Origin of the sequence: Symbiopectobacterium purcellii, assembly GCF_019797845.1 — a bacterium.
GTDB lineage: Bacteria > Pseudomonadota > Gammaproteobacteria > Enterobacterales > Enterobacteriaceae > Symbiopectobacterium > Symbiopectobacterium purcellii.
In genome coordinates this window covers 4,028,195-4,085,865 of record NZ_CP081864.1, presented here as the reverse complement: position 1 = coordinate 4,085,865, position 57,671 = coordinate 4,028,195, and the positions used below count along the sequence as shown (strand labels likewise).

Below are 57,671 nucleotides of genomic sequence, written 5' to 3'. Positions count from 1 at the left end.
TGCCGGCCGATCCTATTGTATTTTCTCTTCACCAGACGGTGTGACACAGGTGCCGTTTCCGGCATCGCTGGCGTTTACCACCAGGTCGGGGAGTGTGACATCCTATGATGTGGGATGTGACGGCAATTGGCGTGATATGACCGATGCCTTATGGCTCAGTACGCCCTGGAGTGATGGCTCGGGGGATGTTGGTCTGCTGAATAAATCAACGGTGAAGTTTTCAATCCCGATGAATAACCCGATCTCGCAGAGAACGGTAAATAATGAAGGGTGGTTTGGCGAGGTGAGTGCCTCTGGAGAAATTCATGTGCAAGCAACCTGGCGTAACATTAATTAGATCTCTTTGTGTGCTTGCTGCTCTGGCTTTTTTTTACAGCCCGTACGCTGCATATGCCATTTACATCGGTAACCTGACTTTTTCGTTGCCACAGGACGACACCTTTACGGCAAAGCGGGTGTTGAATAACAATGAGTCGGCCAGGATTTATACCGTATCCGTCATCGGCATCGACAAGCCCGGTGAAAAGGAGATGCGTACGCGCCCGGCGGATGGAGAAGTGCTTTATTCGCCGAAAACGCTGACGTTGCAGAAGGGAGAGGGAGATTATTTTAAATTCTTCTATAACGGCCCTCACGATGATAAAGAGCGATATTATCGGATCTCATTTCGTGAGATTCCGGCTAAAGCGCTTAATGCCAAGAGAGATTCGGGATCGTCCATTACACTGGAACCGATTGTGGTTATTGATGCTATTTTTGTTGTTCGACCAAAGAAAATAAATTTCAAATGGGCATTTGACAAAGCCGATGGGATATTGAAAAACGAGGGGAATACCTTCTTCAAGGCTATTGTCAAACCTGACTGTGAAGCGACAGAAGATGAAGGGCGTACTTTCTATTTGCGGCCGGGTGATGTACTGCGCGATGCGTATTTAAAGCAAAACGGAAGCAAATTTATTATCTATAACGATAAATTCATTACTATCTCCGACGATTGTCATTGATGTTTTGGCGGTTAATAGAGGGTATACCGTAAATGGCGGTATACCCTTTTTGCACATTATTTATTCTGTGGGGAATCCCCGTCAGGCAACACAATAAGCGGCTCGATATCACTTTCCTTTTTGATCACCAGGGTATCATCGCCACGCAAGCACGCGCCGCCATAGCTGCCGCCAATGGTGAAGGTACAAACCTGAAGATACTTCCCATCGACCTTCGGCAGGCACCAGAGCTGTTGATAGATGTTTTTCCGGTCAACAAACTGGCCGTGGGTCTGGTCCAGCACTTCCTCGTGTCGGTTGATCAGATCAAAGTTGTTGCCACAGCGTCCCGATATCGGTTTTACCGCATATCCCGTTTGCGCCAGTTCCTCATTCACCACAAAGTCGGTATCGAGCAAATAGCGGTGATGGGGAAACAGTGACCACAATACCGGCAGTATTGCCTTGTTTCCGGGTATCATGGTCCACAGCGGTTCAAACACGCGCACTTCCGGGCGCAGCAGTAAGTCGATAAGGCGCACCTCATTTTGCGGGTGGCCGGTACGAATTGGCTGCGCAGCATATTCGGTATCGCTGATTTCACGAAGCTGCTCAACCACGGTTTCCCATGCCCAGGTTTTCCACACGCAGTTTACCGGGCGCTGTTCACTATCAATCAGTTGCCCGGCACTATCCCAGCTCAATTCATCCAGTCCGAAGATAATTTTGCTGTCAAAGCCCGCTTGCGTCAGGGCGCGTTGCATAAATTGTGCGTGGTAGCTTTCTTCTACATCCCTGTCCTGCATGATGTGGACAAAGGGAGCGGCGTGGCTGTGCTGCCAGGCTCCTGACAATTCATCAAGCAAATCTTCCGAGGGGTTATAGCCTGCGGTGATATTGCTGTGTTTCAGCCATTGCTCAAGAATTAGCCCACCCTCGGTGTGGCATGATGCGGAATCTGCATTGTATTCATAGACTTTTAGTCCACGTTCATCCATACAAAAATCCAGCCGCCCGGTGATCATATGGTGGCGCCGGCGTTGCCAGGAAAGCCGCAACCGTGGCCACAGGATCCTGGGAATGTCGAACAGTGCCAACAGATTGTCATCTTTCAAGACCTTATCCGTGGCATGCAAATACATCAAATGCAGTTCATTGGTTGCCTTGATCAGTTCCTGCTCGGCGCGTTCGGTCATGGTGAAGTAACGATAAGGATCGGCATTAATGCGGTGGCCGTTTGCTTGTGCATAGGCATGTTGTAACGGATCGGCCTCATTGAGCCATTTGCCGTCGAACTGCCCTTTATTTTCAAGCCGCGCACTACCGAGCGCCAATGCAGTCGGGGGAACGGTCGGTTGTGGCAGGCTATGCTCGGTATTGCTGGTCTGGATCATCCACCCCAGGATGGTGGTGTCGCTAAAGGTATCTTTAAGGGTGTAGTGCCCGTCATTCACTTCCAGCGTTAATTCTCGTGTCCACTGCTGACCGGGAGGGAGTGGCGTGTAGTGAACGTTCTGTTCAGCAATCCTGACCTTATTACCCAGCAGTTGGGTAATCACTGCGACGTGGCCCGTGTGTTTGAACTCGCCGCCTTTCTGCCAGATCAGCAAGGCTCCGGCGACGGGAGGACGCGGAGATCCATTGGCGAAGGCTTGAAGTGGCAGCAGATTGTCGTTAACCACTTGGCGCAGGAAGCGTAAGGAGAAGATTTCATAGGCCATCCCAACATCAGTAAAGACCGAGCCGTAGTTCAGGAACAAAAAACGGCGGGCAAACTCAACGCACTGCCACTTATGTCCCATATATTCGTTGCCAATATAGCTGCGGAAACTGGCATCACGGTGATCGTGTTCTGGAGGTAACGTACTGTAATTTGAAGAATAAATGGCTACGCCGCCGGGCGCATATCCCAATAGCGTGCCAAAGGGGGCATCGCTACCTGTTGACGCTGTACTCATTAGTCAGACCTCAGATGTACGCCCTTCTGGCCGTTGCAGTTGAAATTCCTCTTTGCCCTTCAGCCAAAGGAGCGTCTCAGACAGATGTGACTCCATGATAGCACCATCATTCCTGACAAGAGCAAATGCTGGTTACCCAGTGTGTAACCTGATAATGCTGCGATAGTCAGAAAGGAAAAGATAAATACGTGAAAAAAGATTGAAATGATTTTCATTTTCTTCTTTCTTTATTTTTATTGGAATCGGTTTTTGATTTATAAGCTTTTTCTATTTTTTTAAAACAGATGTATCGAAATTAGGAAGAGCGTTCATGAGGTTATATGCTATAATATATCATGTTGATGTGGTGTTAATTTGTTTGTCCTGACTTTTGGCGTACCCTGCCTTTTCGTATTCTGGTTGACATTAATTTGTTTTTGAAATTTCTAGCGATGAATAAATAGGCTTTCATAGATGAATAAATAGGCTTTCATAGTAGATGGCCATGTTCTTATTTCTTGATTGTTCTAATTCGTTTTTTCTTTTTTCACGGTGAATAAAATATGAGCATTACTTTCCAGAGGGAAATGACACTCTGTCAGAAATTTTTTGCCTGGGTAAATATAGGCATTCAGGTTTGCTTTCCACTTCTTGGTACCTTTTCCATGCCACAGGTATTTGCCGCGCCAGCACCCGCTGTCGCGTCCGCTGACGCGGAAGAACAGACTCTGGCTGAATGGGCTTCCCGGGCCGGTGGATGGTTAAGTGGCCGCCATCGAGCCGATTCTTCTGACATGGCGCGTGGTGTAGCGACTCAACAGGCCAACCAGGCAATTACGCAGTGGTTAAGTCCCTATGCTTCTGTCCGCGCACAGTTAGACATGGATCGGGAATTTTCGCTGAAACGCTCTCAATTTGATGTGCTATATCCGTTGCAGGAACAGAAAGACTGGCTGATTTTTATGCAGGCAAGTTTACATAATAATGATGAACATCTTCAGACGAATGTAGGACTTGGCGTGCGTCATAGCTCAAACAATTATCTTCTTGGGGGAAACGCTTTTCTTGATTATGACTTGTCTCAGTCCCATGCCCGCATCGGTTTTGGATTGGAATATTGGCGTGATTTTTTAAAATTTGGTTTCAACAGTTATTTACGCATGACGGGCTGGAAACAATCGCCAGACGTTGTTGATTATTTGGCGCGCCCTGCGAATGGCTGGGATATTCGCGCCGAGGGTTATTTGCCCGATTGGCCACAGCTTGGCGGCAAGCTGGTCTATGAACAATATTATGGTAATGAGGTGGCGCTGTTTGGCAAAGATGACCGTCAACGCAACCCTTATGCTGTCACGGTAGGGACCAGCTATACGCCATTCCCACTCTTGACCCTGAACGCCGAACAGCGTCAGGGGAAATCAGGGGCGAGCGAAATGCGATGGGGAATGGAACTCAATTACCGCTTGCAGGAACCGTGGCATCAGCAGATCGATCCTGGGCAGGTGACCGCCCTTCGTCGCATCGCGGGTAGTCGGTTTGATTTCGTCGATCGTAATAATCAGATTGTTTTGGAGTACCGTAAAACCCACCTGCTTCATCTGTTTACCCCGTCTTTACTGATGGGCTATGGCGGTGAACAGAAGGCGTTCCCCATTTCAGTCAACAGCAAATATGCTTTGGCGCGCATTGACTGGTCTGCCTCTGCATTACTGGCTCAAGGGGGAAAAATTATTAGAGAGAGCAGCGATCGTTTCAGTGTCCAACTGCCACAGTATCGATCACAAGGGGATAATACCTACAGCATGAGTGCGATTGCGGTGGATACGCAAGGCAATATGTCGCGCAGTGCGACGACGCAGGTGACGGTATTACAATCGGAAGTGAGCGGATTAAACAGCAGCCTTGAGCCAGAAAATATCTCGCTCCCCGCCAATGGCAAAGCGCAGCAGCGCTTAACGCTTAAAGTGAGAGATTTGCACGGAAATCCTGTCGATCTGGATCCCAGTGAAATTCGCATTACGTCAAAAAGGACGAAGCGTAGTCGTAGTACGGATGCCTCTGTCGTTTCTGCATTTCAGCGCCAGTCGGCGGGAGAATATGCCGCAACGTTAACGGCGGGCACGCAGCCCACCGTGTTTACCCTCGCGCCTTCCGCGCGTGACATCACCTTGGCGACAACATATGTCACATTGACCGCGGATGTTGCTAGCGCGGCCATTAGCGGTTTGGACGTGGAAACGAACAATGCCGTGGCCAACGGTAAATCGACCAATGAGATTATTGTTACGGTCACGGATGCCAGTGGGCACCGGGTGCCCGATGTGCAGATACAGTTACGGGCTGACAATGACGCAGTGATCAGTGCGACCGCGCTCACTGATGCACAAGGCAACGCTAAGATATCACTGACCAGTACCCGGGCGGGCAATACTACGGTGACCGCAAATATCAAGGGTTCATCGACACATCAGGTTACGCTGGTATTCCAGCCTGACCCCCAGACGGCGAAAGTGGTCGAACTCTTACCCTCCGCTGCACCTTACCTTGCGGATGGACAATCACCGGTGCACTATCGCGCACTGATCAAGGATGCCCAGGGCAATCCGGTACCGGGTGTCAGGGTGAACTGGTCTTCCGATCGTGATGCTAGCGTGGTCAGGTTTAGCAACCTTCAAAGTCTTACCGACCAGGAAGGTATTGCCGCGACCACCCTCACCAGTAGTCAGGCGTTTGGTGTTACTGTGACGGCGTCTAGTCCGTATTCAACACGCACGGCAGAAACGATACTTTTCACCACTGGTGCGTTATCGGAAGCGAATTCCTTGTTACGGGTTTACCCCACCACGTTGGTGGCAGGCAAAGAAAAGGCGGTCTTGCTGTTGGTATTGCGTGACAATAAGGGTAATCCGCTCCCCGGGCAGCGCGTCGTTGCTGTCAGCGACAAATCCAAAGTATTGTTTGGTGAAACGACAGCGTCAGCGGAAGGGCGCTATCGCATCGAGGTAAGTTCGACACACGCACAAGAGGTGTTACTTTCTGTGCGCGTCAATGATGTTCCACTCAGTCTTACGCAACCCTTGGTGGTGACCGGCGATGGTAGCCAAGGGCGTATCGACGCCGTGCGTGTCAGCAGGACGCAGATGATCGCTGGCGATCCCCTTGGCATTACATACAGCGCAACCATTGTCGATGGCAATGGTAATCCGCTACCGGGCATGATGGTTTTCTGGCAGCCGGAGGGCAATGTCAACGCGGGAGCGCGGATCACGAGTACGGACGCCAATGGGGTTGCTCATATCACCCTAACCAGTCAGACGGCGGGCATTCTGCGCATGACGGCGTATCTGAACGATAAAAATCAACAAAGAGCACCCGATGTCACGATTGATCCCGCCGCAGTTGACCCACAGGCTTCTCGATTCCACACGGATAAAATGGAGATTGGGTCAGACGGTAAAGACGCGGCATTATTGAACGTCATGTTGCGGGATACTTATGGCAATGCGGTTTCGGGTAAAACGGTGGTGTTTAATGGTGCCGCGTCGCTTTCTGGGTTCACGATCACGCCCGTGCACGATAACCACGATGGCTCCTATCAGGCCAGCGCGACATCGATGGAAAAGGGGCGCGTTTCTCTGACTGCGAGCGTTGAAGGAAAAACTATCGGCAGCGCTGTGGTTATCTCGGTAGGGGCAACAACGCCGGATCTACGCTTCGACAATGCCTTTCAGAAAGTGACGTATACGCACCAATTTCACGACTCTCAAGCGGTAAAAGGCGCACCCGCGACGCTGCAACAAATGTGGTCAAGTTCCGATCCTGACATTGCATCGGTTGCCAAGGGAACAGGGAAAATAACACTGCGTAAAGCGGGAAGCGTGACCATTACGGTACAGACTGCGGGGAATGCGCAATATCATCCCGCCAGTTCAAGCTATCAACTCCAGATTGCGAAGGCTTCGCCTGGGTTAAGTGTCAACACTCAACAGATTACGACTGTTTGGGGGGAGGGGAAGACGTATTCGGTTGCAGGCCATTTCACGAACCTGGATGTTGGCACATCGTTACCGTTAACCTATCAAAGCGATCGCGAAAGCGTGGTTCGGGTAACGGATAGCGGAGAGTTACGTCCAATCGCACCAGGCAATGCCATGATCACCCTTCGCTCGTTAGAAACCGAGCAGTTTTTCTCTGCGTCGGTGAACGTTTCATTCGTGTTAAGTAAGGGGAGTGTGCCCGTTCGTTTTGCATCAGATGTAGTAACGACGACGGATCTCAGCGCATTCACGTTACAGAAACCGGCGAATCTCCCCGTAGATGCCAGCGTTGAGTGGAGTTCGAGCGATCAAGATGTCATTGCTGTCACGCCTGAAGGGCAGATTTCTGGGCCACTCAAAAAAGGCAAAACCCGGCTTCGGCTCACGATTAAGGAAAATGCGTTTTATACCACAAGCACCGGTGCTTACGATGTGCAGGTATTCACTACGCCTAAACCCCGCATATCGGGGGTAAAATATGGGAATAATGGCCTTCTGGCGGAGTCAGGCCGCATATGGGCTCCCGTTTTCACCGAGGATAAACTGCGCGTTATCTGGTCGGTTAATAGCAGCACGCCTTATGACGCACCGCGTTATGTCGAGGTGACTTTACGCGATGCATCGGGGAGCAAACTTGATTATCGACGTATCAATTCATCGACTGGTAGCGTCGAAACCGCTTTTAGTCCGCAGGAGCACTATATCGGTAAACGTGTACACGTGGAGGTGGTTGCTTACGGCCACGGCACATTGCAAGAGACAGCATCCACTTCTGAGGTAAGTGTCACCCCGACCAAACCCACGGAGATATATGGCAGCAGTTGGACGACCACTTATCAATCGCGCAGGATTATCACCACCACAGGAGAATATGATAGTGGTTGCCAAAGGAGCTATTTTGGCAGAATGCACCATGCACTTGTGCAACCTAACACGCGTTTTGACTTGGCAGGACAAAGGAGACTGATGGCTCCGTTGACCATTGTTCATAAGATTGTCGAGGGACAAGGTGATACGCGTAATGTTAATTATCCCGCTTATAACAGTATATTCTCAAGCGCCAGTGTGGGCTATCAAGAGAAATCACACCGTTTTGCAATTAAGGAAGAGTGCTGGGTCAGCCATTCGGGCTCTGGCATTTTGCAAACGCGTATGACCTTTACTGGGTTGTCGGAGGTCACTAACCAGCCTTTCAGGTGGCACGGTTAAGCTTCGCTGGCGCCTGGGAAGATATACCTGGGCGCCCCCTGATTATCGACAGTCAAGAGGGTAAGGAAGTTTTGCAAGAATCGTTTTTTGCAAGAGTAACCCTGTCCGGAAGATTATAGTGCTATATCATAAATGAATCATATATTGAAAAAAAAGGGATGATATCAATGCCTCATCAATATCACAGAATAACTTCCATATTAAAATTGTGTTTTGTTATTTTTATTGGTTTCGTTAAGTGTTCTCAATATCGCGATTGTTATTCTCAGAGCCAAATAACATATGCTAGCGGCCAGGCGTGATGGCCAATCTTGGTAAATATTATTGTAAATATATCTACGTGTTTTTTCTGGTGACTTATCTCTATAAGCGCTGATGTGGTCGTTGAGTATCGGGAAATAACATAGTCAGTAATGCTGTTGGCGCCCTTTTATTTAATGATTACGAATGGAGTTCGGCAACCTGTCATGGTGTGATTATCTTTTGTCGAATCATCGTCATTTTGAATAAAATCATTTAAAATCATTGTGTTATCCGGTGTTTGCTTCGGGGTGAACTATCAGTAGAATGCCGTTTTATATTTAACTGTGTCACGTTTTTTCTTTTTAAATTTTAATTGAAAATAATAGTTACGCTTGGTTATTAAATGCCGATTTTATGTGGTATGATTTGTCTTATCGATTGGATGTAATGTAATTAATAGTTTTAAACAGTTTTTAATTCCGCGCATTTACAATGATCATGTATGCATTGCATTAAGAAAAAACAATGCATTAATGAAAAACAATGTATTAGAAAATAAAACATCGTTTTTATTATTTCACTTCATGTTTTTATAAAATATTTTGCTGCTGCGTGAAACTATCAAGGTGCGTTTTTATGGTGGATTATCATAAGGATGGATGATGAGTATCTTGGTGGCAGAAATTTAAGGAGGAGAGGTAATCACTGCCACTATGGTTTGTAGTGAGAATTCCCTGATGGTGGATTCCTTTGTTAGACAAAATATCAGGCGGATATGCGAATGAACATTAGCTTAATGAATGATGGCAATATCTACTTTCTTGGCTTCATTTTTAGCCCCAAGCTCAGGACATTAAGCTGTGGTGACACCACATATCAATTAAGGAAAAAGGAGTCCGATGTGTTGGCTCTGCTTTGCGAAAGATATCCTCATCCTGTATCACAGGATGATTTCCTGTCGTGTGTGTGGGAAGGGGGATATGTAACGTCGCAAAGCATTGCGCAGGTGATCCGCGCACTGCGGCGTAACTTGCAGGATAAAGATAAGCAAATCATCGTGACTATCCCTAAGTTGGGATACCGTTTTGGTGTGACGCCTTCTTTTGATGAGCCTGAGACAGGCGTGGTCGAGGATGCTTTTAATGTTCCCCCTGAAGTAGAAACACTTTATACGACACAGTATGACACGTCGTGCGGACAGTTTGTTTATGACAGAACCTCATTGATCAATCTGACGTCCATTCCTGTCAATTCATTGGCGATTTCTCCTTGTGTCAGGCCCAAGAAAAAAAATATGCGTCTCAGGAATGTGGTGCTGGTAGTGGTATTTATCATTATGGCCTACCTGTTATGGTATTTAACCAAAAATTCGATGACCTCAGCGCACTCGGTTGTGATTGAACATGATGGTGAAGTTCAGTCGTCGGAATGGACGAATCAACGCTAAGCAGGCGCGCCTTGCCACCTGGTAAAGGTGGCGTTGGTCACTCTCTGATGGTATCTGAATCAACATAATGATTATGTTAGAATTTTTCTATAACTGTATGTTCCTCATCCGTAGGGAAAAATATTTCATTCATCATTGTGGTGTATAAGATATTCGTCCCTGTCAATTGCATGGCTTTTTTGCTGAGAACCGTATTCGCGTATTCCGCATGCGCGGAGTCCTCACGCATCTTTGCATTCGCGACATTCATGGCTTTACTCAGGGCCGCTAACGTTAATGGAGAATTTGGCGCAAGCGCTTTGAGCTTTTTAAGTATGATATTGAGATTGTCCTCTGGATGATTAACGGTAAGGTACTGCAACACCAGTGCGTCAAAGTTATCATTGCCTGAACTGGGGATGCTCTTTGATGCGGTATTTGTTCCTTCAATATGCGTAGGAGATATCATCAATCTTTATCCTTGGCTGTGTATGGGGTGGGTGATATAGCCTGTTCCAGTGTCTCAATAATCTCTTGCAGCGTTGCCTGTGTTAATCCGTTCAGTTGCTGCGTGAGGCTCTGCGTGTCGTTGTCAGCCTGTGCCATCCATTGCTGGCAAAGTGTTTCAGCAGGAAAGCGTAATGCATGCGAGCCACATTGCAGCGTGATGTGATTTTCATGCGTGGTTAAACATGTCAAATGTGGCGATATGTCAGGTACAGCCACACCCTCGGGTAAGATAAGCGTCATCGCGTCGCTATGGCGGCAATGCGCGTTTAACTGTGCCACGAGATATTCAACGATGCCTGGATCGTGCAGTGTTTGAATCATCGCCTTCTGCAAATGATGGCGTTGCTCTGTCCAGCGTTGCTGCTGTAGCGTTTCAACGTCATTCAGCATGGACAGTATGGTGGTGAAGAACAGTTTGAAACCTGTGGAAAATCCTTCCTTCTCTTTCTGTTTTTTTATCTCGTCGGCTGCCCGCTTTTGTTCATCATGAATCTCATGGCAGCGGTGTAACGTATGCTCAATGGCATTGTGGGAACGGGATTGTTGTTTACGGTTTCTAGCCGTAATGAGTACTGAATCGCGGCACTCTTCAGGCAGTTCTGCCAGGGAAACTGTTCGCATAATGCGTGGCCATATTGAATAAGTTGATATGATCGGGCGTACGTTGTGCGTCTATATTTGGGAGTTCAATGTCGATGGGGAACAACAGCATAAATCGTTGTTGCAGAGCCTGTGGAATAGGATGGCAGTGATTTAATATGAATCTCGCCCCGCAAGCCTGCGTTGTATATCCTCCTTGCTTTAGTGGGCTGGGGTCAACATGGTGAATCAGTGGCAGTGCAATAAAACTCAGCAACAGTGGATCGGAAAATAGCGCCTGATTGAGATCTGACATTGATGATTTGAGAAGATAACCACCTAATAAATGAGCAATATCAGTCATATGATGCCACTGTTTTATCATTACTGCCGCCGACGTGCATGATGCATCCCACGTTTCAGGGGGGGCGGTAAGCTGGTAGCGCTGATAAAGCCAGTAATTCAGTAATGGCTGGCTGGCGCGCCCTTTTGCGCGCCAGGCCTCAGGTAGATGAGAGGGGTGGGCGTAAGCGACTGGGTGGTACAGAATATGAAAGAGCTGCTCATGACACAGATTCATGCCGGTGGCTCCTTATCATGTGCCATTGCTGTTGCCGCTTCATGGGGATGCGAACGGCGCATCATCATCGTGATGAAATATATTCCTGTCATTAGCACGATGAGTAGAACCAGTATCAGCGCACCTTGCCAAACCGTGAACTCGACAGAACGCACTTTGGTGGGAGGAACGTATTGAATGGCGGGGACAGCAAAAAGCACTACAGAAATGTTTTCGTAGCGAATATTACTGAGGCTGTTTTTTATGAGTGACTTTACCTGAGAAATAAACATGCTTTCATCAATGTTTCCCTTATGAGTAATGATCACTCCGACATGATCGGAGGTAAAACGATTTGCGGCATCATTACTGAATAACGGATAACTGATGTGGACTTTTGCATTTACCACCTGGCTAATAATGCGTAATGACTGTTCGAGGCGTTGCTCTTGAAGTGATATGACCCTGGCCTGCTCTGCATTGGGAGATGCGACCAGGGCACTGTCTGGGAATGCCTGCCCAATTTGTACATCACTTGGCCATGGCAACTGGTAGAGATTGATAATTGATAATGCCGCAGTGGTCTCAGCCCGGTTAATGGTGACCGTGTAGCCGCCTTTCCCACCGCCTTGCTTTTGGGCAGCAATATCGTATTGCTGTAAAACAGCCAATACCTGATTTGCTTGTTGCTGCGTCAAATTTTCAAGCAGGTGGGCCTCATTACACGCCATGAGTAACATGGCGAGTAATGTGGTTAGCAGCAGTTTTGCGGATTTGCAAAACATCATTGTGCTTTTTCCAGCGTTTCTATTGTGCTAACGCCTTTACGCGCCAGCGTGCTGATTAATGAAACGTAATTACTGTACTCTCCAAGGTAGCTTTGTAGTTGTAATAGTACCTCTGGGTTACTGGAAAACGCGGGTGAGTTGCTCAAGGCATTAATGGCTTGTTTAAATTGCTCATCGGTTTCACCCATTTGCTTAAAGGTAGTGGATACCAGTCTGGAAAATGCTTGGTCATGGACTCGCATTGAGTCTGTCTCTTCCCAATCATTTTTTCCCGGTGTCAGTTGAGTTAACTCAACCAAGTTTTTATTTATTAGTTCCATGAACATTCCTCAAGCATGAGTAATATAAAAACAGTCAGAACAGCGTTAGCGAAAGTTTTGAATGATGGCCGCACCGATATCTTTATAGGCCTTGACCGTGCTTGTTTGTGCATTTCTAAAGAGGGTGTAAGCCTGTAATTTAGACTGAAACTCAGCCAGAACAGAGGGGTTTGATGGATCTGCTGTGAGAGCCTCTTTGGCTTCGTTCAGTTTTTCCATTAAGGTTTTTGCGCCCGCTTCAAATTCACCAGACATTGTGTCGAGAAAAATACTCTCGATATGTTGTGGGGTGTAATCAGCCATAATTTATGTCCTTTTTGTTTAGTGGAAAATACCAATGCTTAGGGGATATAAAAAGATATCCTTCTTTTGCATTAAGATAAGACTTATCTTTCAATATGTTCTCGTTCATATTGATCGAGAAACTAACGATCTGATCTCCCCATTGATTGTAAAAATCAGTAATAAACGTATTCAGTGAGTTTAATGCACTATCACTAAGGTCATCCCTGATGATCAGCGCAAAGCCACTGTCTGTCGTCACAGAGCGGTAGGGGATCTGAATACGCTCAAGTCCATGCTGGGCTTGCTTTACAAGGGATTTTTTATCTTTAAAAAAAACATCAATACGTTTTGCATATGGGAGCGACTGATATGCTAGTGTTTTTAATGACGCTTCCTGTTCATTATCAAGTTTTCCATAGATATACAATTGAGGAAATTCCGGCAGCGTCAAATCCAACTGTAAAACAGGAAAGCCCTTGTTCTGTAACTTTTTTATCACTTCCTTTCGCGTTTTTGCTGTCCATACAGGGATGACTTTTGCGGTTTCATTAAGTTTATAAAGGACATCATGTAACCAAGTGATTTCTTGATATCCCTCGCCAAAAACATAAATTTCACTGTCAGATTTAATTATCTTCAGCGGTGCCGGTGATCCAGCGAGGATTGTATTGAGTGAAGCGACATGCCTGGATTGTAATGAATAAGTATACCAAGCGATGTAAATGGAAATAAAAGTTATTGATAACACAAGAAAAAAATATAAATACTTTTTTATTTCTTTCCTTTTGGATTTTTCTAGCAGGGTATCAGGTACAGAAGATACCTGGCTTTCTTTTGCCCATGTAAAGGTGGATAACTCCTCTGACCATTCTTCATGATGTTTTTTGAGGGCAAGTCGAATATGTCCTTGTTGAAAAAAAACATTCTCTTCGATGAGCGCTATCTGTGAGTTATCGGGACTCAGTATGTCAACCTGATATCCATATTTTCCATCAATTTCAAATTTTTCTGTCAAATAAAGGCGAAGGTTGTCTGAATCGACTTCGCAAGGTATATATAAAGTTTTACAAGCGAAAGATGCCATGTTAGCAACACCTTCTTGCATATCCCCTCCCATGTTACTCGGCTTTATTGGAGGATGAATATTGAAGAAGTAGTTATCCGCAGGCAGATTTAACTCGCAACCAAACATAGGGCCAAAAAGGATTTTTAGGGTGAAGGTCTCTCTATTTGTTGTATTATTATCAATGTGTTTTTCATCCATATGGCTACCCTAAAGCGTTTGTTCCTTTAAAATGAGTGGCAATTCTTGATGTCGCCATGCTCTTAATAATTAAGTGATGTATGATTGCAATAATGGTTTTCAGTCAGTGAGGGCACTTGTGCTCAACATTTACTTTTATGGTTGGAGACATCCTTTAGCAAAGTATGATTATCGTGTTCTGTATAGCGTCGGGTGAAAAAAATGTAGGGACATGATAGCGGCCTAATTTAATATAGCAATGATATGGCGTTGAGTTTTTTTTGATTTTTTTATTTATTGTGATGTTTTGTGTTGTTGAACAGGCCTATTTGTGTTTTTAACATCAGTGCGCCTGATGTGTCATATTCTCTTTGTATATCATATTATTATGGTGATGCTTGTTTTTTTTTGATAAAAAGATAATATCCCCTGTCTTTAAAGACGGCAAGTGTTCATTAATGATGCGTATAAATATAATTATGATATTTCCGTGATATATATATTATCTTGATTAATTTATTTTTACATTTTTTGATGTGTCTTGACCTGTTGTTTTTAAGTGAATATTCTGGCCCTACACACCGCACCGATAGTTATCGTGGGCTCGCTATTATTCTAGAGCGTATGAGCCGCGCAGTTCAGTATGGCTGGCGCAATTTTCTATAAATGTCATGCGAATTATACAGAGGTCACTATGTCTAGAGAGCTTCAGAATAAGAGTATTGTCACTAATACAAATCTCCAGAATTGTAAATACACCCCCGGTTATAATGCAATGGTTGAAGATTCAGTCATCACTGATGAGACCTTTAGGGTTAATGACTCATTATTCTTTATTCGGCCATTGACCCCAGAGTCGACATTCACCTTTTCAATAATGAATAGCCGAGAACGCGTCACCTTTACGGGAGATCAGTCTGCAGTACTGGTGTCAAACAGTGCTATTGAGTTATCGCTTCATGGCAAATGGCTGGTAGGACGATCGTTGATTACCCAGTTAGCGACTTTTTTAGCCTTCACAGAGTATCGATTTAAAGAGTCTTCTCGACTATGGGGGGCGAATGCCGCGCCTTTACAGCATAAGGTCCTCTTCGAAACAGAAAAAATCTTCTGTGCGGTCATTGATAATGCCCAAATGAGCTTTATGGATTTGGTTTTTTGTCGTGACTTTATCAGCGATACGGACGTTATCAATAAACTGTGCCATTTTATTCGCGGCATTGAGAGCTATTGGGTTGCTCAGTTTTTGTTGGATCAAGTCCTTGATAACAGTAAAAGCATGAAATCACATAAGCTTTATAATTCCTGTAAAGAATATGGTGTTTCAGAATCTTATTTTAGAAAGCTTTGCTATAACGCTTTTACGTGTGGACCGAAAAAACAGCTCAGAATGTGGCGCGCTGCATACAGTGCGTTGCAACTGATTGAGAATGATGAATCGATTGCGACCGTGGCTTGGAATAACGGCTATGCATCGTCGTCCCATTTCTCCACGGAAATCAAAACGCTTTTTGGTATAACGCCACGTGAGTTCAAGAATCTGGAAGGCTTTTTGAATGAATAGAATAGGTAAAATGGATTTTTATCTGCTAGGGATTGTTATAGGAATCAGCATGGTTTTTCCTGTATCGGGTGCCTTACCGATAGAGAGCATGACATCATATGATACAACAAACAGCAGGGACGCTTTTTCAGCTGATAACACCACGACCTATGTTGCTAATAATAATAGCATTCAGCAACTTTTTTATGTACTTGGTGGGGTATTAAGAAAACCAGTTATTGTCAGTACAGAAGCGGCTAAAAAGCGCATTTCAGGTAATTTTGATTTGACCAAACCGCGCCAATTATTAAATGTGCTATCAAGCCGGATAGCCTTGATCTGGTATGACGACGGCAGTTCGATTTATGTTTACGATGTCAATGAGATGCAGAGTCGTGTCATCAAACTGGCCTATGCTTCGTTCAATCGCCTCGAGGCCTATTTACAATCGACGGGATTATATGACGATCGTTTCCCTCCTCGATCTCACAGTGGTTCTGGTTCATTTTATCTATCGGGACCACCTGTTTATGTTGATCTTGTGGCGGCAGCAGCAAAGTATATTGATAGTACTTACTCTCAGCCAAGTGCGGGAGAGAATGTTATCAAGGTAATCAAGTTGAGAAATACCTTTGTTAACGATCGGGCATTTTCACTGCGTGATACTCCAATAACTATTCCTGGTGTAGCAACAGTGCTCAATCAATTACTTAACAATAGACGGAACTATAATAGAGCGAATATAGCGGTATCCGATGCACCAGATGTCGTTGAAAATGATATGCGCTATTCCCAAGAGGGAGCATATGTTCGCCATATGAAAAATTTACTCCCGTTATCGGGGGGGAGTTACGACCAGCGTGACCGTCAGGATGAGGTTTACAGCGGCGTAGAGCGTAATGCAATAAATATTGTGGCATATACTGATACCAATAGCTTACTGATCCAGGGGAGTGAAAAACAAGTCGCTTTTGTGGACGATCTTATTCGCGCTATAGATATTGCCAAACAGCAAATCCAACTCTCTCTATGGATTATCGATATCTCGAAAAATGATGTAGATGCCTTAGGGGTTGTTTGGCAAGGTCAGGCAGGTATAGGAAATGTTGGTATTAACTTTAATGGTGCTACAAGCGCATTGAATCCAGCAAACAGTGTGAATTTTCTGACAAAAGTCACTGCGCTGGTTGAGAAGGGAAATGCACAAGTCGTTTCCCGGCCAGAGCTGCTTACCCAGGAAAATGTCCCTGCGTTGTTTGATAATAATAGTAGTTTCTACACCCGGTTATTGGGAGAACGTTATTCATCATTAGAGAAAGTAACATTTGGCACAATGATCAGCGTCATTCCTCGTTTAGGAAAACACAGTCAGGAAATTGAGATGATACTCAATATCCAAGATGGAAAAATTTCGCTGGCTAATGGTGACATGGAGAGTGTTGATAGCTTGCCCATTGTGAACAATACACAAATCAGCACTACAGCCCGTGTTCCGATGGGTTATAGCCTGTTGATTGGTGGTTACAGCCGCGAGGAGGATGCGTTGCGAGGTGCTGGTATTCCATTGCTGAAAGATATCCCACTGGTGGGAAAGCTGTTTGACTATACCTATACCAGTCATAGAAACATGGTACGGCTTTTTCTTATTCAGCCCCGCTTGTTAGCGTATGGTGAAACCTGGCAAGGGCGCTGGGAAAATAACCCGGTACTGGGGCGAAACCTTGCCGGCGAGGATACTGCAACATTGCAGTCCACAGTCACCATGTTGCGGCAATTTATGAACAAACGGCAAGGTATATAGATGGGGATACCTCCGCTTGGGCGAACAAGCCTCCTGCGAATGGATTTTCGAGAGGAGGACAACCGGTCAACGGTGACTGCTACTAGTGAGGAGAGTGAGCACCCGCCAGTAAAGAATCTGCAAGAGCAGATCAGTAATGCAGCCGAAGAATTTGCCGATGTGCTGAGTACATTCGGGCGTTTTAGCCGAATGGGCCGCAGGAACGACAATATTGAGAACGACTTTCTTTCTTCCATGTTGGAAGAGAAGGCCGACGAAAAGCATGATGCCTTGATTAAGCAAGTGGTCAGATTGTCTTTGAACAGGGATGGATTGTTGAAATATGGCAGAAGTCTCTTCCCTAATGACAGTGACCTGATGCTGGCATTACGTGAATTGATGCTTAATCGTCAACTTTCTGCGCTACAAAAGAAGAGAATAAAAGAGGCGATGGCCGAGCTCGAAAAGTTCTCGGATTGCCCGAAAATGCGCTCCGGTATAAATATTGGTCATCTTGCAAAACGCTTTAGCAGCATGGAAGGCCAACAGCGCTTATCTGCTGGAGACTTACGCGACTGTTACTTGCGTTTTTTAGAATTAGACCTGCCAGGCAGTTTTATCTATCAGGATTGGATAGAACAATACGGCTGCCATAACCGGCAGCGTTTATTGGCTTTTACCATGAATGCGCTCATTGCTGATATGAAATCAAGTGAACCAGGTATCCATTTTGATGAATTTGGTCCGTTAAGCAATAGGTTATCTGATGCCAGAACTATTCACACTTTAGATTTACTGTTAAATGAACGATTTTCTACGCTGTCGTTTCGTGAGAGTTTAAAAAATGAAATAAAAATAATGGATGAAAGTGATATAGTCATTCTTTACCTGAATGGCATTATCGAAAGTCATAAGTTTGAAGATTCTCTTCATCATTTTCACCATGATTTTATGCAACGTTTACGGTTAACACAGCGTGCCACGGTGATTCAGATATTAAGAGGGGTGTATAATAAAACACCAGAACGAATGTTCATTGATCCCGAGTGTCGGCAATACCTATTGAATTTTATTTCTGCGCTGCTGACGTCCTTTCATGATAAAGAACGTCGGAAAGGGCCATGGTCTGATTACTACACCTGATGTAAAGCATAACTACTTTGATATAGATATGATGCTGAAATATGATACTACAGAATTTTTTTTTACAGATTAGAAACCGTCCAGAACTCATTATTTTATTGATAATGATTCTTGTCGTCGTGATGCTGATTATCCCTTTGCCTACATATGTGGTCGATTTTCTTATTGGTTTCAATTTGACAATGGCATTGATGATATTTTTAGGGTCATTTTACATTAATAGGGTTTTGGATTTTTCATCGTTTCCTGCCATTTTATTAATCAGTACCATTTTTCGATTGGCGATATCCATCAGTACAAGTCGTTTAGTGTTGATGGATGCCGATGCTGGGGACATTATTTCCAGTTTCGGTGAGTTCGTCATTGCCGACAATCTCATCGTTGGCTTTGTTATTTTCTTTATCGTCACCATTGTCCAATTTATTGTTATTACTAAAGGTTCTGAACGTATCGCTGAGGTGGCGGCGCGTTTTTCGCTTGATGCCATGCCTGGGAAACAAATGAGCATCGATGCCGATCTCAAAGCAGGAGTGATTGACGAAAATGAAGTAAGGCAGCGACGAGCGGTATTGGAGGCTGAAAGTCAACTTTACGGCGCACTGGATGGTGCGATGAAATTTATCAAAGGTGATGCAATTGCAGGGATTGTTATCATATTTGTTAACTTGCTGGGTGGCATTTCGGTTGGAATGATGCAACATGGAATGAGTATGTCGGCAGCGCTTTCAGTTTATACGCTGTTAACGATAGGTGATGCGTTGGTAGCACAGATACCCGCGCTCCTCATTTCCATTAGTGGTGGTTTAATTGTTACGCGTGTAAATAATAGCGAAGATACTAACCTGGGAGCCAAAATTATCCAGGATATGTTTTCTAATAAATTCATACTGGTGGTTACCGGCGTTCTTGCCATTGCACTTGGCCTGTTGCCCGGTTTTCCATTAGCCGTATTTTTGCTATTGGCCGCACTGCTGTTTGGGCTCTATATCAAACACCGACGGGAAGAAAAGCAACGAGGAGCGATGGCATCACGTTCAGATCAGAAAGAGAACGACGTTGAAGAGAAGGGAAAACCTGTTGTGATCGACGGTGAGTTTATCCCAGAAACCATTCCTTTAATCGTTACCGTATTTTCTGGGCATGAAAAAATAGTAGACCAATATGGTTTTTCATCTTATTTAAAACGTCATTTTTTTATCGAATACGGTGTGCGTTTACCTGACGTGGTGATGAACTATAAAAAAGACACACCACAAAATACAATAGTCATTTTAATTAATGAGATTGAGGCCGCCAGTTTCCCCCTTTTTCCCGGTATGCATAAGATTTTACTACGCGGCGATGAATACCAGGTTCTGGACAGCAATGTGCAGGTTAATGAAGTTAATCAAGTAAAGACCTATTGGCTTCCGGAAGAACAATGCAAAAAGGCTCACGGTCTTGGATTCTATACGCGCAGCGCGCAGGATGAATTTTACGTCTGCGCATCGACGCTGCTGGCGAGAAATATTACCGAATTTTTCGGTATCCAGGAGGCTAAAATACTGCTTGACGATCTTGATAAAAAATACCCAGAGTTGCTTAAAGAGTGTTACAGAAATAATACCGTTCAGCGTATTACTGAGGTTTTTCAACGTTTGCTACAAGAGCGCATTTCTATCAGGAATATGAGGTTGATTCTTGAGGCATTGGTACAGTGGGCCCCGAAAGAAAAGGATCCCATTATGTTAGTGGAGCATGTGCGCGGTGTGTTATCTCGCTATATATCAAACCGATTTTCTACGGAAGGAAAAATACGTGCATTTGTTATGTCGCATGAGCTGGAAGCAGTGGTACGTAATGGTATCAGGCAAACGTCTGGGGGAACCTTTATCAACTTGCCTCCACCAGAAACCGAGCGAATTATGCATTGCTTAGAAAAAAGTATTCATGGCAACGGTGTTAATGCCAGAGATATTATTTTAATGGTGTCTCTTGATATTCGACGTTTTGTGAAAAAGTTGGTTGAAGAACATTATCCTGAAATGGATGTGCTCTCATTTGGTGAGGTTTCACAAAGCGTGGACATTGATGTTATTGGTTTACTACAAAATTAACGGGTGAATTATGCAATATGATGTTGTTGCGTTGCTAACCGAGATTTTAGCAGAAGTGGGGATGTCAGAGGTTCTTGATAAAGATCTGAATAATCACTCTGCGATATCGTTACATATGAAAGATGATATTCCCACTATCCACATCAAGAGTAACGATGAGGAGATTTGGGTGTGGGCTCAGTTGGGTGAAGTCAATCTTTCTACTTTGAGTTATTGCAGCGCCAATCTATTTCCATTGTTATTGGCTCACAATGAAGAGGTCTTTCATGCAGGGTACCCGTGTTTGTACCAGATTGATAATAGTTTAGATCTTCGTGCCCAGGTAAAAGAAAAACATTGTGAATCAGCGTCCGCGTTTATGGAGATGCTGGATACCTTTTTAACGGTGTTGCAGCAGTATCGCACAGCCTTAAATTAATGACGGGAGTGCACCTATGGTTGCGCAAAACTTTGTCCATCTTGCCCACCCTGTAAGAATTCAGGGAAACGTAATAGAGGCCTATTTACCGGGTACCTATATTGGCGAGGTGTGTGAGGTACAGCGTTCCCTTCAGGATTCGACAAGAGTGGGTCTCGCACAAGTTATTGGTTTTAACCACGAATATACGCTGTTAAGCCTGCTAAACGATAACCAGGGTTTTTCTCGTCGCAATGTACTCTATCCGACTGGTAAACCGTTTAAGATTGCGTTGAATGACAATGTTGCTGGCGCTGTTCTTGATGCGATGGGAAATGTCCGCGCGCGGCTTGATAGCAGCGCGTTGCGTGATTCTGGCGTGACGCAAGTGCTGGCGGTACAGGGCGAGCCCAAAGATTTTACCCAGCGCAGGCCTATTGATACGCCACTGAGGACGGGCGTTCGTGCTATTGACGGGTTACTCACTTGCGGTTTGGGGCAGCGCATAGGCATTTTCGCCTCTGCCGGCAGTGGCAAAACATCGTTGATGAGCATGTTGATTGAACATTCTGAGGCGGATATTTATGTTATTGGTCTGATTGGCGAACGTGGACGTGAAGTTACTGAGTTTATCGAAACGCTGAAGCAATCTCCGCGCCGTTCGCAAGTGGTATTGGTTTACGCCACTTCGGACCGATCGTGTATTGAACGCTATAATGCCGCACAGATAGCGACACGGGTGGCAGAATATTTTAGCGCCAAAGGAAAGCATGTCCTGCTGTTTATTGATTCAATAACCCGCTATGCGCGAGCGTTACGTGACACAGCACTCAGCATGGGAGAAATGCCAGCTCGTCGCGGTTATCCTGCCTCTGTGTTTGAAGCATTGCCCAAACTGTTAGAGCGACCAGGGCGTTTTCAGCAGGGTTCAATAACGGCCTTCTATACGGTATTGATTGAGAATGAAGAGGAACCGGATGTTATTGGCGATGAAGTCCGTTCTATCCTCGATGGACATATTTATTTGAGTAAACGATTGGCTGCTCAAGCGCATTATCCAGCGATTGATATTTTACAAAGCATTAGTCGCCTTTTTTTTCATATCACGCAATCCGAGCAACAGCGTGCCGCAGCACGTTTTCGAGAATTGCTTTTTCGGCAACAAGATATGCAACTCTATCTGGACTTGGGCGAATATCAACTTGGAGAGAATGCTGAAAACGATACTGCCCTGAATAAAAAGGAGCAGATGGCCGATTTTCTAAAACAGGACATGATGCAGAAAATCGAGATCACCGCGTGTTTGGATAACCTTTATGCATGCCTGGCGTAAAGGAAATGCTTTTTTAGCTTTACTGGAGCATAAAAAAAATCGCGCCGGGCATGATAAAAAAAAGAGTGAAGCGTTATTGGATGAGTTTTGTCACACCATTGCCCAATGCCATAAGGAGCATGAAGCAATAAGCATGGAGATTGCTCAGTTAATGCCGCCAGGGGTGATTAGTCGCAGCAAAATGTATCAACGCATTCGGCAGCAGGGGGTATTGATGAGTAACCAGCAAGATATTGCTCAGCGTATTATTGATTTGCAGAATGATGCTGATATAGAAAAACAAAAAGTTGAACAATGTCAGCGCATGATAGTGGGGTGTGAAAAAAGACACCGCAATATTTCACGCTATCTTCACCGTTTACGGCGTAACCAACTTCAACGTGCAGATACCAATACTGAAAATGATATTGAGGAGAGAGTAAGTTATGGAGAAAAAATCGGGTGATGCATCAATAAAAACCCAGACTTCATCGGAAACCGACTCTGAAAGTGAAATATCCCTCGAGAAAATAGCAGAGAAAAAGAAAAACAAAGAAACACAACGTTCAGAGACGATTATGTATCTTCATTATTACACGCCAATTTTGTATGACAAGCCGTTGAGCTTGAAGCAAAACGGCGCGCCAGTGCAAGAAAAGGGTAAGAAACAGGTGTTGTACGATCAGGACATGCATCGGCGTGATTTACCTGTTTCGCACACCAGTGCGTATCGCGCTACAGCACATGATGGGGCGCCCATCGTGGCCAATAGCATGACATTACCAGCCACTGAGCAATCTGGCGTCGTTCCCTTTTTTGAACAACGGGGCAGCAAGGTGTCTGACAAGGTGCCTGATAGGGCTGAGCCTGCCACGCGATTTGACGCCTCCCGTGCTGTCGATATGCAGCCTTTGGCGGAGTCTGTGCCTGCGGTTGGCCCTGTGCATGACACCAGAGGGCACTACGACACATCCCGTTCCCCCGCTAAAGCACTTCATACACAGCGTAATGAGCCCATGAGCACCACCTCTAGCACGATTACACAGCGCGAGAGATTGAATACGCTGCGCTTTGGTGACGCTCATGACGATCAAACGGTGCGGATCAGTTACCCATTTCAACGCTGGTTTGGTGATCATTCTGTCAAGGTGACGTTACGTCGTGACAGCTTGTTCGAAAGTGCAATGGTTCTGCAACCGTCAGATGTGCGCGCTTCCGATGCGCTAGCCCGGCAACTTGATCACTGGCCAAAGCAAACGCCGCACATTCTCCTTCCCGATAACGCCGGAGATGAACAGCAGCAAGGCCAGCAGCAGAAAGAACAGGAAGAGGAACAATAATGAATGTGCGGGAGCGGTTGCGTCAAAGGTCCCGGCTGTCCCATGCCGCCGGGGAAATAACCCTGACTGTTCCAGGCAGTGAAATAGCGCTACCCAGTCCTTCGCGCCGTTACCTCAGTCTCGATTTGGAGGATGAGGAACAGAATTTTGCCCAGGCATGGGTTGATGCTGATGAATGGGCTGCGGCGAGTGGGGGTGAACTGCCCGGTATTGCGTGGGAACAGGTGCCACTTGGCTATCTTTCTCGTTGGCTGTGTCATCACCAACCTGATTGGTGTTGGTGGGTGGCAAATAAACGGTGGGTAATTCAACACGTCGCTATTCCAGCAAGACCGTTGCCGGTATCTCTTACGCGTGTACCTGCCAGACCCTGTTCATTGCTCTGTTGCGACTGGCCGGAGGACCAAGATCAGGCGCTATTGATTTCTCGCCCCTGGCTTGAACATCTTCCTTTTACCCTGCGCTATAGGCTGGGCAGTACCCGCTTGCCACTGGCGCAATTGGTGGCGATGGGCAAAGGCGATTTGATGCGTATTGAGCACTACGATCCCATGCTGCTTATTGAGCATTGCCCAATTGCTCATTTTTGTTTAACTCAGGAGTTGGAGGTTTTTGTGGAGGAATTTTACATCGCAGATTCAGACGATGCGCTACGCGAAGAAGATGAAATAACATTTGAATGGATGAATTTGCCCATCAATATTGAGTTTGTATTAGACAGTGTGTCGCTTACGGTCGGCGAATTGGATAGTTTGCAGCCAGGTGCGCAGTTACCGTTAAATAGCAATGCGGAAAAAAAGATCAGAATTTATCTGAATCGCAAGCTATTTGCGCGCGGTGAGTTAGTTGTACTGGATGACGGCTCATTGGCTGTAGAGGTAAACAGTATGAACGGCACAGCCGTAGGGAAAACGGACGCAATATATGCTGAGTAATGATGTTTCACTAATTATACTGCTCTCATTCTTTACATTGTTACCTTTTGTTATTGCCGGTGGAACCTGTTTTATAAAATTTTCTATCGTACTTATCATGGTTCGTAATGCATTGGGGATTCAGCAAGTGCCTTCAACATTAACACTGAATGGCATAGCATTAATCATGACTGCCTTTGTTATGATGCCAGTCACTCAAAACATACTAAAATTTGTTGAGAAAAATAATATCAATTTTAATAATACGCAGTCAGTCAATTTGTTTATGGATCAAGGGTTAGGCAGTTACAAAAACTATCTGGTGCATTATTCCGACCGCGATCTTATTTATTTTTTCTACAATGTCCAGCAAGGTGACAAGGATAACGCCCTTCAATTGGAAGAGCATGAAGTGGAATCATTACCGTTGATGACACTCATGCCAGCCTATGCGTTGAGTGAAATTCAGAGCGCTTTCAAAATTGCATTTTATCTCTACGTGCCATTTGTTGTTATTGATATGGTGGTTTCCAGTATTCTTCTCGCGCTTGGGATGATGATGATGAGCCCCATCACGATCTCTATCCCGATCAAGTTGATTCTATTTGTCGCAATGAATGGCTGGAGTTTGTTAACCAAGGGGTTAATTACCCAATATACAGAACTTATGACATCATGAATAACATCCTCTTTGTTGGAAATAATGCATTATTGTTGGTGCTTAAATTAACGGCTGTTCCTATTGCTTTTGCAACTGCAGTAGGGATTGTTGTTGGGTTATTTCAAACAGTAATGCAAATACAGGAGCAAACCTTGCCTTTCGGCGTAAAGTTATTGGCCGTGTTTGCCAGTTTGTTCATGCTGATTGATTGGTTTTCAGCAGAGATGCTCTATTTCTCATACCAGGTTTTTTCAATGGCTTTTCAGTGAGAAATAACATCATGTTATTCACTAATCTTTATTTGTATTTTCAACATAATGTCATGATTTTAATGCTTGCCTACGCTCGAATGGCGCTTGTTTTTTATATGTTGCCCATTTTAGGTGAGCGAGTTTTGGCGAATCTTATTGTAAAAAACACCGTCATATTCCTTGTGATTATTGGTTTATGGCCCTGCGTTGAAGCGAATCCCGTTACTGATCAGGGGGGCTGCATTGTGTTGCTAAAAGAGCTCGTCGTGGGGCTGGTTTTGGCCGTAACGCTTTGCCTGCCTTTTTGGATGGTGATAGCGCTGGGTGAACTCATCGATAACCAACGCGGCGCGACGATAAGTGATAGCATCGATCCCGTGCACGGTGTTCAAGGTTCCATTCTCTCTGGTTTTTTCAATTTTGCCTTTGGCGCGATCTTTTTTGCCCAGGGCGGTATGCGTTTGCTGGTTGACGTATTGTCAGCAAGCTACCGGGTATTGCCCAAAGGCAGTGAATTGACTGAGATGAATATTAACGAAACCGGGCAGTTAGTATTGCTGCTAATGCAAGGCAGTATCATGCTAGCGGCACCGGTGCTCATTGTCATGATGTTGTCAGAAGTATTATTAGGTGTTTTTTCGCGTTATTGCCCACAGCTTAATCCGTTTTCACTCTCGCTGACCATCAAAAGTGCCATCGCTTTTGCTGTCTTCTTGCTCTATGGCTTCCATTCATTTACTGAAAAACCATTACCTCTTTTTTCTTTACAGGCGTTTCAACGTTTTTTTATTTGACGTCAGGGAGCAAGTGATATGGCTGAGAAAACAGAAAAACCGACGGAAAAGAAAAGGCGTGATTCTGCAAAGAAAGGGCAAACCTTCCGCAGTCGGGATCTTGTTGCAACGGTAGTATTAATTTCAGGTGTTTTTTTCCTGGGAAGTGGCATGGATTTTGGTCCACTTATCGACCTGTACAGTGCTGCTTTATTATATAATGATAAGATGACTGTTATTTCGTATAGCACTCAATTGGTTCTGGTTTTGTTAAAGATGTGTTTGCCTTTTATCATTCTGTGTATCGTCGTCGGGTTTGCTACAACATTATTGCAAACGAAATTTTCAATAGCTTCTGAAGCTTTACGTTTAAATTTCAAGGCACTCAATCCCATTGAAGGGTTTAAACGGATATTTAGTCTTAGGACTGCTAAAGATTTTGTGAAATCACTTTTGTACCTGGGTGTATTATTTGGGACTTGCTATACCCTCATTGTTAATGAATTGAAGTATATACTATCAGTTTATCATGGCACCCTTATGCAGTTAATTACCTATTGGGTGTCCGTGACCATAAAAAGTATATTGCTCTTTATTCTCTGGTCGCTACTGGTTTTGTTGGCGGAATTCATTGTTGAATACTTTCTCTATATCAAAGAGATGAAGATGGATAAGCATGAGGTAAAACAAGAGCGAAAAGAGTTGGATGGCAATCCTGAAATCAAGCGAGCCCGACGTCGCGCACATCACGAAATTCTCTCAAGTGAAGAACGAACCGCCATTCGAAACTCAGAAGTGATCATGGCGAATCCAACTCATATTGCGGTCGCCATTTATTTTTATATGGATGTGGCGTATTTTCCGTTTATCTCTTTACGGTGCTCAAACATGAAAGCGCAGGCGGCAATTGCCTATGCGGAAAAAGAAGGAATACCGGTTGTTCGTGACGTGAAATTGGCAAGGAGACTTTATAATAGCTACACTGCATACAGCTTTATTTCAATAAATGATGACGCACTTATGGCCGTTATGGATATATTGATATGGTTGCGCCGCGTTGAAATTGAAGAATTGGATACCTTTGGCACTAATAATGATAGTGCTGAATTTGAAAACGGGATTTCTCAAGAAACGCCATTGGAAGATTCAGGAGGGAAATTATGTGATAAGAAACAATAGTACGTTTTTTTTGTACCCGTGCTTCATTAGGGAACAGTATGATAGTGCTTGTATTCATTACTGTCTGCATTCTCGATGAATTGTTGTTGTATTAACATTTTTCCATTTTATAAATAATATGGAAGGTCTAAAATGAGTTTTAAAAAGGTAATGGATGCTAAAAATGAATTGCGTGATGAGGTTGAGGAAACCTTGCTCAAAGATTATTCAGAGCAACTCATGGATGCCATTCATAATGGCGCAACGTTAAAAGATGTTCATGGCGTATCTAATGAAACAATGAGTGATGTTTATAAACTTGCTTATGATTTTTACCATATGGGCAAGTTAGATGATGCTGAATCACTTTTTCGCTTTTTATGCATCTACGATTTTTATAACCCAGAATATGCAATGGGGTTGGCAGCGGTTTATCAACTCAAAAAGAATTACTCAAAAGCCATTGATTTTTATGCATTATCATATTCACTTTCGGAGAATGATTATCGCCCCATGCTCTATGCTGGGCAGTGTAACCTGATGCTTTGTCGTTCGGTTCAGGCGAGTAAGTGTTTTGATATTGTAACCGAAAAATGCACTGACGTAAGTTTAACAGAGAAGGCACAGGCGTATTTGGCCGCCTTAAAAGACATGGATGCTAACGAAGAAAATGGATCTCAAAAAGAGGATGCTAATAGGGAGGAATAATGAACATAGCTATTGATGATTTTTCTGCGGCATTCGCATTCTCTGGCGGCGGTGACGTTGAAACACATCGCGCTGAATTAATAAAACAGAGCACGGCTATCAAGCGTTTTGGTGAGGCTGGGCTAAGGGAGCATCCGCAACGAGATTCTGTTGCCGTGGCGATGAAATTGTTACAGCCAGAGCAGTTGTCTGCCATTTTACAAAATACCACTAACGCATTGCAAGGAAGCGCAGCCCAGCCCCGGACACCACTAGATGCCAATATACCGCAATTGGCCTCCGAGCCTTTTGCTTTATCTCCGCTGTCCCAAATCGCATCGGTCGCAGACCATCCTGAGGATTCGCTGACCGCATCAGCTCTCATGACGAGCTTGTTAGGCAAAATGAATCAGCTGACTGGCGATGCGACGTTACAGAAAATGGTTGAACAACTTAAAATTTACAATGCGCAACTGGAGGGGCATTCTCAGGCATACCGTGCGCTCGCCGATCAATTAGAGAACGATGCTCAACGCTGGGCTGATGACAGTGATGCGTTGTCGCAAGCGCAGAAACGAGCCGATGGACTAAAACAGCAGGTTGCCGTTGCGACAGATACTTATACCGATGCACAGAAGCAGTTGCAGTTTTTGCAAAATCAGGCAGATCAGGAATTACAAGAGAACGGCGTGCTATCCCCTGAGTTGAGCAAGAAAATCGAGCAAGCGAAATCTGCTGTTACCGAGGCATTTAACCGCAAAGCGCAGTCTGTGGCCCAGTATGATGATGCACTTAAAAACCGACTGGAGCCTGCACGCCTGGCAGAAGCCGCCAGTAGAGCGCTTCTGGAAAACACCAAGCAGAAAGCCCAAACCCTGATGGGGGCTGTACCTGCACAGCAAATTTCCGTTATTGAATACAAGCGGAAACAGCAAAATGAAGGTGCAAAGAGCCTCTGTTATTTACTGGCTATCATTGCTGAACTCATTAATAAAAGTGCCAGTGAGGATTTACAGGCAGGCTCTGCATTAAAGCAAAAGCTGGCAGAGGCGGCGGCCAAAGATGCTGAAAAAAAAGCGCGCGAGTATGAGATTGAGCAGCGTAAAGCAGAAGATATGCAAAAAACTATGGGCTGTGTCGGTAAAATTCTTGGCTGGGTTATCGCTATTGTCGGTTTTGCAGCGGCTATTTTCACTGGAGGGACATCATTGGCACTGGCTGCCATCGGGTTAGCATTGACGGCTGGCGATGCCATCTACCAAGCGATAACGGGCGAGTCTTTTATACAACAGGCTATGCAACCTTTTATGGAAAACGTCGTTAAGCCATTAATGGAATTGCTGGCTAAATATTATTCATTTATTTTGGAGTCGCTTGGGGTTGATAAAGAAACAGCGGCAATGATCAGTGAAATAATGGGTGCAATTACTGCCGTTGTTCTATTAATCGCAGCAGCCATGGTGGCTGGAAGTCTTATTAGTAAATTGGCAGATAAACTGTCTTCCACTGCGATTATGCAATCTACCAAGGAGGCAGCAAAAAGAATGTTGCAAAAAATGATGGATAACGCTGTTGGACGGCTCATTACGTCATGGGGATCAACGGCTACACGTTCGATAGCTGTTCAGAATATCAAGAGTGTCAGACTCATTAATATCACACAGCAAACCCAAAATGCCACAATGACCGCAAACGTTGCAATTCAAACGGGTATGGACATTGCTGTTGCCGGAACTAAGGTGGAAGCAGAAAAACTGCGTGCCAAAATGCTAGAAGATCTGGCATTGCAGAGTGTATTAAATGCGCTATTGGACCGAATGGTAGAGAGTTTTACTCAACGCATTGAGGCAGCAAATGCCATTATTGAAAATATGGCTGTCGTGGCGGAAAACCAGATGCAAGCGGGAAAATATATAACCCGAAAAATGCAACATGTTGCGGGGTAATCCTTTTTATCATTAGGGGCTTTCAAAACAGAGACATTTACTTATACGGAGTTGGAAAATATGATGACGACATTATCGCCGGTCGCAACTCAAAACGGGTTGAATGTAAATACGGATAATACTGTTTCCTCAGCGCAGCCTTTTACTCTGCGTTCGCCAGAGATGCTTTCTTTGGCGGATCTGACCTCTGCTTCCAGAAGTATCGGAGACGCAGATAGCGCTTACGCCAATACGCTGCCTGTTGAATTGATGCTTCCTGCATCAACCAATAAAGCAATACCTTCAGATACTAAAGCCGAATTGGCGCAAAGGCTGATGGATTCCCAGCAAGGAAGTGATATCGATAAGATAGAACAGGTTGTTGCGGGCGCCGCGACCCTGTGCAGCGCAAAGCTTCTGTCTGGAATAGATAATCCGGCAATGCGCAGTGCAAATGAAAAGCCAGGCAAGACCGCGATGACAAACACGGTGGAATACACGGCAGAGCGAGGACGTTCATATGCCGTTGTTGACGGGGGGACGGATATTACACCGCCAAGTCCTGGTGGTTATCGTTATAGCAACGTGATGGGCAATATGGGGATTTTAGATGCGTTTACCAGTATTTTGCAGTCATTAAATCGCCAGGAAGCGCATTTTAATGCGTCGGCCGCACAGTGGTCTCATGTTGCAATGGCTTCGGCGAATGCGACTGGGCAGCACTTGGTTCGCTCAGCACGGGAAAATCAGACGGGTGCCATCGTTTCTGGCGCGTTAAGCATGGGAATGCAGAGCGTCTCGGCATTCACAGCAGGAAGATCGTTAAAAGCAGAATCGGCTTCAATAGAAAACAATCTGAAAAGATCCAACCGGCTTAACGAACAAGCGGAACAGGCGAAAAATAGCCTACAGAACCATAGGGATAAATTGGTGAGTGAAGGTATCACTGTCGAGGATGAGGTTACCGCACGTTTGAAACGTGCGCATTCAAGACTGAATTCGGAAAGTATTTCACTTCGCTATTCTCATCAACAAATATCGAATACATCGCAGAAAACCCGCATTCAATCTGATGCTTTGGTGCAAGCCAGTAGGTCGATTCATGATATTACACAGGGATCGTACGGTGTTACTGCTGCCGAGCAAAACAAAGATGCTGAAATAATGCGAGCGAATCAAACGGTGAGCAGCGAGGTAGATAATGTTCATCAGCAAACGGCCAAAAAATCCAGTGAGGGTGAATCTGCTTTACGACAAGCGCTACTGGCTATACTTAATAACAACAATGATGCAGTCTCGGCGGTTGCCAGCAAGATGGCATAGTGTATTCGCGTATTCCCTGGCGATACCCAGCTTATATTGAGTCGTTATCCCTTTTCTTTTTGGCGAAAAAAATGACTATTTCAAATCCGCTTTTACCGGCTTGTACGGCAATATTCCCACGCGTGAATACAGACGCTTATACCACAGCGGCGCATTGGCAGGGGACATCAGATGTCTCTGATACTTATTCGCAGCATGATGTGAAAACTTTTTTGCTATTTCTTATTACTGATAATAAGGAGGGGAATAAGCTAATTGAATGGCCATTATCATTCTGTGAAATGCATGAGAAAATGCTCAGCATTGAGCAATTGCTCACCCATTTCGATATGAATTCCAACCTGGTATCGGGTGATAAATTATTACAGTACGTTGATGAAATCCGGCGTTCGCAACAACAAAATGTATTGTCGGGAGAAAGTCCCGATGACATAAAAGCGCAGTTGACCGCGTTACAGTGCGCAATCCAGACGCAGCTTAACAAGATTCAACAGCAGATTCGTGACGATAAATTAAAGAATAAAGCGACAGTAGCGAAATCGGAAAATTTGGCTTATCAGGCACAGGCCGCTGTTCCTGATGAGGAATCTGCACCCACGCAGTCTCGTGCCCGAAGAAGCGCAGACAATCCAAGTGAACCGTTTACAACGAGTACCAGTTACGCGGATCTCTGGGCAGAAATTACTAAAGTTATCGCAAACGTTAAAACCAACTACGTGGATTTCTATGGCAATTTATTGCAGAAATACACTGAGATGTACGATGGGTATAATAAAACTGTGCAGAAGGTTGCCGCTGATTCTACACATTCAGGAAGTGAAGCAAATTCAGTAAAATTTGATGAACCCAATCTGAGAAAATACGGATATCAGGCTTTTAAAGATGGGTATCTTGACAAGATTCAGCTTGGTAGCGTGCCTGATTGGGATAAAATGAGCCCCAGCCAGCAAAAAGAGATGGTGGCAACGTTGGAACCAGCCTTCAAGGTCGGTACCGATGGGAAAATCAGTTTTAATAAGGACACTTATGATAGCGTGGTGTTGGCGAAAGTCACAGAGGATGGCTCATATACCGAAGTGTCTACTACACGCTATCAAGCCTGGCTGGCCAGTTTCAATTCTGTAAGCAGTGCTTTTCAGAGTAACATGCAATCTTTTGCCCAGCGATACAGTCAGTCAAACAGCACGTTTGATAATTTGAACAGAGTACTGAGTAGCGTCATCAGTACGCTAGGTGATAGTGCCAGAGACGTTCTAAAAGCACTGTCTTAATATCTAATTAGCCTTTTTTTTAATATCTATGGTATTCAGACTAAAAAACAGTAATGAACTTCCCACGCCGTATTATAATTTGATGAGGAGTCCGAGGACGATAACATCAAATTTATGGGGTGTGAAAGATTATGTTTATCAAAGTGTTTATTACACGCCGAAGAATGTTGAGAGAATAAAAAACATTCCAATGACAGACAGGCAGAGAGAGATTTATCAACGAGAGAACGGTATCCGCTATTTTAGAAAAATCCCGATATTTAATGAACAACCGGTTTATTCGAATAATCCGTTAGTCAATGACCATATGGATGCGATGCGCCCTAGAATACCTGATCCCAGAGCGGAAATTACCTGCTCACGATGTTGGCGCGCGGTGGCTAAACATATAGAGCGAGTAAGGAATAATATCGTTGTTAGTTTTAGAAAGTTAGTTAATTACTGATTATTGTGGAGGCTTTATGACAGTTGGGGCATCTGGAAATGTGAGCCCGGGTTTTGGTCGGTACATTCAGGCTGATATTTATAATCGAATGAACCGTGATCTACCCAAGGCAGAGACAATTACTGATAATATGGTTGGCTGCACCAACGAAGGACTTTCGCTGGCCGTAAAAAATTTCATTCGTGCACCGGACAAAGTTGGGTGTGTCTACGGACTCATTCACACGCAGTCACAATCTGCGCTACCCGAAGCGGTGCGTAATACCAACACCACCGTCGAAGACCGTGAGCTATTCAAAAGTGTATTGGGCATGCTTTCCACAAAGGAAAGTAATTTTACCTCCTCCGAGAAAGCATGTTATCAAAAACTTTGCGATCTTTTTTGTTCTGAAATAACAAACGAGGATAAGGAGTTCAACACTGACATTAGCCTGAATAAACATTTACAAAACGTTACCAACGATGATAAACAATTTTGGGTTGAAGCCGCGCCGCTGCTTGAAACCTACAGTAAGGATATCGTTACAGACCTCACTGCGCATATGCTCAATCAATCGATCAATGCGTGGTGTGAATACCATAAAATTACCGATCATGACTGGGCGCGCTCGAATATCGAACAGATTTTCGATAGCAATATTCGCATGTACCTCAACGTGCTTGATGACGAGATGATGGGCGTCACCAAAGAGGCAAAATCCGCTATTAAGGATCACTCGGATATTCGCGGGGCTATTATCCGCTATGGCTATATGAAAATGTTTGATGCCGTGGCGTCGATTCCATTAGCGCTTCGACGTCAGACGCCCACTGGCGTGGCAAAGCCAAGTACCACAGAAAAGGCAGTGGGAACGTCAGACTCAACGGGCACCGTGAACGGAAATTACTCACCACAGTCATCCTCTTCCCCAGGAAACATTACCGTTTATGGCAGCAAGGCGACAGCGTACGGGGGGAATACCCCAACGACGCCACCTGATCCCTGGAGTTCTATGACCGAAAAGCTCTTGGCTTCAGATAAGCTCGATCAAGATCAACGCTTTACATTATTGAAGGGGTTGATCGCCGCAATGGGGGAAAGGCGCGAGACTCCAGAGCATTTTTTCAACCGCTACCCACTGCTTAGACGACTAAACGGCATCAGTATGCAAGATTTACCCGCGTATTCAACGTTGCCTAATGGAAATCTGACCACAGTAACAGAGCCTCTTGTTATAGAAACGGATAGCATGCAGCCCAGCGCGCCAGTGGCTCAGCACCGACAGGAACCCCGCGTTCAGGTAAAGCGGCATGCTTCCACCAGCAGTTCCGTGAGTTCTGCTAATTCTGATATATCGCCGATGTCGCGCGCGCGATCGCCTCTGGATAATTTCCAGATTGGCACGCTGTCGCCCACACAGAATATTAGCCCCCTGGCCTCATTGGAGGCGTACCGTACCGCTGGGGCCGATCTCTCCGCCGTGGTGGCTGAAAAGGGGCCTGCGGCAAATGATGATGCTTCTGCGATCGGAGAAGCGGGCCGTTCGGATACCGCCTCTTCAGTAGGCGGTTCCTCATCCGGTATCAACAATGTGGATCTGGCATTGCTGAAGCGCTGGCTGAGTGATGAAGTGCAAGACAATGAACAGGAACAGGAGAGCATTAATAAACTGGTCCTGCGCGAGGAGGGGGTATACACCAAAACGTTGGATCACTTCCTGGATAGAGCATTCCTCGCGGAAGTTGGCACTGAGGAACGCAGTGATATGCAGCAGGTCTATATCAACGAGGCGTTTCTTAAAATGAAATCGCACCAGGATTTTTACCAACTGAGCCGCAATGCTCAGAAGTTGGTAGAGAAATACAGCGAAAAACGCAATTCTCGAGTCTTGACCACCACGCCTGGCGTGAGGCGCACCCTGTCTTCACAGGTGTCACGAGGATAATGGCGTGAAAAGCGGGAGCGATAATGAGCGCCAGGTGAAAGCATTGATTCATCAGGTGAGCGGTATCCCGATTGAGCACATTGGGTTGCATGATAGCGTCATCGTCACGTTAGGCCTGGACTCGGTCGAGATGGTCGATTTACTGATGCAGCTTGAGACCTTCGGGGTGACGATCCCGTCAGCGCAGATAGACGCAACGCTGACGGTACTCGATATTGTTAAACGCTTCGTTGGTGGGTCTTGTCCCGAAAGGGGTCAACCCACTTTGTAATCGGCAAGATGGATATTAAATTGCTTGAGTTTACGCCACAGGGATGTGCGGCCAATTTTTAACGATGAAGCCATTTGTGAGGCTTTGCCTCGGCAGTGAATCGCTGCCTGAATGAGCGCATCCCGTTCCATCTCTTGTAACGAATGCGGATGGAAGCTCGCTTCTCTGGAAGAGGCCTCGAGAATGTTTTCACTCAATGGTGCTGGAATGTCTTTGACTTTAATTCGGTTTCCGCTGCTATAGCTATAGGCACGTTCGAGCACATTGCGCAGTTCGCGGTTATTTCCTGGCCAGGCATAGCGCATAAGCAGCTGCTGCGCATCTTCAGAAAGCGTCACATTTTCCCCCATCTCGCGGCTCATGATCTTCAGGTAGCGTTTGATCAATGCAGGGATATCTTCGCTACGCTCCCGCAGGGCCGGCACGTGAATGTCGAACGATTGCAACTCATACAGCAGGTGACGACGAAAGCGGTTTTCCTCAACAAACTGATTGATGTCCACATCCGTGGTGGTGATCAGCCTGACATCCAGTGGTACCAACGTCTGGTTGGCTTTGTTGAGCAACCCGGTTTTCAGCAGTTGTAACAGCGCGGTTTGTACTTCTTGTGTCAGGTATTCGACATTCTCTAACAGCAGTGTGCCGCCTTTTGCCAACTCGAATTTGGAAATGACCGGTTTATCGGTATGCGCGTTGTTGCCAAGAAATTCGCTTGCCATGGCCTCGCGCGGTATTGCCTGGCAGTTGATGGTAATAAAGGGCTTCTCCCGACGCTCGCTGGCGTTATGAATCGCCTGTGCCAGATAGGCCTTACCAAGCCCCTCTTCACCATGCAGCAGGACTGAACCGCGTCCCTTTGCCGCCTGCTGTGCAAGGCGAACCACACGCCGGATAGCGCTGGAGGTGCCAACGTAGTCAAGATCGTCAAATGTCAGGCGGGCATACGCTCCGCCATGGCGATGCACCAGTTCACGAATATGATCGATAGGGTGCAACAGGGCGATGTAACGGTCGGGGGTGTTGGCAACGCCTTTCACTATTTTAAGCGACATCGCCAGTGCGATAAACGCACCTTGAAACTCGACGGCGGTTTCGAACAGGTAAACATCCCGGTTTTCCGCGACAGCATGGGCAATCCGTTGCGGTAAGGCCAGCGTATCCTGAATGTTTTTTCCTAACAGCTTCTCGCCCTTAACATTGAGCAGGTCGCTGCCATTTTTGTTCAGATAGAGGATGGTGCCTTTATGAGCCCAGGCGAGAACACCTTCTTCTACGCCATCCAACAGGGCGTGCACTTCACTCAAATGTTGGTTGGATTCAGCCAAAATCATATCCGTGTGCAATTTTGCGCTGATTTGTTGCGCCGTAGAATGCACTAGCGCCAGGGCGGAAACCGTGTCGCTGTCGTTCAGCAGAATCAGCCCAACCGCACCCATCACTGCGCTGTCACTGTCGAAAATCGGCGTAGCAAAGCAGGCAAATTGATGTAAATGCTGATTGAAATGCTCATAGCCTTGCAAGCTGACCGGCTCGTGTAACAGCAGTGCCGTCGTGACGGCATTATTGCCCATCATGCTTTCACGCCAGTAAATGCCTTCACCAATGCCCAGTGTCATCAGCCGTTGGCTCATGGCTGGGGAGGCGTGGAAACTCAACGTACACCCGGTTTCGTCGGTCAGTAGCAAGGCGCATTCCGCAGTAGTGAGATAGGCAAAGATATCCTCCAGTATCGGCGCTGCAATATTGATCATATCGGCACGGTTACGGCACAGGGACTTAAAGGTAATGCCTTTGGCGTAGAGCGGCGTTGACCAATGGTCGTGACGCTGTTGTCGCCGGCAACGCAGCCAAGATTCAGTGACATAGGGCTTTAGCGCGAGGTGTTCCATGCTGGCGGCATCGGGATACGGTATTGGGTCCGGCGTGATGAAATCGTGCCAGAGGGTTTTCAATTCAGCCTGTTTCACCGGTTGCTCCTTTATCGCGCCACTTTAGGAAATAGGTAACGCATTTATGTTCCATTTTGGAAATATTATGTCGAATCTGTGATGTGCATCGCCAACCGTGCGTAGTGCTATCAGAAATCGAGTGGTTTTATTTAATTTGTTGAATTTAAATATGTTTATTGATCGCTTCTACGAAGTGTGAGGTGCGGCACAACTTTTGTCACAGTTTGACGGGTATCAAAAAACAGGGCGTCCGGCGTTATTGATGTTTCATTTTGGGGCTTTTTGCGGCGTAAGGATGTTCCTGAATTGAAAAAAAATATTTTTTACAGCATGAATTCGGCTTCCTACTCTCATCGTGTTCGTTCCGTCATGTGGGTAACCCCTCAACCGAAAACGAAGGAGACAGCGATGAACGTTTTTCTTGCAGAATTGATTGGCACCATGGTGCTGATACTGCTTGGCAACGGTGTAGTAGCCAACGTGGTGTTAGCACGGACCAAAGGGAGCAATAGCGGTTGGATCGTCATTACCGCCGGGTGGGGATTTGCAGTTGCCATCGCCGTCTATATCACAGGCTGGGTGAGCGGAGCGCATCTGAACCCAGCCGTCACTTTTGGCATGTGGTTGTACGGCAGTATCTCGGGCGCAATGGCGCTGGCCTATGTCGTTGCTCAATGCATCGGCGCATTTCTCGGTTCGATTCTGGTCTATCTTACTTACAAACGGCACTACGACGTGACTGAAGATGCCGGACTAATACTGGCGACGTTTTCTACCGGGCCTGCGGTGCGTGACTTTAGGTGGAACCTGGTCACAGAAATTATCGGTACGGCTGTTTTAGTCTTTGGCGTACTGGGGATTTTTAATTCGCATAACGGGATAGCGTCCGGTTTTGGTCCGTTTGCAGTGGGGATTCTGGTGTATAGCATCGGCTTGTCGTTAGGCGGCCCCACGGGTTATGCCATCAACCCGGCGCGTGATTTAGGGCCAAGAATTGCGCATGCCTTGTTGCCCATCAAAAATAAAGGTCATTCCGATTGGGAATACGCCTGGGTGCCGATTGTCGGTCCGTTGATCGGTGGTGGTATCGGCGCGCTGTGCTACAAGTTTTTACCGGTTTTTGCCTAACGGGCGGTACGCCGCTCACCCATGGAAATCGTCCTTTCTCCAGTGAGAGGGCGGGCATCAAGAGGAAGGGTTATGAAAAAGCTCATCAACAAAGTCGATGATGTTATCAGAGAACAGCTTGAAGGTTTCGCACTCGCCCACCCCGAATTGACGGTGAATACCGAGCCTTTCTATGTTTGCCGACGATCGGACAAGCCCAAAGTGGCGCTGATCTCCGGCGGGGGCTCTGGGCATAAACCAATGCATGCTGGTTTCGTTGGTTTTGGCATGCTGGATGGTGCATGCCCCGGCCATATCTTTACCTCGCCTACGCCCGATCAAATGTATGAGTGTGTGCAGAAGGTCAATAACGAAAATGGCGTATTGCTGCTGATCAAAAACTACACCGGGGATATTCTTAACTTTGAGACCGCCGCAGAACTGTTGCACGGTGAATGCATTGCCGTACAGGTGGCCGTCATTGACGATGATGTCGCGGTGAAAGACAGCTTATACACGGCGGGTCGTCGTGGGGTTGCCACCACTGTGCTGGCAGAGAAGCTGCTGGGGGCAGCGGCAGAAGAGGGATATAGCCTGGAGCAATGCTCAGCGTTGGCGACGCGTATTGCCGATCAGGGCCGTTCTATTGGCGTCGCGCTCTCTTCGTGCACGGTGCCCGCAGCCGGTAAGCCCAGTTTTTCGTTACCGGAAGATGAAATCGAATTCGGTATTGGTATTCACGGTGAGCTGGGTATCCGTCGGGAAAAGTACACCGATGGTGACACCATTGTCAGCGCCATGTTGGATGAAATCCTTGATAACACCCCTTATGTGAGAACGCTGCGTCAATGGGATCGGGAAAAGGGCGAATGGTTTGATGATACCCGCACCACGACGCCGCTCAATGCGGGCGACAATGTGATTGTGCTGGTTAACGGGTTGGGCGCGACGCCAGCCTCTGAGCTGTACGGGGTGTATCGCAAAGTAGCGGAGATTCTGGCAGCGAAGCACATCAATATTGCCCGTAATCTGGTCGGCACCTATTGCAGTGCGATTGATATGCAGGGTGTATCCATCACGGTGCTGAAAGCGGATGATGAAATGCTCTCGCTGTGGGATTTCCCGGTCAGTACACCGGCGTTAAGATGGAAAATGTAGTGACGTCAGACAAGCTGCCGCCGTTGGCGGCAGATCGCGCGCAGATGCAGGAAGAGTCTGCATCGGGCGCTGATGCGATGAAAACTGAGGTGCGATGATGGTGGTAACCAAAAGTAAAGTGATCTCCTGGCTGGATGCTGCGGCCGATGTATTTGAAAAAAAACAAGAATTTCTCACCGATTTGGATCGTGAAATCGGCGATGCGGATCACGGGTTGAACATGAATCGTGGCTTTCGCAAGGTCAAAGAGAAGCTGCCAACGCTGGCGGATAAAGATATCGGCACCATCATGAAGAACACGGGCATGGTGCTGCTTTCTACCATTGGTGGCGCCAGCGGACCCCTGTATGGCACCTTCTTTATCAAAGCGGCCGAGACCGTCATGGCAAAAGAAGAACTGACGGTAACGGATCTCTACCATATGTATCAGGAAGGGACGGAACGCATTATCGCGCGCGGCATGGCACATCCCGGCGATAAAACCATGGTGGATACGCTGAGCGCGATTGTCGCATCGCTAAAAGCCCGGCAAGACGATCCGCTTTCCTCGGCGCTGGCGGAAACGCTGAAAGCGGCGGAGCAGGGCATGAAAAGCACCATCCCACTGCGTGCGGCAAAAGGTCGTGCCAGCTATCTTGGCGAGCGCGCTATTGGACATCAGGATCCTGGGGCGACATCCAGCTACCTGCTGTTTAAAACGCTCTGCGATGTCGTGGATTTGTGATGCCCTGGCGACCCGATTGGGTAAGGCTGTAGAAAATGGTCAATATCGTGGTGGTTTCTCACAGTAAGCGCCTGGCGGAAGGGGTGGTGGAACTGGCAGCGCAGATGACGCACGGCAGCGTAAAATTTGCGGTGGCGGCTGGCATTGACGATCCCGATAACCCGATTGGCACCGATCCGATTGCCGTGATGACGGCAATACAGGAGGTGCAGGAAGAGGGGGATGTGCTGGTGATGGTCGACATGGGAAGTGCGATTTTGAGCACCGATCTGGCGTTGGAACTGCTGGGTGAGGCCTATGCGACTCGTGTGCACGTATGCGCCGCGCCGCTGGTGGAAGGCACGATCGCGGCGGCCGTTGTGGCCGCGTCCGGTGGTGATATCCGTCAGGTGATTGCCGAAGCGCATCAGGCTCTGGCGGCGAAATATCATCAATTGAGTCAAGATGATAGGCTCACGGCGGCCATCTTCCCCGTTGCTTTGACGGAGGAAGCCTCTCCGTCAGCACTCACTTTTTCCTGGCGTGTGGCTAACCCTGCCGGTATTCACGCGCGTCCGGCGTCGGCCATCGCCACCTGCCTTAACCGCTACAATGCCGATGTGCAACTGGTGAAAGGTGCACAGACGGTGAACGGAAAAAGCGTCAACAATATCGCACTATTGGCAATTAAACGCGGTGATGAGGTCACGCTGCGCGCGAGCGGAGCGCAGGCGCAACAGGCGATTGATGCCTTTACCTTGCTGGCGCACGATAATTTTGGCGATCGTTTAGAAACGAAAGATGCGGCGTTGGCTCGCCCCCAGAGACATCCTGTGGGTGAATTGGTGACGGCCACCGTGTGTCGGGTAGAACGGGCATTGCCCACTGTGACGCCGCGCGCCAGTCAAGGCGCGCAGGCTGAGCTCGCTCAACTGGCACAGGCGATTGAGGCTGCCGTGCAAGACCTGGATGAGCTCTATACGTTTACCGTGCAGCGCCTTTCTGATAAAGAAGCCGGAATTTTTATGGCGCAGCGTATGATGCTGGAGGATGACGAGCTGTACGATGCGGTCGCCGAGCGAATGGGGCAAGCCGCGGTGCAGGTTGATGCGCTGTGGCTGGCGGTGATTGGTGCGTTAGCACAGGTGTATCAGGCGATTGAAGATACCTACCTGCGTGAACGCTATATCGATATCTATGACGTCGGTCTTCGGGTGTTGCGGCATTTGAGCCATCAGCCAGACAGCGTGGTTACGCCCTGCCACTCTCCGATGGCGATCGTCGCCAATATATTGTTGCCTTCCGAGGCGGTGCAGTTGGATCCCGCCTGGATTAAAGGCGTTTACTTCACCGACTGCGGCAGAAATGCGCATGCTGCCATTCTGGCGACGGCGCTGGGTATTCCGGTGTTTATCGATAAGCTGGGCCATACGCGGGCGTTACGTCATGGGGAAACGATCACGTTCAATGATGACAGCGGGGAGATTCATCACGCCTGAAGCCGGATGGTCCGACATTGCTATCCCATTGGACGCGGGATAGCAACGGCCGAAAATCAGCGGTTTTATTATCGGCTGGAGATTGCCAACGCCGATCCTGCCAGCACAAACACGCCGCCAGTCGCGCGATTAAGCAACGCCATGCGGCGCGGATTGCTGAATACGCCGGACAGATGGCGTCCGGTGCTGGCATAGAAAAACATGATGCTGAAATCAAACAGCACCCAGGTCAGTGCCAGAATGGCAAACTGGAGCGCATGGGGTTCTGTGGTGCTGATAAAGTTGGGAAACAGTGCGGCAAAAAACAGCAGATCCTTCGGGTTGCTGATGCAGACTAAAAAACCTTTACGAAACAGCGCAACGCGTGTGGGTGACGCATCCATGTGCACCTGTTCAGGCGCATGGGCGGCGGCGGCTGAACGCCATGAGGCAATGCCAAGCCAAATCAGATAGAGCGCACCAACGATTTTCAGGATCATAAACGCGGTTGTTGACGCGGCTAATACGGCTCCCAATCCCAACGCTGAGAGTGACATCAGCACCAGCGCTGCGGTCACGCCGCCCAGTACGGTAGCGGCAGCTCGCCCACGACCATAGCGCAAACCGTGCGTCATGCTGATCAACGCGGACGGACCGGGAATGGCAATTAAAACGGTAATCACGCCGACAAAGGCGAGCCAAAGGTGTAGCTCCATGTTTTCTCCAACCGAATGCGTATATATACCCGTCATACTTCACGTTGCAGGTGCGTTGGCTACGCCCATTATTCGGCCCATCACCGGGCCTCACCTCTTACGAGGTCGCTGCAAGCAGCGTTCAAATCGGCTCCCAGCAGATTTGTCACCCGAATCAATTACTTGAGTAAGCTCATCGGGATTGATTCGCTTGCCGCGTTACGAGACGCATAAATGAGCCGGCCAGCGCAAGCGCTGTTCAAAACGTAAACGTTGTGTCCTGCAACTCAAATTATTTAGGGTATAGCGGGTACAAATGCGGCACCGCGCGCTATATTCTCACATATAGCGCGCGGTGCTCAACGCGTATTTATGCTGGCAGCGGTTAACGCACGAGAGTGACCAGTCGTTTAACCAGTGGACCTTTGATCGCCATGTCCAGCGTCATCAGCGCCAGTCCTTTCGCCAGTGAACGGGTGTAGCGGTGCAGCGATCTGTCGATGTAGGTTTGGTTTCTGGCAACGGAAAGCCACCCAGCCGGTTCAATGTGTGCCAGTAGCGTATCACCAGACAGGATCTTGCTGTCAAAACAAATCGCGACAGATCCCGCATAATGCCGATGTGTGATCTCCTGCACGCCCGCGATGTGGCGCAGTTGCGCAATCGTCTCGGTCACGCGTTCCGGGTTGCGCTGAATATATTCGGAGCGAATTCGAATGCGATTCTGCGTTTGATGCAAATAGGGAGACATGTTGCCGCGACTCGTAGAGATTAGAATGATAACAATTTACATTATCGTAGTGAGAGTGTCTATCACCTCTGTTTATAGCACGAATTGATAAAAAACAAACAACCTGCAATTAACCGCATAAATCTTAAGTGGTTCTCCTAACGTTACGTTATTGTGACGTTGTCTTCGCGCAAAATATTTACATTCCTGACGTCGGGGCCGGAGCAATCTGGTTGTCTGGTGTTGTGCGCGCGGTATGGGTTGATGTCGCATGAGGTTGATGCGGCATTGATGTTGGTAGGCAAAGGGAGGCTGTAGTCACCGTTATGGCGACAGATGATTTGCAGAGTTTGATGGCGTTACGCCGTTTTGTCACGGTAGCGCACCATATTCCGGGGCGCATTCGCCTCAGTTTTACCAATCGTTTGGTCTCCGCACTCAGCCAAAGCCGGTTGGCTGAGCTGCAATCGCTGTGTCACCCCGAGGGGTGTCTGAAAGCGTGCAGCATTAATGCCGCAACCGGTAGCGTGGTGCTGGAATATTGTGCCAGCACACTTTCTCCCACGCTGCTTACGCATCTGTTTGGTCACGATGATCAGGCAGCACAACAGGCGCTGACGCAAATTCAGGCCGTGCTCTCCCAGTAAACCAAGTCAAGAGAGGGTCGTTATGAGTAATGATAATAATCCTGTGAATCAGGCTCCCTATTTCCCACCTTATGGCTAGCCCTATTACGTGCCACAAGGCGATCCCGCTGCGCAAGGGGCTTTTCCACCCCCGCCCGGCTATCCGCTGCCAGGGTATCCGTTCCCCGGAAATGCGGTGCCGCAAGCTGCACATCACCACGGTCATCATGCCGCACCGGGCATGGACTGGAGCGCGCAGGCGCAAGGTGTGGTTGAGAATGTGATGGGAGAGCAAGCCGGGCTGTTGAAAAGTCTGATCAGCACCATCGGCGCGGATGATAAAGAATTTTGGAAAGGTGCGATGATCGGCGCGGCTGTCACGCTGCTGCTGACCAATGACAGCGTGCGCCAGACGCTGACACAGACGCTGACACAGACGCTGGCAAGCGCGGGCGATCTGTTAAAAACCGGCGGTGATAAAGTCAAATCCTCGGTCGCCAGCGGTGCCGAAAGTGTGAAAGAGAGTGTGGCGGCGGGCAGCACCATTTTTCGCGACACGGTGAAGGCGGGTAAGGCGGAGTTTCAGGCCTCGGTAGAGCGCCAGCGCACGACGGCTCCCGCGCCTGAGGAGACGTCGAATGAGCAACAACCGTGACGCGCTAAGCCCCATCAGCCGTGCGGTGGTGGCTGGCGCGCTGGTGGGCACCACCTCCTCTTGTATCGAACAATGGCGGCGTTACCAGCGCGGTGAAACCACGCTGAATGAAAGCGCCGTCAAGGTGGCCAGTGATGCTGCCAAAGCGGGCGTGGTAAGCGGTACGGTAATGGCCGTGGCCAGCGCCAGCGCGGGGCGGCCATTGCTGACCTGGTTGACATTGGCAAGCGCCGGCATTGCCAGCCTTTATGTGCTGGATGCGATGCAGCGGCGTGAGTCGTTACAGGACCAAACCCAAGAAGGAGTGCAGGAATGACCCCTCCCAACATGCCTTATGTTTACGCTTATCGGTTGCCGAACGGACAGGTTGCCTATGCCAGTTACCCGCCTGCCACGCCTCCGGCCCCTTATCGTCAGGCCAACAGTAAAACCCATTTTGTCACCGGCGTCGTGGCCGGCGCTGCCATTGCCTATTTGCTGACTAACCCACAGGTGCAACAAGGGGTCGCCACCACGGCGAAAAAAGCCTGGGGCACCGTGCGCGGTGAGGTGGAAGAGTTAAAAGAGCGGCTGGCGGATCTCCAGGCCGAGCTGGATTACTACCGTCAGCAGGAGAATGATGCGTCGTGATGCCTGAACGGGAGGCCACTCTCGCACCGGGGATTCGCGTCAAGCATCGCTTGCCCGGGCGTTTGCGACTGAGCATGACGTTGCTGGTGCGTTTCCCTGACGCAGCGAACTGGCTGCGCCACCAACTGTTGGCGTTACTGGGCGTCACAAGGGTACGCCTGCGCCCAGCGATTGGCTCGGTGGTGATTGAGTACCATCCGGATCAGACCGACGAATCCACGCTGTTGACGCACGTGGCTGACATTGACTGGCAGCAGCGCAGCGAGAGCGAACATGAACCGGAGTATTGCGGTGGCGATAATCTGCTCAACGCGGGGGGCTTGTTGTTAGCGCAGTGCCTGCCTCGACGCTGGGCGGCGCTGCCGACGCTGCTGCTGACCGGGGAAACGCTGTCTGAAGGCGTAGCCTCGTTGACACGGCGAGAACTGAACGTTGAGGTGCTCGATGCACTGGCGGTTGGGCTTTCCGTGCTGCGTGGTGATAACCGCACCGCGATGCTGACGCTGGGTGAGTACATGGAGCAGGAGACCAGTCGTCATTCCGATGCGTTGCTGGCCAGCCTGTTACGACCGCAGGAACACAACGTGTGGGGCGAGCGCGCGGGCGAGCGTCGTCAAATGCTGTCGTCTGCACTGACGGTTGGCGATGTGATGTTACTTGGCCCTGGAGACACCATTCCGGCGGACGGAAAAGTATTGCGCGGTGTCGGCCTGATTAATCAGGCCTCCATGACCGGAGAAAGCGTACCGGTACGCCGGGAGAAAGGGGCCTGGCTGTATGCGGGCACGCAGGTGCAGGAAGGCAATATTGCGGTACAGGCCGATCGTGTGGGGGAAGATTCCTCGATTGCCAATATTCGCCGCTTTATCAGTGAGTCTTTAAGCCAGCAAAGCGAAACGCAAAAAGTGACACAGTCGATGGCCGACCGGCGTGTGGCGATCACACTCGGCGTGGGGGGAGCGGTGTTTGCTCTGACCCGAGACTGGCGTCGTCTGGCATCCGTGTTTTTGGTGGATTATGCCTGTGCGCTGAAGCTAAGCACGCCGATCGCGTTTAAATCCATTATGTACCGTGCGGCGCAAAGTGGCTTATTGCTGAAAGGCGGACGGGCGATCGAACAACTCGCCGCGGTCGATACGGTCGTGTTCGATAAAACGGGCACCTTGACGCACGGTGATATGCAGGTGACGGAAGTGGTCAGCTTCGATCCGGAGCGGGCCTGGGCGGAGCGCCTGTTGGCGATCGCCGCCTCTGTTGAAGAACACAGCAACCATCCCTTGGCGAAAGCCGTGGTCGCGTCGGCGCACCACCATGCGTTGCCCCACATTAACCACGGTGAAGTGGAGTATGTGATTGCGCACGGTCTGCTGTGTGAACTGGATGGCCACCGCATGGCGATTGGCAGCCGCCATTTTCTGGAAGCGCACTATCAGGTGGTGTTCTCACCGTATGAGGCCGAGATTACCGCCTTGGCTCAGCAGGGGTGCCATTTGCTGTTCATCAGCCTCGATGAACGGTTGGTTGGCATGATTGGCTTGCAGGACAACGTACGGGCGGAAGCACATGAGGTGATTGCACAACTGCGCCGGTCGGGGATCGACCGTATTGTATTGTTGACCGGCGATCGGATTGAAAAGGCGCAGCAACTGGCCAACGCCTTAGCGATGGACGAATGTGTGGCCGAATGCACGCCTGAGAGCAAGGTGGATGTGGTTCAGGCGCTGCAACAGCAGGGCCGCAATGTGCTGTTTATCGGCGATGGGGTAAATGATGCCCCGGTGCTGGCGCAGGCGGATGTCGGGTTGGCCATGAACCAGAGTACTGAACTGGCGCAGCAGGCGGCGGATGCGGTGCTGATGCAAGACAACCTGCATGGTGTGGTGCTGGCGCGTGAACTGGCGCTGGAAGCGATGACGCTGGTGCACAGCAATATCGCCCTGACCGAATGGGTCAACAGCGGCATCATGCTGACGGCGGCGTTGGGCGGGCTTTCTCCGGGCGGCAGCGCACTGCTGCACAATGGGACAACCCTTGCCGTCTTGCTGCGAGCGCTGGCGGCGCGGCGAGCGAGTGTGACTAGCTAGAGCGAAAACGGCGGCAATTGACGGAACGTGTTCTGTAATCCTTCCGACCAGGCTTTGCGAATGGTGGCAAAGTAGGGGTCATCCTCGGTAACACGGCGCTGACCGCTGTCATCGAAGCTGTCAGCCCGGTAGATCATCACATCCAGCGGCAGCCCGACGGACAGGTTGCTACGCAGCGTGGAATCAATCGAGATCAGCGCACAGCACATCGCCTGCTCAAGCGTGGTCTCACGGGTCAATACCCGGTCAATGATCGGTTTGCCGTATTTGCTTTCGCCAATCTGGAAGTAGGGCGTGTCGCGCGTTGCCTCGATAAAATTGCCTTCGGGATAGATATGGAACAGTCGGGGGGCTTCTCCGGCGATTTGTCCGCCTAGCAGCAGGTTGCAGCCAAAATTGGTGGTACTGGCATGCTGTTGCATACGACTGTCACGATCGATAACTTCGCGTAGGGTGGCACCGACCAGCGTTGCGGCGTCATACAGGGTTGAAACCTGCAACAGGTTTGGCTCGCTGTCACTGCGCATGCGCGTTTCCAGCAGGCTGACAATACTTTGTGTGGTGGCCAAATTCCCGGCGGACTGAAGCACCAGTACCCGATCCTTGTCACGGTGAATCACATGCAATTTCTTAAACGTTGCAATATGATCCACCCCGGCATTGGTGCGGGAATCCGAGGCAAACACCAGCCCGTCCGACAGGCACATGGCCACACAGTAAGTCATAATCCGATCATCTCATGGTTATTGCTGCTGCGCCTGTTGTGAAAAGCGCCGCACTTCAGCTTCAGAAAACAGCATTTCGCTGCCACCACCCAGCCGACTGCCGCGAATCGGACAGGCATCCAGATAGTCCAACCCGGTTGCCAGGCGCAAATGCTGCGTCAGGCTGCGCGAGTTGTTCGTGATATCAAAACTCAGCCAGCGTCCATTCAGCCACACTTCCGCCCAGGCATGCATCGCCACATGGCGTGAATCCGGGCTGTGAACATAACCGCTGACGTAGCGCGCCGGCAGGTGCAGGCTGCGACAGCAGGCCAGAAACACATGGGTGTGATCCTGACAGACTCCCTGCCCACGTGTAAAGGCCTGCGCCGCGCTATCTTGCACCTGTGTTGCCCCCGGCGTGTAAGGCATGCTGACCAACAGTGCTGCCATCAACGCATTCAGGCTCTCTTCCGCCGCTTCCGGCCGGTAGTAGCGCAGGGCGAACGCGCGAATCGGAGCATCTGCCTGCGTCAGCGGCGTGTTGCGCAGGAACACTAACGGTGATAGCAGCTCATCCTCTGGCTCACTATCATCGTTATCGGCAATGTCTACCACACCCTGAGCGTGAATGACGATTTCCTGATGCGGATGATCCAAGGTCAGCACATGCAGCACGTTGCCCCAGGTGTCGGTGGTGGCGACCGCAGAGCCATCAGACAGCGTCAGTGACCATGAGGCCACGCGCTGGCGAGCGGAGTCACGCGGCGTCAAACGCAGATACTGGGTGCTGAATTTCACTTGTTCATCATAGCGATAGCGCGTGAGATGATTAATGGTCAGTTTCATACCGTCTCCAGATAGGTTTGTCGCACGCTGTCAGCCAGCGCGTTGATCCGGGCCAGCAGCCCGGTGAGATACACCTGCATATCCGATTGCGCCAAATCTTCCCGCGTACTGAAGCGTAGATCGACATTCAGCTGGTGTGCCAGACGCAGTGGCAAGTGAGAGCGGGTGTTCGCGATCTGCTCCAACTGACCGACAACGTCTTCGATGCAGGCGCGCAGCGAGCGCGGCACGTCGTTACGCAGGATCAATAATTCAGCCACCGTATCGCGCGTGACCGGCTGGCGATAGATGCTGTTATAGGCTTCGCGTGCGCTGACCGCGCGCAGCAGCGTATCCAGCCGATAGTATTCACGCACCGGATCGGTGTCGTTATTCAACTGCTGATCTTTGAGCAGCAGCAGTTGTGTGGTGGCGAACGCCCGCTCGATCAGTGTGCCGATACGGATAAAGCACAGCGCGTCGTTGCGCAGCAAGGTGCCGAACACCGCGCCACGAAACAGATGGGCGCGATCTTTTACCCAGTCAAAGAAGGCGTCGATCCCAACTTCTTCCACCCCTTTTTGCCGCAGCGTGCGCAACTGAATGCGCGTGGTGTTGATGCACTCCCACACCTCGGCGGAGAGGCTGCCGCGCACCGCGTGGGCGTTGTTCCAGGCCATCTCGACGCAACTGTAGATACTGCTGGGGTTATCGCTGTCGAGGGCAAAAAAGTTGATCAGGTTCGCCATGGAAAACTGCGGATAACGCGCCTGAAACAGATCATGGGTCAACGAGAGATTGAGCGGCAGCGCCAGATCGCGCTTTTGCTGACTGTGGCGCGGCACCATCGACAGCTTGTAGGTGACATCGAGCACGCGAGCAAAGCTTTCCGCCCGCTCCAGATAACGCGCCATCCAAAACAGTTCACTGGCTGTGCGGCTTAGCATGATTCGTCATCCTCCATTACCCAGGTGTCCTTGGTACCGCCCCCTTGTGACGAGTTCACCACCAGCGACCCTTCGGTGAGTGCCACTCGCGTTAATCCACCCGGCACCAGGCGGATTTCCTGACCGTAGAGCACAAAGGGACGCAGATCGATATGGCGTGGGGCCAGTCCTTGCTCTACAAACGTCGGGCAGGTGGAGAGCGCCAGCGTCTCCTGCCCGATGTAGTTCGCCGGATTGGCCAACAAACGTTGGCGAAATTCCTCTATTTCGGCGCGGCTGGCGCGCGGTCCTACCAACATGCCGTAACCGCCTGCACCGTGGACTTCCTTCACCACCATCTGATCCAGATTATCCAACACGAAGCGCAAATCCTCTGGCTTACGGCACTGCCAGGTCGGGATGTTGTTCAATAGCGGTTCTTCGCTCAGATAGAAACGGATCATTTCCGGTACGTAAGGGTAGATGGATTTATCATCGGCTACACCGGTGCCGATGGCATTGGCAAGCACCACGCCGCCCGCGCGATACACCGACAGCAGACCCGGCACGCCGAGCATGGAATCAGCGCGGAATGCCAAGGGATCGAGAAAGGCGTCATCAATGCGGCGATAGATAACATCCACCTTTCGCGGCCCTTCGGTGGTACGCATGTAAACCGCCCCTTCCTTGATAAACAGGTCAGCGCTTTCAACCAGCTCTACCCCCATTTGCTGGGCTAAAAAGCTGTGTTCGAAGTAAGCACTGTTGAAACGTCCCGGCGTCATTACCACCACGCAGGGATCGTCCACCGGTGAGCTTTCGCGCAGGGTTTGCAGCAGGTAACTGGGGTAGCGCTCTACCGGAGCAATATGTTGCTGTGCAAACATATCTGGATAGAGGCGCATCATCATCTTGCGGTTTGCCAGCATGTAAGAGACGCCGGAGGGCGTGCGCAGGTTGTCCTCCAGAACGTAATACTCGCCGTCACTGTTACGTACCATATCAATGCCGGTGATATGGGCATAAATCTGATTGGGCAGGGTGATGCCCTGCATGCAGGGTTGGAATTGCTCGTTTGCCAGCACCTGTTCGGCGGGGATAATGCCCGCTTTAAGGATATGCTGATCGTGATAGATATCATGCAGAAAGGCATTCAGCGCTTTGACGCGTTGACGAATGCCGCTGTCCAGTTTGCGCCACTCTGCCGCTGGTATAATGCGCGGCACACTGTCAAACGGGATTAACCGTTCAGTACCCTCATCGTCGCCGTAGACGTTGAAGGTGATCCCCACCCGATGAAACAGCAGTTCTGCCTGCTCCTTCTTCTGCCGTACCGATTGCTGATCCGTGCGTTGCAGCCAGCGCCACCATGGATCGTAATGCTGCCGCTGCCGTCCCTCTGCCGTGAGCATTTCATCGTAATAAGGTCCACTAGGAAGTGTTATTTTTATCATTGGCATCTCCGGGCATTACGCAATAAGAAGATAATGGTTGCCATGCATAAAAAATGCCAAATAACGCAATCTTATTTTCGAGATCCCTTTAATAAGGCGAATTGCAGGAAGTCGGCAAGGGAGAGAATCCTGATAAGCTTACTCAAGTCAGTGATTCGGGTGAACGCGTGCAGCCAACGTATCTGCAACGTGAAGTCTGACGGGAATAGTGCAGTTGCGGCGTTTTGCACGCTATTGGGTCAGGAATGCACAACCAGAGCGCGTTTGTGCCAGACGGCAGTGCGTTAAACGGCGGTGATTTTGTGTCAATGTGGTGCGCATTGCTTTATTGCTGTGCAGGGCTGCGCCATGGGGTTGCAGGGCCTTTGGCTGTACGCTGTGAGAGAAATAGCGTAAAATAGTGACAGTGCATCATGCTTGCTTATGATTTTGTTGTTTATTTTACCTTTTTATTGAATTTTCAGGAGTCATGCCGTGTCAACCTTACCAAATTGTCCAAAATGCGACTCTGCCTTTACCTGGCAGGCCGATGAACAGCTCAATTGTCCTGAGTGCGGCCACGAGTGGTCCATGAATGCAGAAACCGCTGATGACGACGGGTTGGTCGTACGTGATGCCAATGGCAACCTGTTGGCCGATGGTGACAGCGTGACGGTTATCAAGGACCTGAAAGTGAAGGGCAGCTCTTCCTCGTTGAAAATTGGTACCAAAGTGAAAGGTATTCGTCTGGTCGAGGGCGACCATAACATCGATTGTAAAATTGATGGTTTTGGCCCGATGAAGCTGAAATCCGAGTTTGTGAAGAAAAGCTGAGTTTTTTCGCTACGCGCCGCGTTTGCTGCGGCGTGAGCGCTTCCCCTGCAAGCTCTCCCTGAGTCTCCCTCAATAAATTCCCTATCGCGCTTTTGCCGGGCTATGCGTATTTTCGTGTTACCCCTCGGAATCAGTGGCAAATAAGGATAAGGGATGGTGACGATACTCTTCGTGTTTTTGTTAGCGGGTATGATTAAAGGCATTGTTGGCCTCGGTTTGCCGACGGTCGCGATGGGCCTTCTGGCGCTAACCATGCCGCCGACAAGCGCTGCCGCGCTGCTGCTAATCCCTTCTTTCGTTACCAACTTGTGGCAACTGCTTGCTGGCCCGGCATTTTTATTGCTGGCACGGCGTCTTGGCAGCTTTCTGGTCGCGATACTGATAGGGACGCTGTGGAGTGGAGTACCTACCTTGGCAGAGGCGTCGCCATGGGCTCCGGTTTTCCTCGGGGGAATGCTGGTGGTTTATGGCGTCTGGGGACTGATTGCGCGCCGCCTGCCAGCACCCGGTCGTCATGAAATCTGGCTTTCTCCGGTCATGGGCTACCTCACCGGAATGATTACGGCGGCGACGGGCGTGTTTGTGATACCGGCGGTGCCCTATTTGCAATGTCTGGCATTAAAGAAAGATGACCTGGTGCAGGCGCTCGGGCTGGCGTTTACGGTTTCAACGCTCGGGCTGGCACTGTCGTTGGCGCAGGGCGGCGGTCTGCCTGCATTAAATCTGTCGTTGTCACTGCTGGCGCTGGTTCCGGCGCTGTTCGGCATGGTGCTGGGTCAACGCCTGCGCAAATGCATTGGTGAAACGCTATTTCGCCGCTGCTTCTTTCTCGGATTGATCGCGCTGGGGGGAACCATGGTGCTCGGCGTCGGGGGCTGATGCCTGTCTGTCGCTTATCTGTTCGACAAATTCCTGAAGGTAGCCTGGCAGTGCGCTGAACTGGCGTGCGCACAGCACTAAGCGGCGCTGCGCCCATGCGTCGCTGAGTGGAATGGCGCGCACCTGTTGCATATCCGCGTGTGCCAGGGCTTTTTCGGGTACAATCCCGATGCCGATACCCTGCTGGACTAACCCGATTAACGCCGGGAAATCATTCAAGCGTACGCGGTAGTTAAGACGCTTGCCGCGCTGGCGCGCATGGTGGTCGATATGCTCCTGCAACGCGCTGCCCGTGTTCAAACCGACAAATTCCGCATCCAGCAGGGCTTCAAACGCCAGCGCGGTCGAGCTCGCCCACGGTGACGTGACCGCCGCTGCCACCACCAGCGAATCCGGACCAAATTCACGCGTTTCCAGCCCCTGTAACGGAACTGAATCGGCAATGATACCCACTTCCGCGCGCTGGTTTTTAATCGCATCCACAATGTCGTGGCTGGGTTTTTCGCTGACGCTAAGGGAAATACGCGGGTGGGCGAGCAGATAGTCACTCAAGCGCGACGGGAGGTGCAGGCTTAACGCAGATGCATTGCAGTGCAGGGCGATATGCCCACGCAACCCGTTGCCAAACTGCTGCAACTCACTTTGCATATGTTCGCGCTGCTGCAATAGCATATTGGCATGACGCGCCAGCGCGAAACCCGCTTCGGTAAGCGTCACGCCGTTACTGACGCGGGTTAGCAGCGCCACGCCAAGTGCCTCCTCCATGCCGCGAATGCGTTCGCTGGCGGCCTGAAGCGTCAGGTGCGAGCGGGCGGCGCCTGCGGTGATACTGCCCGCCTGCTGCACATGAAGAAACAGGCGCAAATCGGTGAAATCAAAGCGCATGGTTTATCCTGAGCATAGGCTAGACCAGATAGCGCCGGAACCAGGCCAGGGTGCGTTCCCACGCCAGATCGGCGGCCGCTTTGTCATAGCGCGGGGTGGAGTCATTGTGAAAGCCGTGGTTGGTGTTGGGGTAAATGTGCGCCTGATACACCTTTTTTCCGGCAATCAGCGCGTTTTCGTAGGTGAGCCACCCTTCGTTAATACGCTCATCGCGTTCGGCGTAATGGATCAGCAGCGGCGCCTTGATACGCTCAACGTCTTCCGGTTTAGGCTGGCGGCCATAGAAAGGCACCGCGGCAGCCAGTTCCGGGTAGGCCACTGCCGCCGCATTGGCGACGCCGTCGCCGTAGCAGAATCCGGTGATGCCTACTTTACCGGTGCTGTCCGGGTGCTTGAGCATAAATTCGATAGCGGCGAAAAAGTCGTTCATTAGTTTAGTGGGATCGACCTTCTGTTGCAGTTCCCGCCCTTTTTCGTCATTGCCGGGATAACCGCCGACGCTGCTTAGCCCGTCAGGGGCCAGCGCGATAAAACCGGCTTTTGCCAGCCGTCGTGCAACGTCTTCGATATAGGGATTGAGGCCGCGATTTTCGTGTACCACCACCACCGCAGGCACTGGGCCGGTCAGGTTGGCGGGTTTCACCAGATAACCGCGCACGCTGCCGTGCCCATTGGGTGACGGATAGGTGATGTATTCAGGGAGGATATCCGGGTCCGTGAACTCGACCTGTTGTGCCAGGGCATAGTTGGGGCTAAGTAGCGACAGCAGGGTCATGGCGGTCAGGCCGCCCACTGCATATTTACCCGCGCGTTCCAGAAACTCTCGTTTAGTGAGTTTCCCATGCGCGTAGTAGTCATACAGTTCGAGCAGTTCAGGTTGGAAATCTTGTGCAGTAAGACGTGGCATGGTGATACGCTCTCCTTTGGCAACCCATCCAACACGGGCTCTCATCACTGTAGCAAAAGTGACTCAACGCCGCGCTAATGCGCTCTGGCGTTTCTCGCCATTTTTACCTTTTTTTACGTTGGAGAACGCAGGCACCGACTCAGCGAAACATTACACGATTACGTCCTTGCTGTTTGGCTTCATATAGCGCGGCATCGGCGGCGTTGTACAGCGTATCAAATCCCGTAGTTGCCGGGGCCCAACTGACGCCAAAACTGGCTGTCACCGGATACGCGGGCAGCGCGGCCAGGTTTGAACGGTTCAGGTCGGCATGGATGCGCTGTGCATACAGGACGGCTTGTTGCAGGGCAACGTTATCCAGCAAAATCGTGAACTCTTCCCCACCCACGCGCCCAATGCTGCCGACACCGCCCAACGCATGACGCACGCGGGTAATCAAATCGCAGATCACCGCATCGCCAGTGGGGTGACCAAAGTTGTCGTTCACCCGCTTGAAGTGGTCGATATCCAACACAATCAGCGACGCCTGGCGTTGGGTGAGCACCGTACTGATGATGTCGATAATGGCACCACGGTTGTAGACGTCCGTGAGCGGGTCGTGTGTTGCTTTGTAAGCCAGTTCATCGGCCAACTGATGGAGCTGATGGTTTAAGCGCGTCAATTCGCGCTCCGCCCGATCGCTGCGTGAGATTAGCCGGTGGGATTCACGCACCAGACGCTGATAGTGCTCGGTCAGTGCCAGCAGGCTATCCCGGTACACTTCCGCGGGGCGGTCAGGCTGAGCCGCCACGTTGCGCGCAGCGAGCAGGATGTCATATTCCGGGGTGAACAGCTCAAAGGTGCTCATGATTACTCCATGATATGGCTGTGAAAATCCAACGCGGGGAAGTCGATATGCAACTCTTCGCCAAATTCTTGCGCGATATCATCTTCACAATCGTGATACCAGTGCAGAGCGATGGTGAACGCGTCCTGCGCCGCCAGGTGCAGGATATTGAGCAGGCTGAACAGCATCTTGGTGCTGGAACTGTTGAAATAGCTCAGTGAAATATGCACTTCGATTTCGGTTGCGGACGCGTCATCGCGGTGCGATAGCTCGGCAAGATAGGCTTCCACCTTCTCGATCAGCGGCCGGTAAAACGCGGCGGCGTTCTCTGGGTAAGATTCGCCGGAAAGGGATAACCGATGTGTGTCGAAATAAAAATCAACGCTGGGGGTGGATGCTGTCCCGGCGAGATGAACATTATCGATGCGAGTTATATTTATCATTTCAGATGATCGCCTTCAGATAAAACGTGGATAACCCCGTTGATTCATCGGATTGAAAAGTGAATTGCAACGGTTCGCTGGCGTCTCGCGCCACGGTTAGCAGCCCGATATCCGCACCTTTGCTCCAGGCGGGGGCTTCCTGACGCAGCGACGCTTTGTAGGCCACTTTAATTTCGTCTGCCGTCATGGCCCGCAGCGGTTCCAGCCGCACCCGCAGTTTCTCCATATCCTCTGGATGTACCGGGTTGGTGCTCCACAGGAAATACTTTCCATCTTCCCACCCAAGGCAGACGGAGCCCTGTCGCGCTTCCTGCTGCTGGTTGGGCGTGGTTAACGGCAATGCGGAGTAACGGGTGATGTTTTGGCCCATTTCAATAAAGCTGGAGAACAATTTGCGCCGTACCGGAGTGGGCACCTCGGTTTTTTCCAGTTGAAGGCGTAGCGTTTCCGCCAGTGAGCTAATGATGCTTTGTGAAAAGTAGCCGATATAGTAGAGCGAGATATCGCGTGTCACGCCAGTGTGAAACAGCGCGCCCTGTGGGGATGCGTACTCTCCTGGCGCATTGCCGGGAAAGGCGGAAGGTGAGGTGCCGTGGTGTTGAATAGCCATGGTCAAGGTCGCCTGGTTGTAATCACTGTCTAAAGCCCCAAAAGGTCAGGTCGTCCCGTCGGGGCTGCTGACCTTGGTAGCGTTGATGCTCTTGTTGTAATTGTTGGGCCAGTGTGGGCATCGGCAACGCGCGGTGGCGCAGTAATGCAGCCTGAAGCCGACGTTTGCCAAACATGATGCGCCGCTCACCACCAACCTGATCGGTTAATCCATCCGTGGTGGTGAAAAAAAGGTCTTGTTCTGCCAGGATTAACCGATGGTTAGTCCAGACATAGTCGTAGGGGGTATCGGTGTAGCCAACGCCGATACGATCGGCGGCTAGAGGGCGTACCTCGCTATCATCCTGTGCCAGCATAAAGGCCGCCATGCGCGCGCTGGCCCAGGTTAGGCCGCGCGTGGCCGTGTTCATGTGTACGGCGATGATATCGCAGCCATCATTTGAGCTGCTGTCCCAGCGTATTTTTAATGTAACGGTTGATAATTTGCAGCAACTGCGCCGGATCGTCGGGAGGGCAGGTCACCAGCGCGTGCTCCAGCGCCGAGGCAAAAATCAGCGTCATAAATGCGCCGGGGACGCCGTGACCGGTACAATCGATCACCACCGCCAGCCAGCCATCAGCCGTGGTTTTAAACGCATAACAATCGCCACCCACACAGTCGCGCGGCTGCCATGCCAGACACCAGTCGCTCAGCGTGGCAGACATGGTTTGCGAAGAGGCGGACATCATCGCCTGCTGGATGATGCTGGCGTACTCGATACTTTGCATCACCTGCTGATGTTGTTGCAGATGCATGTCCGATACCGCTTTGATCAGATCGATGCCTAACCCAATACCCAGATAGCTGCCCTCGCGGGTGATGATGAAACCATCGGTAAGCGATTTATCTCCTGAAATAACCGTTTGGTCGGCCACGGTATTCAATGAGGCGTTGGCATCGACAATCAGTGGGTTTTTGTCCATAAATGCGATGCAGCTTTTTTTGTCATACAGCTCGCGATAAAACGGGCGCGACATTTGCGACAAAAAAATATGGCGGTTGATAAGCCCGAATGGCCGGCCTTTTTCTACCACCGGCAATCTCACCAATTCTTTGTATTTATTGAAAAGTTGCAAGACCGTGGCGTTATCCGTTTCGGGACTGGCTTCCGGTGTAGCAATGCATAGGTCGGCGGCCGTGGGGGCGCCTCGGTAGGGTCTGTTCAGCGATAACTCAGGTGTGGCGTCCATTGGGTCACTATCAGTCCAG

The 57,671-nt window shown here is 49.2% G+C and carries 53 protein-coding genes and 2 pseudogenes (1 of these 55 cut by a window edge); 34 read left to right on the top strand and 21 right to left on the bottom strand.

The window, feature by feature from the left end; genetic code table 11:
• Positions 1–337, top strand: a pseudogene (gene ecpD, locus K6K13_RS18945) (fimbrial adhesin EcpD); it begins 1,307 nt to the left of the window's first position.
• Positions 306–1,004 carry a fimbrial biogenesis chaperone gene (locus K6K13_RS18940; RefSeq protein ID WP_222158369.1) on the top strand — a complete coding sequence of 233 codons (699 nt, stop codon included), beginning with the start codon at positions 306–308 and terminating at the stop codon, positions 1,002–1,004. Before ecpD ends, K6K13_RS18940 begins: the two are co-directional and overlap by 32 nt.
• Before the next feature lie 56 nt (positions 1,005–1,060).
• Here the strand turns inward: K6K13_RS18940 and gss are convergent, their stop codons facing one another.
• Entirely contained in the window at positions 1,061–2,941 is a 1,881-nt protein-coding gene (gene gss / locus K6K13_RS18935; protein ID WP_222158368.1) for a bifunctional glutathionylspermidine amidase/synthase, read from the bottom strand.
• Between the two features lie 644 nt (positions 2,942–3,585).
• Here gss and K6K13_RS18930 point away from each other — a divergent pair.
• Both K6K13_RS18930 and K6K13_RS18925 read left to right on the top strand, forming a co-directional pair.
• Positions 3,586–8,166 carry an inverse autotransporter beta domain-containing protein gene (locus K6K13_RS18930; protein ID WP_222158367.1) on the top strand — a complete coding sequence of 1,527 codons (4,581 nt, stop codon included), beginning with the start codon at positions 3,586–3,588 and terminating at the stop codon, positions 8,164–8,166.
• Positions 8,167–9,190: 1,024 nt separating this feature from the next.
• Complete coding sequence (locus K6K13_RS18925) at positions 9,191–9,856, top strand: transcriptional regulator (RefSeq protein ID WP_252120345.1); 666 nt, start codon at positions 9,191–9,193, stop codon at positions 9,854–9,856.
• Positions 9,857–9,932: 76 nt separating this feature from the next.
• Here the strand turns inward: K6K13_RS18925 and K6K13_RS18920 are convergent, their stop codons facing one another.
• Genes K6K13_RS18920 through K6K13_RS18890 form a run of 7 tightly spaced genes read right to left on the bottom strand, consistent with a single transcriptional unit; the run spans position 9,933 to position 14,140 of the window.
• The gene (locus tag K6K13_RS18920) at positions 9,933–10,304 is read right to left on the bottom strand and encodes a hypothetical protein (protein ID WP_222158366.1); all 372 of its coding nucleotides are present in this window, start codon (positions 10,302–10,304) and stop codon (positions 9,933–9,935) included.
• Positions 10,304–10,966, bottom strand: coding sequence for a hypothetical protein (locus tag K6K13_RS18915; protein ID WP_222158365.1), 663 nt, complete (start codon positions 10,964–10,966; stop codon positions 10,304–10,306). The genes K6K13_RS18920 and K6K13_RS18915 overlap by 1 nt, the downstream gene beginning before the upstream one ends.
• The gene (locus tag K6K13_RS18910) at positions 10,935–11,504 is read right to left on the bottom strand and encodes an OrgA/MxiK family T3SS sorting platform protein (RefSeq protein ID WP_222158364.1); all 570 of its coding nucleotides are present in this window, start codon (positions 11,502–11,504) and stop codon (positions 10,935–10,937) included. The genes K6K13_RS18915 and K6K13_RS18910 overlap by 32 nt, the downstream gene beginning before the upstream one ends.
• The gene (gene sctJ / locus K6K13_RS18905; protein ID WP_222161176.1) at positions 11,501–12,268 is read right to left on the bottom strand and encodes a type III secretion system inner membrane ring lipoprotein SctJ; all 768 of its coding nucleotides are present in this window, start codon (positions 12,266–12,268) and stop codon (positions 11,501–11,503) included. The genes K6K13_RS18910 and sctJ overlap by 4 nt, the downstream gene beginning before the upstream one ends.
• The gene (gene sctI, locus K6K13_RS18900; protein ID WP_222158363.1) at positions 12,268–12,591 is read right to left on the bottom strand and encodes a type III secretion system inner rod subunit SctI; all 324 of its coding nucleotides are present in this window, start codon (positions 12,589–12,591) and stop codon (positions 12,268–12,270) included. Before sctI ends, sctJ begins: the two co-directional genes overlap by 1 nt.
• Positions 12,592–12,636: 45 nt before the next feature.
• Complete coding sequence (gene sctF / locus K6K13_RS18895; RefSeq protein WP_222158362.1) at positions 12,637–12,894, bottom strand: type III secretion system needle filament subunit SctF; 258 nt, start codon at positions 12,892–12,894, stop codon at positions 12,637–12,639.
• Entirely contained in the window at positions 12,887–14,140 is a 1,254-nt protein-coding gene (locus K6K13_RS18890) for a PrgH/EprH family type III secretion apparatus protein (RefSeq protein ID WP_222158361.1), read from the bottom strand. Before K6K13_RS18890 ends, sctF begins: the two co-directional genes overlap by 8 nt.
• Before the next feature lie 754 nt (positions 14,141–14,894).
• Between K6K13_RS18890 and K6K13_RS18885 the strand changes: the two genes are divergently transcribed.
• The 19 genes from K6K13_RS18885 to K6K13_RS18795 all read left to right on the top strand — a co-directional run bounded on the left by K6K13_RS18885 (position 14,895) and on the right by K6K13_RS18795 (position 35,333).
• Positions 14,895–15,683, top strand: a complete 789-nt coding sequence (locus tag K6K13_RS18885) for a helix-turn-helix domain-containing protein (RefSeq protein ID WP_222158360.1) — start codon at positions 14,895–14,897, stop codon at positions 15,681–15,683.
• Entirely contained in the window at positions 15,676–17,463 is a 1,788-nt protein-coding gene (gene sctC / locus K6K13_RS18880; protein ID WP_222158359.1) for a type III secretion system outer membrane ring subunit SctC, read from the top strand. Before K6K13_RS18885 ends, sctC begins: the two co-directional genes overlap by 8 nt.
• A gap of 72 nt (positions 17,464–17,535) precedes the next feature.
• A complete protein-coding gene (locus K6K13_RS18875) occupies positions 17,536–18,585 on the top strand; it encodes an HrpJ domain-containing protein (protein ID WP_222158358.1) in 1,050 nt (349 codons plus the stop codon).
• A 44-nt stretch (positions 18,586–18,629) separates the two neighbouring features.
• A complete protein-coding gene (locus K6K13_RS18870) occupies positions 18,630–20,681 on the top strand; it encodes an EscV/YscV/HrcV family type III secretion system export apparatus protein (protein WP_252120545.1) in 2,052 nt (683 codons plus the stop codon).
• 10 nt (positions 20,682–20,691) lie between these two features.
• Positions 20,692–21,099, top strand: a complete 408-nt coding sequence (locus tag K6K13_RS18865; protein ID WP_222158356.1) for an InvB/SpaK family type III secretion system chaperone — start codon at positions 20,692–20,694, stop codon at positions 21,097–21,099.
• A 16-nt stretch (positions 21,100–21,115) separates the two neighbouring features.
• Complete coding sequence (sctN, locus tag K6K13_RS18860) at positions 21,116–22,411, top strand: type III secretion system ATPase SctN (protein WP_222158355.1); 1,296 nt, start codon at positions 21,116–21,118, stop codon at positions 22,409–22,411.
• A complete protein-coding gene (locus K6K13_RS18855; protein WP_222158354.1) occupies positions 22,395–22,856 on the top strand; it encodes a SpaM family type III secretion system protein in 462 nt (153 codons plus the stop codon). The genes sctN and K6K13_RS18855 overlap by 17 nt, the downstream gene beginning before the upstream one ends.
• Positions 22,837–23,730 (top strand): SpaN/EivJ family type III secretion system needle length determinant, encoded by an 894-nt coding sequence (locus tag K6K13_RS18850; RefSeq protein WP_222158353.1) that lies wholly within the window; start codon positions 22,837–22,839, stop codon positions 23,728–23,730. The genes K6K13_RS18855 and K6K13_RS18850 overlap by 20 nt, the downstream gene beginning before the upstream one ends.
• Positions 23,730–24,665 (top strand): FliM/FliN family flagellar motor switch protein, encoded by a 936-nt coding sequence (locus K6K13_RS18845; RefSeq protein WP_222158352.1) that lies wholly within the window; start codon positions 23,730–23,732, stop codon positions 24,663–24,665. Before K6K13_RS18850 ends, K6K13_RS18845 begins: the two co-directional genes overlap by 1 nt.
• Complete coding sequence (locus K6K13_RS18840) at positions 24,655–25,323, top strand: EscR/YscR/HrcR family type III secretion system export apparatus protein (RefSeq protein WP_222158351.1); 669 nt, start codon at positions 24,655–24,657, stop codon at positions 25,321–25,323. Before K6K13_RS18845 ends, K6K13_RS18840 begins: the two co-directional genes overlap by 11 nt.
• Positions 25,320–25,574 (top strand): type III secretion system export apparatus subunit SctS, encoded by a 255-nt coding sequence (gene sctS / locus K6K13_RS18835; RefSeq protein ID WP_222158350.1) that lies wholly within the window; start codon positions 25,320–25,322, stop codon positions 25,572–25,574. Before K6K13_RS18840 ends, sctS begins: the two co-directional genes overlap by 4 nt.
• An 11-nt stretch (positions 25,575–25,585) precedes the next feature.
• Complete coding sequence (gene sctT, locus K6K13_RS18830) at positions 25,586–26,350, top strand: type III secretion system export apparatus subunit SctT (protein ID WP_222158349.1); 765 nt, start codon at positions 25,586–25,588, stop codon at positions 26,348–26,350.
• A gap of 18 nt (positions 26,351–26,368) precedes the next feature.
• Positions 26,369–27,508, top strand: coding sequence for an EscU/YscU/HrcU family type III secretion system export apparatus switch protein (locus K6K13_RS18825; protein ID WP_222158348.1), 1,140 nt, complete (start codon positions 26,369–26,371; stop codon positions 27,506–27,508).
• Positions 27,509–27,640: 132 nt separating this feature from the next.
• Positions 27,641–28,195 carry a type III secretion system translocator chaperone SicA gene (gene sicA, locus K6K13_RS18820; RefSeq protein WP_434064584.1) on the top strand — a complete coding sequence of 185 codons (555 nt, stop codon included), beginning with the start codon at positions 27,641–27,643 and terminating at the stop codon, positions 28,193–28,195.
• Positions 28,195–30,120, top strand: a complete 1,926-nt coding sequence (gene sctE / locus K6K13_RS18815; RefSeq protein ID WP_222158347.1) for a type III secretion system translocon subunit SseC family protein — start codon at positions 28,195–28,197, stop codon at positions 30,118–30,120. Before sicA ends, sctE begins: the two co-directional genes overlap by 1 nt.
• Before the next feature lie 60 nt (positions 30,121–30,180).
• Positions 30,181–31,422, top strand: coding sequence for an IpaC/SipC family type III secretion system effector (locus K6K13_RS18810; RefSeq protein ID WP_222158346.1), 1,242 nt, complete (start codon positions 30,181–30,183; stop codon positions 31,420–31,422).
• Between the two features lie 71 nt (positions 31,423–31,493).
• On the top strand, positions 31,494–32,693 hold the full coding sequence (locus K6K13_RS18805; protein ID WP_222158345.1) for an IpaD/SipD/SspD family type III secretion system needle tip protein: 1,200 nt from the start codon (positions 31,494–31,496) through the stop codon (positions 32,691–32,693).
• A 461-nt stretch (positions 32,694–33,154) separates the two neighbouring features.
• Entirely contained in the window at positions 33,155–35,062 is a 1,908-nt protein-coding gene (locus K6K13_RS18800) for a hypothetical protein (protein ID WP_222158344.1), read from the top strand.
• Positions 35,063–35,066: 4 nt separating this feature from the next.
• Positions 35,067–35,333: an acyl carrier protein gene (locus tag K6K13_RS18795; RefSeq protein ID WP_252120344.1), complete on the top strand. Its 267-nt coding sequence runs from the start codon at positions 35,067–35,069 to the stop codon at positions 35,331–35,333.
• Here the strand turns inward: K6K13_RS18795 and dhaR are convergent.
• Positions 35,318–37,300, bottom strand: a complete 1,983-nt coding sequence (gene dhaR / locus K6K13_RS18790) for a dihydroxyacetone kinase operon transcriptional regulator DhaR (RefSeq protein ID WP_222158343.1) — start codon at positions 37,298–37,300, stop codon at positions 35,318–35,320. The two genes, K6K13_RS18795 and dhaR, sit on opposite strands and share 16 nt — an antisense overlap.
• A gap of 390 nt (positions 37,301–37,690) precedes the next feature.
• Here dhaR and K6K13_RS18785 point away from each other — a divergent pair, with 390 nt between their 5' ends.
• The 4 genes from K6K13_RS18785 (at position 37,691) to dhaM (ending at position 41,749) form a co-directional block, all read left to right on the top strand.
• The gene (locus K6K13_RS18785) at positions 37,691–38,410 is read left to right on the top strand and encodes an MIP/aquaporin family protein (RefSeq protein ID WP_222158342.1); all 720 of its coding nucleotides are present in this window, start codon (positions 37,691–37,693) and stop codon (positions 38,408–38,410) included.
• A 72-nt stretch (positions 38,411–38,482) separates the two neighbouring features.
• Positions 38,483–39,547, top strand: coding sequence for a dihydroxyacetone kinase subunit DhaK (gene dhaK, locus K6K13_RS18780; protein WP_222158341.1), 1,065 nt, complete (start codon positions 38,483–38,485; stop codon positions 39,545–39,547).
• Positions 39,548–39,644: 97 nt separating this feature from the next.
• Positions 39,645–40,271 (top strand): dihydroxyacetone kinase subunit DhaL, encoded by a 627-nt coding sequence (gene dhaL, locus K6K13_RS18775; protein WP_222161173.1) that lies wholly within the window; start codon positions 39,645–39,647, stop codon positions 40,269–40,271.
• Between the two features lie 35 nt (positions 40,272–40,306).
• On the top strand, positions 40,307–41,749 hold the full coding sequence (dhaM, locus tag K6K13_RS18770) for a dihydroxyacetone kinase phosphoryl donor subunit DhaM (RefSeq protein ID WP_222158340.1): 1,443 nt from the start codon (positions 40,307–40,309) through the stop codon (positions 41,747–41,749).
• 68 nt (positions 41,750–41,817) lie between these two features.
• On the opposite strand, the gene K6K13_RS18765 is transcribed toward dhaM, so the two are convergent.
• Positions 41,818–42,444, bottom strand: coding sequence for a LysE family translocator (locus K6K13_RS18765; protein WP_222158339.1), 627 nt, complete (start codon positions 42,442–42,444; stop codon positions 41,818–41,820).
• A gap of 364 nt (positions 42,445–42,808) precedes the next feature.
• Positions 42,809–43,174 carry an HMA2 domain-containing protein gene (locus K6K13_RS18760; RefSeq protein ID WP_222158338.1) on the bottom strand — a complete coding sequence of 122 codons (366 nt, stop codon included), beginning with the start codon at positions 43,172–43,174 and terminating at the stop codon, positions 42,809–42,811.
• A gap of 305 nt (positions 43,175–43,479) precedes the next feature.
• Between K6K13_RS18760 and K6K13_RS18755 the strand changes: the two genes are divergently transcribed.
• The 5 genes from K6K13_RS18755 to K6K13_RS18735 all read left to right on the top strand — a co-directional run bounded on the left by K6K13_RS18755 (position 43,480) and on the right by K6K13_RS18735 (position 47,148).
• Complete coding sequence (locus tag K6K13_RS18755; RefSeq protein ID WP_222158337.1) at positions 43,480–43,800, top strand: HMA2 domain-containing protein; 321 nt, start codon at positions 43,480–43,482, stop codon at positions 43,798–43,800.
• Positions 43,801–43,888: 88 nt separating this feature from the next.
• The gene (locus K6K13_RS18750) at positions 43,889–44,434 is read left to right on the top strand and encodes a hypothetical protein (protein WP_252120343.1); all 546 of its coding nucleotides are present in this window, start codon (positions 43,889–43,891) and stop codon (positions 44,432–44,434) included.
• Entirely contained in the window at positions 44,418–44,750 is a 333-nt protein-coding gene (locus K6K13_RS18745; protein ID WP_222158336.1) for a magnetosome protein MamC family protein, read from the top strand. The genes K6K13_RS18750 and K6K13_RS18745 overlap by 17 nt, the downstream gene beginning before the upstream one ends.
• Positions 44,747–45,064, top strand: a complete 318-nt coding sequence (locus tag K6K13_RS18740; RefSeq protein ID WP_222158335.1) for a DivIVA domain-containing protein — start codon at positions 44,747–44,749, stop codon at positions 45,062–45,064. The genes K6K13_RS18745 and K6K13_RS18740 overlap by 4 nt, the downstream gene beginning before the upstream one ends.
• Positions 45,064–47,148, top strand: a complete 2,085-nt coding sequence (locus tag K6K13_RS18735) for a heavy metal translocating P-type ATPase (RefSeq protein WP_222161172.1) — start codon at positions 45,064–45,066, stop codon at positions 47,146–47,148. Before K6K13_RS18740 ends, K6K13_RS18735 begins: the two co-directional genes overlap by 1 nt.
• Here the strand turns inward: K6K13_RS18735 and K6K13_RS18730 are convergent.
• From K6K13_RS18730 to K6K13_RS18715, 4 genes are read right to left on the bottom strand one after another with little or no spacing between them, the layout of a single operon-like run.
• A complete protein-coding gene (locus K6K13_RS18730) occupies positions 47,145–47,873 on the bottom strand; it encodes a proteasome-type protease (RefSeq protein WP_222158334.1) in 729 nt (242 codons plus the stop codon). The genes K6K13_RS18735 and K6K13_RS18730 overlap by 4 nt on opposite strands.
• An 18-nt stretch (positions 47,874–47,891) precedes the next feature.
• Positions 47,892–48,701, bottom strand: a complete 810-nt coding sequence (locus K6K13_RS18725) for a transglutaminase family protein (protein WP_222158333.1) — start codon at positions 48,699–48,701, stop codon at positions 47,892–47,894.
• Positions 48,698–49,627 carry an alpha-E domain-containing protein gene (locus K6K13_RS18720; protein WP_222158332.1) on the bottom strand — a complete coding sequence of 310 codons (930 nt, stop codon included), beginning with the start codon at positions 49,625–49,627 and terminating at the stop codon, positions 48,698–48,700. The genes K6K13_RS18725 and K6K13_RS18720 overlap by 4 nt, the downstream gene beginning before the upstream one ends.
• Complete coding sequence (locus K6K13_RS18715) at positions 49,621–51,060, bottom strand: circularly permuted type 2 ATP-grasp protein (protein WP_222158331.1); 1,440 nt, start codon at positions 51,058–51,060, stop codon at positions 49,621–49,623. The genes K6K13_RS18720 and K6K13_RS18715 overlap by 7 nt, the downstream gene beginning before the upstream one ends.
• Positions 51,061–51,534: 474 nt before the next feature.
• On the opposite strand from K6K13_RS18715, the gene K6K13_RS18710 reads away from it, so the two are divergent.
• Positions 51,535–51,873: a zinc ribbon domain-containing protein YjdM gene (locus tag K6K13_RS18710; protein ID WP_222158330.1), complete on the top strand. Its 339-nt coding sequence runs from the start codon at positions 51,535–51,537 to the stop codon at positions 51,871–51,873.
• A gap of 153 nt (positions 51,874–52,026) precedes the next feature.
• The gene (locus tag K6K13_RS18705; RefSeq protein ID WP_222158329.1) at positions 52,027–52,752 is read left to right on the top strand and encodes a sulfite exporter TauE/SafE family protein; all 726 of its coding nucleotides are present in this window, start codon (positions 52,027–52,029) and stop codon (positions 52,750–52,752) included.
• Here K6K13_RS18705 and K6K13_RS18700 read toward each other — a convergent pair.
• From K6K13_RS18700 to K6K13_RS18675, 6 genes and pseudogenes are all read right to left on the bottom strand, one after another.
• The gene (locus tag K6K13_RS18700; RefSeq protein ID WP_222158328.1) at positions 52,681–53,637 is read right to left on the bottom strand and encodes a LysR family transcriptional regulator; all 957 of its coding nucleotides are present in this window, start codon (positions 53,635–53,637) and stop codon (positions 52,681–52,683) included. The two genes, K6K13_RS18705 and K6K13_RS18700, sit on opposite strands and share 72 nt — an antisense overlap.
• Positions 53,638–53,656: 19 nt before the next feature.
• Entirely contained in the window at positions 53,657–54,544 is an 888-nt protein-coding gene (gene yghX / locus K6K13_RS18695; protein ID WP_222158327.1) for a YghX family hydrolase, read from the bottom strand.
• 139 nt (positions 54,545–54,683) lie between these two features.
• Positions 54,684–55,391: a GGDEF domain-containing protein gene (locus K6K13_RS18690; protein WP_222158326.1), complete on the bottom strand. Its 708-nt coding sequence runs from the start codon at positions 55,389–55,391 to the stop codon at positions 54,684–54,686.
• A 2-nt stretch (positions 55,392–55,393) separates the two neighbouring features.
• The gene (locus tag K6K13_RS18685; protein WP_222158325.1) at positions 55,394–55,813 is read right to left on the bottom strand and encodes a DUF1987 domain-containing protein; all 420 of its coding nucleotides are present in this window, start codon (positions 55,811–55,813) and stop codon (positions 55,394–55,396) included.
• 1 nt (position 55,814) lies between these two features.
• Positions 55,815–56,423, bottom strand: coding sequence for a SiaB family protein kinase (locus K6K13_RS18680; RefSeq protein WP_222158324.1), 609 nt, complete (start codon positions 56,421–56,423; stop codon positions 55,815–55,817).
• Positions 56,424–56,445: 22 nt separating this feature from the next.
• Positions 56,446–57,652 (bottom strand): annotated as a pseudogene (locus tag K6K13_RS18675) (SpoIIE family protein phosphatase).
• Positions 57,653–57,671: the final 19 nt, after the last annotated feature.

Bases quoted from the DNA above. Each gene is read 5' to 3' on its own strand.
- K6K13_RS18765 (WP_222158339.1), bottom strand. From the start codon at position 42,444: ATGGAGCTACACCTTTGGCTCGCCTTTGTCGGCGTGATTACCGTTTTA.
- K6K13_RS18845 (WP_222158352.1), top strand. From the start codon at position 23,730: ATGAATGTGCGGGAGCGGTTGCGTCAAAGGTCCCGGCTGTCCCATGCC.
- K6K13_RS18745 (WP_222158336.1), top strand. From the start codon at position 44,418: ATGAGCAACAACCGTGACGCGCTAAGCCCCATCAGCCGTGCGGTGGTG.
- K6K13_RS18785 (WP_222158342.1), top strand. From the start codon at position 37,691: ATGAACGTTTTTCTTGCAGAATTGATTGGCACCATGGTGCTGATACTG.
- sctF (WP_222158362.1), bottom strand. From the start codon at position 12,894: ATGGCTGATTACACCCCACAACATATCGAGAGTATTTTTCTCGACACA.
- K6K13_RS18715 (WP_222158331.1), bottom strand. From the start codon at position 51,060: ATGATAAAAATAACACTTCCTAGTGGACCTTATTACGATGAAATGCTC.
- yghX (WP_222158327.1), bottom strand. From the start codon at position 54,544: ATGCCACGTCTTACTGCACAAGATTTCCAACCTGAACTGCTCGAACTG.
- K6K13_RS18930 (WP_222158367.1), top strand. From the start codon at position 3,586: ATGCCACAGGTATTTGCCGCGCCAGCACCCGCTGTCGCGTCCGCTGAC.
- K6K13_RS18840 (WP_222158351.1), top strand. From the start codon at position 24,655: ATGCTGAGTAATGATGTTTCACTAATTATACTGCTCTCATTCTTTACA.
- sicA (WP_434064584.1), top strand. From the start codon at position 27,641: ATGAGTTTTAAAAAGGTAATGGATGCTAAAAATGAATTGCGTGATGAG.
- K6K13_RS18680 (WP_222158324.1), bottom strand. From the start codon at position 56,423: ATGGCTATTCAACACCACGGCACCTCACCTTCCGCCTTTCCCGGCAAT.
- dhaL (WP_222161173.1), top strand. From the start codon at position 39,645: ATGGTGGTAACCAAAAGTAAAGTGATCTCCTGGCTGGATGCTGCGGCC.
- K6K13_RS18855 (WP_222158354.1), top strand. From the start codon at position 22,395: ATGCATGCCTGGCGTAAAGGAAATGCTTTTTTAGCTTTACTGGAGCAT.
- dhaK (WP_222158341.1), top strand. From the start codon at position 38,483: ATGAAAAAGCTCATCAACAAAGTCGATGATGTTATCAGAGAACAGCTT.
- dhaM (WP_222158340.1), top strand. From the start codon at position 40,307: ATGGTCAATATCGTGGTGGTTTCTCACAGTAAGCGCCTGGCGGAAGGG.
- K6K13_RS18720 (WP_222158332.1), bottom strand. From the start codon at position 49,627: ATGCTAAGCCGCACAGCCAGTGAACTGTTTTGGATGGCGCGTTATCTG.
- K6K13_RS18910 (WP_222158364.1), bottom strand. From the start codon at position 11,504: ATGAATCTGTGTCATGAGCAGCTCTTTCATATTCTGTACCACCCAGTC.
- K6K13_RS18700 (WP_222158328.1), bottom strand. From the start codon at position 53,637: ATGCGCTTTGATTTCACCGATTTGCGCCTGTTTCTTCATGTGCAGCAG.
- K6K13_RS18735 (WP_222161172.1), top strand. From the start codon at position 45,064: ATGCCTGAACGGGAGGCCACTCTCGCACCGGGGATTCGCGTCAAGCAT.
- K6K13_RS18850 (WP_222158353.1), top strand. From the start codon at position 22,837: ATGGAGAAAAAATCGGGTGATGCATCAATAAAAACCCAGACTTCATCG.
- sctS (WP_222158350.1), top strand. From the start codon at position 25,320: ATGAATAACATCCTCTTTGTTGGAAATAATGCATTATTGTTGGTGCTT.
- sctT (WP_222158349.1), top strand. From the start codon at position 25,586: ATGTTATTCACTAATCTTTATTTGTATTTTCAACATAATGTCATGATT.
- K6K13_RS18725 (WP_222158333.1), bottom strand. From the start codon at position 48,701: ATGAAACTGACCATTAATCATCTCACGCGCTATCGCTATGATGAACAA.
- K6K13_RS18685 (WP_222158325.1), bottom strand. From the start codon at position 55,813: ATGATAAATATAACTCGCATCGATAATGTTCATCTCGCCGGGACAGCA.
- K6K13_RS18740 (WP_222158335.1), top strand. From the start codon at position 44,747: ATGACCCCTCCCAACATGCCTTATGTTTACGCTTATCGGTTGCCGAAC.
- sctN (WP_222158355.1), top strand. From the start codon at position 21,116: ATGGTTGCGCAAAACTTTGTCCATCTTGCCCACCCTGTAAGAATTCAG.
- K6K13_RS18755 (WP_222158337.1), top strand. From the start codon at position 43,480: ATGGCGACAGATGATTTGCAGAGTTTGATGGCGTTACGCCGTTTTGTC.
- K6K13_RS18885 (WP_222158360.1), top strand. From the start codon at position 14,895: ATGGTTGAAGATTCAGTCATCACTGATGAGACCTTTAGGGTTAATGAC.
- K6K13_RS18940 (WP_222158369.1), top strand. From the start codon at position 306: ATGTGCAAGCAACCTGGCGTAACATTAATTAGATCTCTTTGTGTGCTT.
- K6K13_RS18805 (WP_222158345.1), top strand. From the start codon at position 31,494: ATGACTATTTCAAATCCGCTTTTACCGGCTTGTACGGCAATATTCCCA.
- K6K13_RS18705 (WP_222158329.1), top strand. From the start codon at position 52,027: ATGGTGACGATACTCTTCGTGTTTTTGTTAGCGGGTATGATTAAAGGC.
- K6K13_RS18690 (WP_222158326.1), bottom strand. From the start codon at position 55,391: ATGAGCACCTTTGAGCTGTTCACCCCGGAATATGACATCCTGCTCGCT.
- K6K13_RS18730 (WP_222158334.1), bottom strand. From the start codon at position 47,873: ATGACTTACTGTGTGGCCATGTGCCTGTCGGACGGGCTGGTGTTTGCC.
- sctJ (WP_222161176.1), bottom strand. From the start codon at position 12,268: ATGTTTTGCAAATCCGCAAAACTGCTGCTAACCACATTACTCGCCATG.
- K6K13_RS18800 (WP_222158344.1), top strand. From the start codon at position 33,155: ATGACAGTTGGGGCATCTGGAAATGTGAGCCCGGGTTTTGGTCGGTAC.
- K6K13_RS18890 (WP_222158361.1), bottom strand. From the start codon at position 14,140: ATGGATGAAAAACACATTGATAATAATACAACAAATAGAGAGACCTTC.
- K6K13_RS18760 (WP_222158338.1), bottom strand. From the start codon at position 43,174: ATGTCTCCCTATTTGCATCAAACGCAGAATCGCATTCGAATTCGCTCC.
- K6K13_RS18925 (WP_252120345.1), top strand. From the start codon at position 9,191: ATGAACATTAGCTTAATGAATGATGGCAATATCTACTTTCTTGGCTTC.
- gss (WP_222158368.1), bottom strand. From the start codon at position 2,941: ATGAGTACAGCGTCAACAGGTAGCGATGCCCCCTTTGGCACGCTATTG.
- K6K13_RS18865 (WP_222158356.1), top strand. From the start codon at position 20,692: ATGCAATATGATGTTGTTGCGTTGCTAACCGAGATTTTAGCAGAAGTG.
- K6K13_RS18920 (WP_222158366.1), bottom strand. From the start codon at position 10,304: ATGATATCTCCTACGCATATTGAAGGAACAAATACCGCATCAAAGAGC.
- K6K13_RS18825 (WP_222158348.1), top strand. From the start codon at position 26,369: ATGGCTGAGAAAACAGAAAAACCGACGGAAAAGAAAAGGCGTGATTCT.
- sctE (WP_222158347.1), top strand. From the start codon at position 28,195: ATGAACATAGCTATTGATGATTTTTCTGCGGCATTCGCATTCTCTGGC.
- K6K13_RS18915 (WP_222158365.1), bottom strand. From the start codon at position 10,966: ATGCGAACAGTTTCCCTGGCAGAACTGCCTGAAGAGTGCCGCGATTCA.
- sctI (WP_222158363.1), bottom strand. From the start codon at position 12,591: ATGGAACTAATAAATAAAAACTTGGTTGAGTTAACTCAACTGACACCG.
- sctC (WP_222158359.1), top strand. From the start codon at position 15,676: ATGAATAGAATAGGTAAAATGGATTTTTATCTGCTAGGGATTGTTATA.
- K6K13_RS18810 (WP_222158346.1), top strand. From the start codon at position 30,181: ATGATGACGACATTATCGCCGGTCGCAACTCAAAACGGGTTGAATGTA.